The sequence below is a fragment of the Amphibacillus xylanus NBRC 15112 genome, from assembly GCF_000307165.1.
Classification (GTDB): Bacteria; Bacillota; Bacilli; order Bacillales; family Amphibacillaceae; genus Amphibacillus; species Amphibacillus xylanus.
This window is the reverse complement of the sequence record NC_018704.1, coordinates 519,043-576,713: the sequence shown is the minus strand read 5'-3', so window position 1 is coordinate 576,713 and position 57,671 is coordinate 519,043. Positions and strand designations below refer to the sequence as shown.

Sequence of the window (57,671 nt, the reverse complement as noted above, 5' to 3'; positions counted from 1 at the left end):
ATTTTGTATTAAGATCAATTGGGAAAACACCTGAAGCCTCTCCAACACCTAAAACTTTTTCACCTGTTAATTTCCAATGAACATAACCCGCTAATGTTGTCACATGATTAAGTTCTGAAATATGGTCTTCTTGATTTAGAATTGCTTGGTAAAGATGAGCGATCGTCCATCTTTGTGGAATATTATAATTAAATAACTCTGTCAATACTTTTGATGATTGTTCAGTAATATTGTTTCTCCATGTTCTAAACGGAACAAGTAACTGATCATTTTTATCGAAGGCCATATAACCGTGCATCATCGCACTAAAACCTAATGAACCGATTTTCTTTAACGGTACACCATATTTATCTTTTACAACTTGTGCTACTTCTTGATAACTGTTTTGTAAGCCATTCCAAATTTCATCAACACTATAAGTCCAAATGCCATCGACAAGACTATTCTCCCACTCATGACTTCCAACAGCGATCGGATTATGATCTTCACCAATTAATACTGCTTTAATTCTTGTTGAACCAAGCTCTATTCCAAGTGATGTTTTACCTGCTTCAATAGATTGTCTAATTTGTTGACTCATAAACATTCCTCCTAAAAATATCAATGATAATAAGCAATAATATATCCGTACAAGTACAATAAAACTTAACTTTTAACTAGTAAAGTTATCATCTAAATCATAACATTAATTGTTTCATAGTCCAAGTTAATTCTGTTTAATGTTAATTAACTTTAAATCTATCAATGTTTCCAGGCAATAATAGAGTGTTTTAGGCCTTTAGTCGTTTTAGTTAAAATAGGTTCGTACCAGTTGGGTAAGTCGACTATTATAATTAAAATCCAATCGTTTTATAGTAGAAATGCAACCCTCAATTTAGAGACCAGCGACAATGTTTTTGTTATTGTTGGTGATACACTTGAAGGGAGAAGATATTATGGTGGACAATAGTGAATAGACTTATCCTCAAAATACATGAGATGAACTAAAAAAAGCTTATCATATCCTTTCTACTGACATTACAGATCAAGACCACAATTATAGAAATTTGCAAAAATACATGAACGAATATAAAAGTGAGCTTGATAAATTCAAGGTGTACGACTATCAGCAAACGCTAAGCATGATAGACAAGCAAGGTTTAGCACAAGTAATGGAACAAGGAAAAATTAATAACTTATAGAATTTCCGTACTTTGTTGTAAGCTGGCCTTGAACTTTTCTTGCCCACTAAGTCTAACGATTCTTGATGCTTGCTTCTGCAAATTATTCCGAATAAATTCTTGTCTAAAAGCAAGTCTGGCGATCTTCATTTGCTTAAGATGAAGTTCAGAATAAACGCTATAACCATTCGGCTCTCTCGGTGCAGGTGAAAGATACCCCCACTCTTCATATAGTCGTACAGTATTGGGATGAACACTAGAAAGTTTCGCAATTTCACTAGTTCTCATATAGATACCACCTTATTAAGAGGATTTAATTGTAATAATTACGACTTTGCGAAATACACACAAGTTTAAGAAAATGCACACAAGTTTGCGAAAATATACACAAGTTTGCGAAAATACACACAAGTTTGCAAAAATACACACAAGTTTGCGAAAATACACACAAGTTTGCGAAAATACACACAAGTTTAAGAAAATGCACACAAGTTTGCAAAAATATACACAAGTTTGCGAAAATGCACACAAGTTTGCAAAAATACACACAAGTTTGCAAAAATGCACACAAGTTTGCAAAAATGCACACAAGTTTGCGAAAATACACACAAGTTTTGCGAAATACACTCAAGTTCATCTTTTAACCTGCATTATTCATAACTTGATTTTTTATAAGTGTTTCTCCTATTAAATTGCTAAAAACGAATGATAGTCAGGGAAATTTATTTTTTTATGACTAAATAAGTTTGGATGCCAGTTAAATTTTCACTTAAAATTGCCCTTGTTTCATTAGTATTGCATAAACATATTTCCGAAATGTCAAGTGGTTATTCGAAATATTTCTAAAAACAGAAAAAACTCCTTATAATTAGGTTTGGTAGCTCTGTCCAAATCCCAAAAAATAAGGAGCAATCACATGGACAAGAATACCACAAAATCTACAATTAGTGAACTAATTAAACTGATTAATGAACGAACATTTTTAGAGTTAAGCAACGTCATGGATATCGATAAGTATGTCAAAAAGCTGACGGCTTACCGATTCTTTCAACTCATGATCATGGCACAAATTTATGAAATTAAAAGTTTAACAAGTGTTTCGAAACAAACGAAAGATAAGCAAGACATGAAACGACAATTAGCGTTTGAAAGTATCAGTACGTCTCAATTGTCTCGAAAATTAAGTCAATTACCATCTGTACTATTCGAGAATACTTTCTTATATTTAACAAATAAAATCCAACTGAAAATGTCTTATTCGTCACCACTTATTCGTCATATTACCCGATTAAAAGTGATTGATTCAACGACAATGAGCATGTGTCTTAGCCAATATCCTTGGGCGACATTTCGAAAGACGAAAGCAGGTGTTCGACTACATGCGAGAGTCGTTGTTACCAAAGATGATACGATACCTGATCGAGCGAAGTTATTACCAGCGATCCATTCGGACCGCTCACAAATGGACGAATTAATCGATACTGATTTAGACACCATTTACTTATTTGATCGAGGTTACATCGACTATAAGCAATTTGAAAAGCTTTGTCTTTCGGAAACACAATTTTTGACACGGCTCAAAAAGAATGCTGAAATCGAAGTCCTTTCAGAACAAGTTCCTGATCCAGATCAGCTTATTTTTAAAGACCAAGATGTCTATTTAGGTAACGACGTATCTGGAACGAAAATGGGTCAGCCACTACGATTAATTGAAACAGAAGACGCTGAAGGCAACAGCGTTACGATTGTAACAAATTGTTTTGGGCTATCCGCCAAAGAAATTGGTGATCTCTATCGTTATCGCTGGAAAATAGAAACGTTTTTCAAATGGATGAAACAACATTTAAAACTAAAAACGTTTTATGGTAAAAGTCAAAATGCGGTTTACAATCAAATCTGGATTGCCTTAATTACTTACTGTTTAACCGTTTTAATCCAACATAATACGGGTCACAGTGGCCAGCTTCTCGATGTCAAAAAAACGTTGGAGAATCTGTTGTTCGAAAGTTACGAGACGTTTGTCAAAACATTGTTTCGCCCACCTACACGCACTTCGAAAGGCCGACGGAAATATGATTTTGAACACGAATTTCGCATCCTTATGAAACAATACATCGAAGGCGAGGTGGATCACTTAGATACACTTGATTTTGACCCATTGTTTGTTTAATAAATAATTATATTCCAAATTGTGGATAAGAGCTACTCTTCGTTCACTGTTCACTTTTTTTAATTTAAAAACAAAATGAATATGGTAAATTTTAACTTCAAGTAACTTAAGAGTAATTTATTGATTTGACAAGTGAACAACACTTTTATGCAACGCTAATGGTTGACTTAACATCTATTTATTGATAGTTTTCTCGTGCTTGATCGATATCTGCTTTTATTTCATCTACTAAACTCGCAGGTGATAATACTCTGACATGGAGGGCATATTGCAAGGCCCATTTTCTCATTGCTATTTCATTTACGGTAACTCTGGCAGTGACTTCTTCTTCAGCATGATCAGAAAAACTTATATTTTCTGTCCCAAACCAATCGATAAATTCATTGAGAAAATTTTTATGAAATCTTAAACGAACGGAAGTAGATTCTCCTGTAAACATATATATATGTTCTTCCATATGTTTGGACAGATCTAGCCCATGTTCCAGCCCCTTTACTTCTCTCATTGGCTTCCTTGTTTCTGAAAGTATTTTAAGATTCGTAATCCGATCAACTCGATAGTGGGAGATAGTGTCGTATCGATCATTGTTGCAGATTAGGTAATAGCGCCCATTTGTCGCAACCATTTGATAGGGGTTTATTGTATATTCTCTAGCTTCTCCATCACGATTTGTTTGGGACTGTAAAACTAAATTTGATTTCTCATCAACTGTGTATTTATTGTATCTAAAAGAAACTTTCTTAGAATGAGTTATCGCTTCATCTAGAATTTCGATATTATTAAACAACTCATGATTAACAGGTCCATTACTAGACGCAGTCCGTATATGATTTATTCTCGAATTAAAATGCTTGCTCGATAGATTTTCCAATTTCTCAATTAACTCTTTACGTTGACGACTAGGAATTTGTTTGGAAAAAAGGATACTGTCGATAATAAGGCGAAGTTCGCCATAGGTAAAATCATGAACATAGCCAAAGTCAGAAAGTACTTCCAATTCATCTTCTTTGTTTGAATCTTTAGTTTTAATCTTCCGCGTTTTTGTACGATATAAAATTTCATTCGCATCGGCTCGTTCACTATATCTAATCAGTTTTTCTATATTATTTTTAACCGTTTTTCTACTCACAGTAGTATTATATTCTGTTTTCAATATTTCCCTTATTTCTTTCTGAGCTAATCTATGATCTTCATCTGTATGTTTATGTAATATTTTCAATAAATCTAGTATGAGTATTTTTTCAGCACTGTACATTTAGGTCACCATCCAGTGTTTAATATTTAATGTTCTGTTCTTAGTTATGGAGAGAGAAAGATAGAAGATTATGACTTAAGCACGGCCGCTTTAGGAATTGCTCGAATCTTAAGTTAGCTGAGCACTGTGTTTTGATCATAATCTTCCTTGTTTTCTCTACTATTACTCTAGTACTTTATCTTTCAATCCTTTTATTATTCAGCTAAAGCTTTTTTAATTAGTTCGCGATAAGATGTGTAATCATTGTCGTCGATTTGTGTGTTGGTATTACTATAATGAGGTACTCTGACTATCTTAGTATTTGGTCCAAATTCTTCTATAAGTTTATCTTTATATGTTTTTGAATTTAATTTAGAATAACTAATCCCGCCTACTGCAGCTATTATAGGATCTTTACATCCTAAGAGTTTAAGCTCATCTATTAATCCATTAATTTGAATCTCCATAAAATCTTTATTATTCAATAAAGTTTTTAAGTAGTCTGAGTTCGATTTACTATCAGCTACAGGAGCAAGAGTACCGTCCTCTTGGAATTTTATTAAGTCAGTCATATAAGCTCCCCATAGTATGGTATCCTGATAGCCGTATTTCTGACGACGATCTCCAGAATATCCCTTCACATTACCCTTCCTATCAAATTCTTCATGAAAGCAATGAAAATCTACGTCTTTTAGTTTTTCATTTACACCAATAAACTCTTCAATGGTTTCTTCTCTTTGACCAAAGTTTAGAGCAACTAACACAGCCTTGTTATGCAGTTCCAATTTGTCTAGGTCTGCTTGACTTTTGACATTATTAAACCTTTTTACAACATTGTTTAATAAGTATCCTCGGCCATTTAGATCATAGCGGAACTCTCCATCTTCTTTAAAATCCCATACAGCCCAACTCCCAGCCTTACCATACTTTTCTTTGATTTGATTATATACTTCTAATCTCATAAGTATCTCTCCTTTTTTATTGTTGTTATAGTTCCACCAAAGCCGAACACTTTTATATTTATGCAAAACCTTTTGTATTAATCGGGTGGCAATCCCTTGATTTTGATAAACATTTAGCACAAGAATATCTTGAATATAGATAATCGTTAATCCATCACCAACAACTCGAATTAATCCGACTAATTCTTCACCATTCCAGGCGGTTATAACCTCTAGTGATTGGCTAATTGCGTTTTGAAGAACCTTTAAATTTTGTGTGTAAGCATACCATTCGACATCGTTATATAATCTTTCTAACCTTGTTTACTTTACTACTTTGTTTTTCAATCCTTTTATTATTCAGCTAAGCTTTTTTAATAAGTTCGCGATAAGATGTGTAATCATTGTCGTCGATTTGTGTGTTGGTATTACTATAATGAGGTACTCTGACTATCTTAGTATTTGGTCCAAATTCTTCTATAAGTTTATCTTTATATGTTTTTGAATTTAATTTAGAATAACTAATCCCGCCTACTGCAGCTATTATAGGAGCTTTACATCCTAAGAGTTTAAGCTCGTCTATTAATCCATTAATTTGAATCTCCATGAAATCTTTATTATTCAATAAAGTTTTTAAGTCGTCTGAGTCCGATTTACTGCCAGGTCGATATAACTGTATTTTCTACCCCTCTCGACTTGGCATAAATCATGACTCGGATAATATAGTGTATCAACATTTACTATAGGTGCAATTAAATTAAAAATTATGATCGATTTATTTGTAAGCATTTTGAATTTCTCTTCCAAGTCTGAATAGCTCTTTAACAGCTTCTTGAGATATGTTTGGAGTTCTGAATTCATAATATAGACTGTCTGAATAGTATGATATTAAAGCTTCTCCATCAATATCAATACCATCCATTAATACATGTCCATTGAGACCATTATAGGCAATTTTGGTAATCTTGCCTCCACCAGGAAGTTCTTTGACATAAGAAAATTTGTGCCATTTCTCTTCTGGGTACGAATCAACCAGCTTAGCCCCACTTGGAATCCCAGGTGGAACAGGGAAGTCTTCGACTACAGGCTTAGGCTCAGGCTTAGGTTCAGGCTTAGGCTTAGGCTCAGGTTTAGGTTCAGGTTTAGGTTCAGGTTTAGGTTCAGGTTTAGGTTCAGGTTTAGGATCAGATGGCTTATTAGAAGCTCCACCAGTGTTGTTTTTTGGTGCTTGGGCAACTGGTTGTTCAACAATTGGTTCTTCTTTTTCAGCAATTACCGTTAATTCTTGGGTTGCTTTGTTGTTACTATTATTCGCAAAGCTAGCTACAAGATTAAGAGCATATTCACCTTCTTTGTCTAAATCAAAGCCTTCTGGATACTTAAACTCAAATTCTAGTTCGTCATCTTCTTCAAATGTGAAGTTTTGCAGAACCATTTTTTCGAAATTTTCATTAGATAGACCGACATCAACAGTATACTGAGTCTTACCTTCAAGAACTAATTCTCGGCTATCTTCGACAATTACCGTTAATTCTTTGGTTGTTTTATTGTCATGATTATCAGCAAATTTAGCTACGAGTGTAAGGTCATATTCTCCCTCTTCATTTAAATCAAATTCTTCTGGATACTCTAATTCAAATTCTAATTCGTCACCTGCTTCAACTTCATCAGGAGTGAAGGTTTCAATAATCATCTCTTCAAAGTCCTCTTTAGATGAGCCAAATTCAACAGTGAATTCAGTTTCACCAGCAAGAATTAACTCTCTAGTATCTTCAATCGTTACAGTCAGCTTTAAATCTAGATCTTTCGTTTTAACTTCATGATTCGTTTTGCCAATCAATGTCGTATCAATTTCTGGTACAATATCCTCAACGTTAACTATTATTTCTGATTCAGGACCAATTTCAAATGTATATTGTTCTTCCAGTTCTTCCTTATATTCGAGTGTTAAATCAACTTCAATCGGCTCAAGTTGAGCTTCAACTTTTCCTTTATTTGTAACGATCAGTAGTACCGCAATGATTGCAATTAAGAGAATAGCGCTTATTAGTGATCCGATAACAACTTTTTGTTTTTTGGTTAGTTCTTTGAGTCTTTTCATGTAAATTCCTCCTAAATTAATTTTTTCTATGAAACTATATCTAACTAATATGTAGGTCTGTCTATCTATTAACATCAATTATTTGATCGCCAGATAATTCTAGCTTCAGTTTATCCGGTAATAGTCATAACTCCCCAACTCCCCGTCATCAAGTAAGTAATATAAGAGTATACCGAGATCTTCAACGTCACCCCATTCCGGCATTTTCCATAGTATTTTAACCTTAGGTCCATCAACTTCTATAATTGAATCCGTATCAAAACTTTGACTTACAAAGGCAATGGTTTCCTTTGTCGTCCAGTCTCCTTTTAATTCAATGATGGCTTCATATTCATAACCTACAGCAAAGCCATTTTTATCGAGGTAACCTTTGAATTCACTCCCCTTTTTCCGACCATTATTTTTTGGTGAATAGTCATTTTTCATCGTATGCCTCCAAAATTAATTTTTATATTTTTCAGCAAGTAGAATTTAACGCCAAGCAACCTTAATCTAAATCAATCTCTGGAAATCTATCGATAAGCTCAAGTTTAAGTTCATCATTAAACTCAATACCATAAGAATTAAACGCTCTTATTAACTCGTCCTTCTCGGTAATTTTCCCAGAAATCATTCGCGCCATTCCAATGAAAAGAAAAATCCTCTCCTTTGTATCTTCAGGTACCTTTAAATATTTCTTTTCCATTCACAATCCCCCATTTTTATAAGACTTATTTATTGATGAATTACTCTTTGTCAATTACTATTCGTTTCTTATATGTATAGGTATTCCATAATTCACCTAATTGGTTCTTACTTTTATTTATCTCTGTAAGTTAATCATATAATAAGTCATGTACAAAAAATGTACCATTACATCATTGGGATCATTCTTCTTAATGATATACTAGTTGCTATAACTTCCATATTTACTATCCTTAAGATATAAAATAGAGAAGTTTCTTTTTCATAGGGCCTCTTTGTTTATAGATTAACTCACACCCTGATCAAAATTACCCATTTCTTATTCTTCAGTATTTTACTTCTTATATATACATTAACACGGGGTATGTGTCAAAAGTTACTCATGTTTTGGTTTTTATAAAATTTCATTCGATTGTTCCCATATCTATTTTGACGGTGTTTAACACAGAAGATCTTAAAGAGTTGTGATTCTCTTCTTTTTTTGCTACACATCTTTTGCCATCAATCTTCCTTGAGAATTTAGTAACCTAAGTTCGAGTCGGCAGCAAAACTAAATTGGAAGTTCGATCTAGATTCATAGAATGGTCCAATTACAAATTCACCTTCTTAGCATTCTCCCCTTGCATACAATTCTGCCATGTCTATATTTTCTGGCGAGTTGTCTACTGTATGATGAGTCTTCTCTTTTCTTTTTTCAATTGAAGCATATTTTTCCTCCTCGTATATTATGTTTAGGCGTTATTTTATTAATGATTTTTATGTTCGCGGGCTCATTTGTTAAATCTGGAGACTGTAAGGTGATACTTTTAATGATTTCAGCTCTTAGCTTGCCTGATAGATAAAGTTTAATCACTCGTTCTTTAAACGTTTTAGTAAATATTCAACATTATCTTTTTGGCATGTTTTTCTCTGCTACGAGCAATTGATCACTTAATATTAGGTTGCCTAAAGGAAGCTGTCCAACTTAGTTTAATCGATCCTGGTCTAAATCTATCCCAGGAAATCTACTGATAAGCTCAAGTTTAAGTTCATCATTAAACTCGATATCGTATAAATTAAATGTCTCTATTAACTCGTCTTTTGTTGCAAGTTTTCCATAAACCTGTCGCGCAATTCAAATGGAGAGAAACACTCTTTTCTTTACATCTTCAGGTGTTTTTAGAAAATTCTTTTCCATTTACAATCCCCCTTACTTTTGAGTCCTTATTTTTTTCGTCAATAAAAAATTGACAGATCCTATTTAAAGCATATATGTATAGCTCCACTCTAGCATGCATCAATTTAATTCTTGATTTTATTTTTTATCTAAATTGATTGCACGATAAGCTATTGTGCGAAAAGTTCTCATCGGATTTCTTAGGTTGCGTAAGTTTAATGATAAACTGGTTACTTTAACTTTTTTATTAAAGATTCGAATAACATGATGAAGAAAACTGCCTTTTGCCTTGGACATTCTTGTCTATCAATTTACTTTCATCATCTGCGAAGCTATCTTTATTATTTCTTTCTTACATCTATAATAACAATCCCTATGGGTAATTATGTTTCCATGTATTTTTTTAATATAATTTCGTTTGTAAACGGAAATAATAGGTTACTCATTCATTTAAAGTAGTTGTTATGTAGCGGTTAAAAAGAGCTATAATTATTATAGCAAAAAAATATAGAAAATAATATATTTACCAATTTTTTATCATTTACTCGGTTAAAAACATTCCACAACTAATTATAGTATTTTGGTACAGGATATTTTAGCTTATTAAGAAGCTAGTTCTGACCCCACACTTTCTTTTGAATAGCTTTCAAGAAAAGTTTACAGATCATAGCTACAGCATAATTAAATATTTCATCAGGTATCGTTGTTTTGTCTACCTGCTTATCTAAAAGAGCTAATGCTCTTTATTACCATAATCAATGGTCTGTAAACTACCCATAAAAGTGTGTGCGTTAGATGAAAAGCTCACACAATATTGGTATACTTTAGTCAGTAATAAAGAATGAATCAGAGGATAAATTATAAAAAAGAGGTGTAAAAATGAATATAATTGATTTTGCTAAAACATATTACTGTCTGTATTTTAAAAACAATAACGGTGAAGAACAAATGTATTTACAAAAGGACATTACTCCAGATTCTATGCGGTCTCAAATACATTTATTTGAGCGCGAAGAAACTCTATTAAACTGGATTAAACAAGAACAAGAAATTCAAGCTCTTAATGAACGCTGGGGTACCTATAAGCTGTATGACAGACTTTATCCGAAAAAAATATACATAACAGAATTTTCAACAATAATGAAAGAAAAAGAAGAAATAGATAGCGTTACGGTCATCGATAAGAATGGTGTACGTCGACTATATTTTCGCGATGATCTTGCCCCTGATTTTAATACATTCCCTATCTCTAATAAAAAGCTATATTCTAAAGAACCTATCTATATTATCAATCGACAAAAAAAATTAGATAATCAAATCGTCTTACAGAAAGACTCTTACTTTGTTGTTTACCCAGAGATAGCAACACCGCTATTCTCAATGGAAATATTAGACTGGGCTGAGGACCTGATAAGCAGAAAACCCAATCAAGGATATAAAATTGAAAAAACTAATCTCTACGACATATATATGCGAACAACATTAGAAGAAAAAGATCCAGGCTTTTTTATCCTTTCTAATGAAGAAGCGCCACATTATATATTGAGAAAAGATGATTTACAAAAAATCGTTGAAGGTACATGGAACAATTAATAATCATTTAAAAAAGACTCGAATGTTTTTACGAGTCTTTTTGTTTAGGCTTTTAACCTGCATTAATCAGTTATTAATAGTTTTCTTATATTCTGTAACCGACAAGGAATCAACAGTTTTTCCTAATCGTTCAATGGTAAATTCCTTCTTCCTTTTTAACCTTCGAATATAAACCTGAATATTTGCATCTTCATCCTTTTTTAAATACTCGGGCGGTGTATATTTTAGTAAAAACTCAGTACTTATATCAAAGTATATGTACTCTCCATCAATTTTTTCTTTGATGTAAAATCTAATCAGATCAAGATTCTTTAAATCGGATGATTTTATTGTGAAAAATGTATTCACATCGAATTTTTTAGGTTCATCATAAAGTTTACTTGATACCGTTTTTAATCCTTCATGTGCAATCTTATATTGTTCTTCTTTCTCGTGATCTTCTTCTTTTTTGTTTATCTTTCGTTTTATTCTAGATATGAGCTCGGTTCCCCATCCGGAATTAGTAAATAAAAAAACAATGATAGCCACAAGAAGCGCTATAAACACACCTTCACCTATATTAATCAAAGATTCAACTATTCTAAAAAGTACTGCTGAATGACCAATCAAATCTTTCACCTCCCATCTCTTCCTATTATCAAATCAATCTCAACCTTTAAAAATTAAGTGTGGGCATTTGAACCTCATCTATTTATATCTGATACTGAAAAATGATATTCTGACTTTTACGACTATTAATCCATCCGTTGTCTTGTCAGATTATTTAAATATACGCTTCTGAGCAGCCCAGTTCTTCTTCTGTTACTACGCAACTAGCCCATTCTGAAGCTTCAATGCCCGAATTTGTAAAATTATCGATAGCAGTGACAAATTGCTTAACTGCCTCGGGTGATCGTGTATTTAAGACCTTATCAATTAAGTCTAGTATTCCCTCAGGCTTATGTTCAGCTTCAGCTAACACTCTCAGGAACCACTTATGAAACGGCAAAAGCATTTCGTTATATGCTAATAAGGCTCGTCCTCCATAAAGAACAATGTTGGATACAGCCATATTAATCAAATAAGTATTTTCACTTTCTACGCCTTGATGATAGTACCATTGCCATTCTGATGCTAGTATAGTTTCATGGACACATCTAAGTTAAATTATATACAATGAATTTAAGGAGGATGTGTCACAATGAATCAAAGAAAACATGGTCATCGGTATAACGATGACTTCAAAAAAATGTTGGTTGATCTTTATCATTCTGGAAGTTCTGTAAAGGATTTAAGCAGCGAGTATGGCGTTTCTGAAGTCACTATTTATAAATGGATCAAGGACTTTACTCCAGTTGAAGGTGTTGATGGCAAAGAAGTGACACCTAAAGAAGTCGATGCCATTCAAAAAGAAAACCTTCGCTTAAAACAGGAGCTTGAAATCTTAAAAAAGGCTATGGCCATATTCGCAAGAAAGTAAACAACAGTGAACTGACAGAGTTTATTTCAGAACATAAAGATGACTATCCTATCGCTACAATGTGTCAAGCGCTTGATATACCAAGGTCTACCTATTATGAATCACTAACTAAAACAGAATCAAATCGTGATCGTGAAAACCGTGAATATACTGATAAAATTAGACACATTCATGAAGAGAGTAAAAAACGCTACGGTGCACCTAAGATTCACAAGGCGTTAGAAAAACAAGGCTATTCAATTAGTTTAAAACGCGTTCAACGCCTGATGAGAAAGGCTGGGATTAAGTCCATCACTGTAAAGAAATTTCGACCAACCGCTAGTAAGTAAGAAGTTGCAGAAAGAGAAAATATCATCAACAGGGATTTTTCCACGACAACGGTTAACGAGAAATGGGTTGGCGATATCACCTATATTCATACGCTTCGTCATGGCTGGTGCTATCTTGCATCTGTATTAGATTTGCACACTAAGAAAGTGATTAGTTACTCTTTTTCGCGATCAATGACAACAGAGATGGTAAAAAAAGCTTTAGAGAATGCTTATGTTACACAGAAACCCGATGATGGTGTCATCTTTCATTCAGATTTGGGCTCGCAGTACACGAGTGATGACTTTGCAGAAATGATACAAGACTACAAAATGACACATTCCTTTAGTCGCAAGGGCAGTCCTTATGACAACGCTTGTATTGAATCCTTTCACGCCATTTTAAAGAAAGAAGAAGTCAATCACGTCCAATACTTAGACTTTAACGCTGCAAAAGTAGAGTTATTTAAATATATTGAAGGCTGGTACAATCGCAAAAGAATACATGGCAGTATTGGCTATCTTACCCCACAAGAGCTGGAAGATTTAACACTTAATCAGGCAGTCTAACCGCACAAGCTAGAATAGGAACATGGCTTTACGTGGAGAGGCGGGCATGATAGCCTCTTATGGCAAGCCAACGATATTTTAATTGAGCTGGCTCCCTGGCTTAAAATCCATGCCCGTAGAGGCTCCATGTCAAGCCTTCATGAGTAAATTGTAATATATTTCGATGCACAATAAAAATTAACTTATTTGTGTCCAAGATATTGACTTAGATCCATGATTTAGGTAATAATTATGATGAAAGTAAACTAGTCGATAAAGTTAATTATGCCAATTGTGAGTATGTTTTTAATTGTTGTCATAACAATAATAAATCTATAGATAGGAGCGTAGAAAATGGGAATTCAATTTAATGAAGCAATGAAAAGTTTTAAGATCGATGCGAAAGATACGAGCTATATTATTTCAATTGTCGATGACGAGCAATTTTTAGGACATGTTTATTTCGGTGAAAAAATTCCGGATCAGGATATGAATCATTTATTAAGGCTTGAGGAAAATCCATTTGTCCCTTCTAAAAACAATCGGGATCGTGGTACTTTTATGGATAGTTTCCCCAATGAATACTCGTCGCATGGTTTAGGGGATTATCGAGAAAGCTCAATTAGTGTGATGACTCAATCTGGTACGAGTACTGTTGGTGTTAATTATCAGTCGCACGTGATTTATCCAGGGAAGCCTAAGTTAGAAGGACTGCCAGCAACATTTGGTGATGAAGAGGATTGTACAACTTTAGAAATAACTTGTGTTGATCAACATTTAAATTTGGAAGTTGTTTTGGTTTATACGGCCTTTGAGAATCTAGATGTGATCACGAGAAGTGTTAGAGTAACAAACCGAGCAAAAGAAAGCATTCAGCTTCGAAAAGTTTTATCAGCTTGTGTAGACTTTGATCGAAATGATTTAGATATGATTACGCTTCATGGTTCATGGGCAAGAGAACGCCACGTCTCAAGAAGAAAAGTAGAATTAGGCAAGCAAGGTATTTCCTCTCTCAGAGGTCAGTCCGGTCATCAAGTCAATCCGTTTCTTGCAGTGATGGATCAAACGGCTACAGAAGATAATGGTGAAGTGTATGGCTTTAACTTCGTCTACTCAGGAAACTTCCTTGCTCAAGCGGAAGGCTGTCAGTTTGATACGACAAGAGTAGTAATGGGAATTAACCCAGAAGATTTTTCTTGGGAACTCGATCCTGAAGCTACATTTACCGCACCTGAGGTAGTGATGGTTTATTCCAATGAGGGAATCGGTAAAATGTCTCGAACGTTCCATGATTTATATCGAACACATCTAATCCGTGGCAAGTATAAAAATAAGAAACGCCCAATTTTAATTAACAACTGGGAAGCGACTTATTTTGATTTTGATACAGAAAAGCTTTTAGATATCGCAAAAGAGGCATCGCATCTAGGGATTGAAATGCTTGTAATGGATGATGGTTGGTTTGGTAATAGAAGTAGTGACAATATGGCTTTAGGAGACTGGGTCGTTAATGAAGATAAAATCAAAGGTGGCCTAAAGAATTTAGTCGATGAAGTTAACAAGCTTGGTATGAAGTTCGGGATATGGTTTGAACCGGAAATGATTTCGCCAGATTCAGATTTGTACCGTGCACACCCGGATTGGTGTATCCATATTGAAGGTCGAGAAGGCGTGTTAAGTCGTAATCAATATGTATTAGATTTTTCAAGACAAGAAGTGAGAGATTATATTTATGAAAGTTTAAGCGAAATTTTATCTAGCGCGAATATTGAGTATGTTAAGTGGGATATGAACCGCCAGCTTACAGACGTTGCAAACAGTGTCCTACCTGCAAGTCAGCAACGAGAAATTTGGCATCGATATGTACTTGGCGTTTACGACATGATGGATCGATTAACAACTGATTTCCCACATATCTTACTTGAAAATTGCTCTGGTGGGGGCGCAAGATTTGATCCAGGTATGCTTTACTATAGTCCACAAATTTGGACGTCAGACGATACCGACGCAATTGAAAGATTAAAAATTCAGCATGGTACATCACTGGTGTATCCAGTCTCTTCAATTGGTGCACATGTTAGCGATGTGCCAAATCATACGGTTGGAAGAATCACACCTTTTGAAACACGTGGCTTTGTTGCTCTTTCAGGAACCTTTGGCTATGAATTAGATGTAACGAAAATCCCACAAGAAGATCGTGATATGATTCCAAAGCAGGTGGAAATGTATCATAAATACAATGATCTGATTCGTGAAGGAGACTTATATCGAATTGGTAATGTGTTTGAAAATCCTGAATATAATTGTGTCGAATATGTTGCTAAAGATAAAAGTGAAGTTTTAGTCACTTATGTACAAGTGCTTTCAAGACCAAATCATCGTAGCAGAAGAATTCGCCTTAAAGGACTTGACAAAGATAGCTATTATCGTAATCAAGAAACAAATGCAGTTCATTCTGGTGCAGCATTGATGAATGGTGGAATTTTAATTGAAGATATGTATGGAGATTTCAAAGGAAAGTTAATTCACTTTATTAAAGAGTAATTTTTTTATAAGAGTAACTGTAATATAATTAAGGGATGGCTCCGATTGGATGCTGTCCCTTTTTTATCTGATTTCCGACAGAAGACTCCTACTTCAATCGACTCGTAAGGGCGATATGAATATCTTTCATTTCAATGTATAGTATATTCCTTGATGACTAAGGATTGAAAACGGTATAATTAGATTGTCATTTCTGTTATTGATGATAAACATTATAGATTTATTAGGGGGATTCACTTTTGTCGATTGCGATTATTACACTTATTGTATTAATCATAATTAATGCTTTTTTTGCAGCATCAGAGCTTGCTTTTGTTAACTTGAACGAAAACTAAATTAAACGGAAGGCAGAATTAGGGGATAAAAATGCTTTGAAAATCGATCAGCTGATTTCAAACTCTAGTCACTTTCTAAGTACGATTCAAATCGGTATTACATTAGCTGGCTTTTTATCAAGTGCATTTGCAGCCGATTTCTTTGCCACACCATTGTCAGAGATGTTGTTTGATCTGGGTGTTCCGATTCCGTTGGGAACATTGAACACAATTTCAGTTGTTGTGATTACGATTGTGTTGTCTTATTTTACGTTAGTTTTTGGTGAGCTTGTGCCAAAACAGTTAGCACTTAAGAAAGCAGAGACTATTGCAAAGTTTGCTGTTGGGCCGATCTCGTTGTTAGCTAAAATTTGTTCGCCAATTGTTAAGTTTTTAACATTTTCAATTCATCTTATCTTACGCCTACTACGTGTCGATCCGAATGACGTATCTGAATTAACAACAGAAGAAGATATTCGGTTAATGATCGATATTAGTGGAAAAAGTGGCACGATCAATAAAAGTGAACAAACGATGATTGATAATGTATTTGAATTTGATGACAAACTTGTTTCCGATATTATGAAAATTTAAAGGTTCTTATTTTTATTGAAAAAATATTTAAAGCCGTTGAAATTTTACTTCGAGTAAAAATCCAACGGCTTCTTTATTTCAGCGGCGGGTTTTGCCCCTGCCTTTTTTGTTATTTAGTGCGTGATGGTTTGAATCGCTTAAGTCTCAATGCGTTTGCAAGTACTGAAACAGAACTAAGGCTCATCGCTGCTCCAGCAATCATTGGGCTTAGTAATGGTCCATCAAAGATATAAAAGATTCCCATCGCAAATGGAATACCCAATACGTTATAAGCAAATGCCCAAAATAGGTTTTCTTTAATATTACGAATTGTTGCTTTACTTAATTCAATCGAGCTTGGGACATCTAATAAGTCACTTCTCATTAAGACAATATCTGCTGATTCAATCGCGACATCTGTACCCGTTCCAATCGCAATTCCAATATCTGCTTGGGCAAGTGCTGGTGCATCATTAATTCCATCACCTACCATCGCTACTTTCTTTCCTTCAGCTTGAAGCTTCTTAACTTCATTTGTTTTGTCTTCAGGTAAAACTTCACTTAAAACACGATCAATCCCAACTTGTTTGGCTATTGCATCTGCTGTTCGTGCGTTATCGCCCGTAATCATGCCTACCTCTATACCCATTTCATGAAGTTTTTCAATTGCTTTAGCACTGTTTTCTTTAACTGTATCCGCTACTGCGATAATCCCTGCAATTTTTCGATCGATCGCGATATACATCGGTGTCTTCCCATCATCTGCTAAGCGATCTGATTGCACATTAAGATTGTCTAACGTAATACCTCGATCAACCATTAACTTTTTATTACCAGCTAACAGTTGCTTACCATCGATCGTTACTTCGATGCCGTGTCCAGGAATAGCCGAGAAATCTTCGACATTCATAAATGTTAAGGCTCTTTTCTCCGCTTCTTCAACAATCGCTTCACCTAATGGGTGTTCAGAACCTTTTTCAGCTGAGGCTGTTAACATTAATAATTCCTCTTCATTGATGCCTTCTGCTGTGATAATATCAGTTACAACTGGTTTACCTTCTGTAATCGTACCTGTTTTATCAAAAACTACCATATCAATTTTATGTGTTGTTTCAAGTGCAGCGCCACCTTTGATTAACACACCATGTTCTGCACCTTTTCCAGTACCGACCATAATCGCAGTAGGTGTTGCTAAGCCAAGGGCACACGGACAAGCAATGACTAAAACAGATATTGCTATCGTTAAAGCAAAAATGCCTGACTCTCCAGATATATACCAACCTAAGCCAGAAATAATGGCAAGGCCAATCACGATCGGAACAAAGTAACCAGAAATAATATCTGCCATTTTAGCAATCGGTGCTTTTGATCCTTGTGCGTCTTCAACCAATTGAATAATTTGTGCTAAGGCAGTATCATTACCTACCTTATCAGCCTTATATTTAACCGTTCCATTATTGTTAAAGCTTCCCCCAACCAATGAATCGCCAATATTCTTTTCAACAGGAATACTTTCACCTGTAAGCATGGACTCATCGACTGATGTTCGGCCTTCTACAATCGTACCATCGACTGGAATTTTTTCACCTGGTTTAACAATTATTAAATCACCGACAACAACTTGATCGATGCCAATTTCTACTTCATCACCATCACGAATGACTGTTGCTGTTTTAGGTGCTAAATCCATTAATTTTTCAATCGCCTCTGATGTTTTCCCTTTAGAACGGGATTCCAAATATTTACCCAAAGTAATTAAGGTTAAAATGACTGCTGCTGATTCATAATATAGCTCATGCGCGTAAGTTGTATCACCGTTCCATATTAAAATGGTTGCAGATAAACTATAAATAAATGCTGCACTCGTTCCTAAGGCGATGAGAGAATCCATATTTGGATGACCTCTAAACAATGCTTTAAAGCCACCTGTATAGTAGCTTAATCCTAAGAGCATGACTGGGACAGTGAGTACTAATTGGGTTAGTGCAAAATTTAATGAATTGAGGTCCGGATCAATGATTGATGGTACAGGCAAGCCAATCATCGGTCCCATAGAAATATAGAATAATGGAATCGTAAATATGGCTGATAACCAAAATCGTCGCCAAATTGAGTTTAATTGATTTAGTTTTTTTTGCTTTGCATCACTGTATGAGTTGTCTGTTGAATCGAGTTCAACATTAGCTTGATAACCAGCTTTTTCGACCGCCAAAATAATTTGTTCAGTAGAAAGCACTGTCTCATCAAACTCGACAGTCAATTTTTCTGTTGCTAAATTTACTTCAGCATGCTTAACTGCCTCAAGATTTGCCACTGACTTTTCAACCGTTTGAGCACACGATGCACAGGTCATTCCTGAAATTAATAACGTTTGCTTCTTTGTTGCTGTCTTCACCTGATAACCTGCTCGGCTAACCGCTTCTTCAATTTCTTCAGTCGATAAAACTGCTTCATCATAGTTCACTGTTAATTTCTCTGTTGCTAAATTGACTTGAGCTGTTTCAACACCAGGGAGTTTACTTGCTGTTTTTTCAACTGTTTGTGCACAAGAGGCACAGGTCATTCCTTCAACAGTAAATGTTTTATTTTGCATTATACGTCCCCCTCTCGTGTTATTTTGCTACTTCAGCTTGATAACCGACTTCCTTAACTGCATTTGCTATAGCTTCAGGGCTTTGTATCATTTCATCAAATTTTACACTAGCAGTTGCTTTTTTTAAGTTCACCTTTGCCTTTTCTACACCTTCAAGCTCAGTTAATGCCGTTTGAACACGATTTAAACAATGATTACAACTCATTCCAGTTATATTAAGTTTAATTTTTTTCATTATGATTCTCCTCACTTTTCTTTAATCGTTCTACAGTGACATTGGCCTGGCAAACAATTACACGGCACAACATCAACTGCTTCGTCACGTTTTTTATTTAAAATTCTTGTAATGCTTTCTATATCATCATGACTTAAAGGGACTTGACTTAGTAAATAAGCAATCATACCACCTTTTTGCCGATTACAAACATTTTCAAACAAATCTTTCAGCATATGTTTAACAAAATCTGCTTCGTTCACATCAGTTGAGTAAAGATATCTTTTACCGCTACGTTCTACTTGTAACATATCTTTCTTAACTAACCGACCAATAAATGTTTTAGTTGTCGCTGGTTTCCAAGCTTTCTTTTGCTCTAATACATCAATGATTTCTTTACTAGTCACTTGATTATTCGCCCATACAACGCGCATAACTTCCCATTCAGAGTCTGATATTTTTATCTCATGATCGACAGTCATATACCTTCCCTCTTTTCTAAATATAATACAGTTCGTTTACACTTGTAATCGTTGATCTAATTTAAGTTTACACTTGTAATCAGTTAATGTCAATCTTTATTTGTAAAATTAGTTTATTAATAAGGTTGAATATCTTTCCTTGTGATATAATCTTTTTGAGGTGAGGAAAATGAAATTATCCAGTTTAATTAGTAATGGAATGGTTATTCAACGGAACAAACCATTAACTATTTCGGGTGAAGCGACAGCTAACGAAAAAATTGAAGTTACATTTTTAAATAAAACATACACAACTGTCGCAGCTGAAAATGGTAAGTGGTCAGTTACACTTGATCCTGCTGAAGCAGGCGGACCTCATCAACTAAAAATAGTTGGAACTGAAGAAATACATATTGATGATATTTTAGTTGGTGATGTTTGGGTACTTGGTGGTCAATCAAATATGGAGCTGCCTGTAAATCGCACACTTGATTTATTTGCCGAAGAAATGAAAGCGGTTAATAATCCTGAAATTAGACATTTCAGTGTGCCTCAAGTATATAATTTCCATCAGCCTAAAGAAATGCTTGCTGGTGGCGAATGGAAAAAGGCTACTCCTGAAGATGTATTGAACTTTAGTGCAATTGGTTACTTCTTTGCCGCAGAAATTTACCGAAAGCATCGTGTGCCTATTGGACTTATTGCAACAGCAGTTGGTGGAACTCCGATAGAAGCTTGGATGCGTGAGGAAACTTTAAGAGAAGTCGGAGGCTATGACGAGATTCTTGATAAAAGTAAAGATGATCAATATATTAAAGACACGATTGAGATGGAAGAAAAACGTGAGCAAGACTGGCATCAAAATCTTAATCAACAAGATCAAGGAATGGTTGAAAAGTGGTATCACCCAGATACTGATACAAGCACTTGGGAATCATTTGATGTACCTAACTCATGGGCAGACACAGAATTAGAGCCAATTAGAGGAGCAGTTTGGTATCAGAAGACTTTTAATCTACCAGAAGATTTTAAAGATCAAGAAACAACGCTAAGTTTAGGTACTTTAATAGATGCTGATCATACTTATCTTAATGGTGAGCTAGTTGGACATACAGGATATAAATATCCACCTAGACGCTATCCAGTACCTAAAGGAATTTTAAAGCCAGGTAAAAACACAGTAACAGTAAGACTAGTTAGCACTGAATCTACTGGTGGATTTGTGAAGGATATGCCATACGAACTGATTACGAGTGAAGGTCATATACCTCTAACTGGAACATGGAAATATAAGGTTGGAGCTATCACAGAAGGACTTAAACCAAAAACATTCTTCCAATACTTCCCTAGAGGATTGTATAACGAGATGATTGCATCGATTTCTGATTTTCCAATGACTGGTGTACTTTGGTACCAAGGTGAATCAAACATAGCTCGTCCTGATGGTTATCATAAACTATTTGAAAGAATGGTTCAGGACTGGCGTGACACTTGGCAAATTGGTGACTTCCCATTCCTATTCGTACAGCTAGCTAATTTAGAAACTGGTGAAGATGATAACGAAAGCTACTGGGCTAAATTACGAAATGAACAATTAAAATCATTACAAGTGAAAAATACGGCAATGGCTGTATCATTTGATGTTGGAGAAGCCAATGACCTTCACCCTCAAGATAAGAAAACCGTTGGTGAACGTCTTGCAAAATGTGCAAATGTTTTAGCATATGGAAAAAATATCGAATATATGGGACCGCTTTATCAGTCACACCAGGTGGTCGGTAATGAAATTGAAATTACCTTTAATCATGTTGGGGCTGGATTAACAGTCAAAGGCGATCAATTAAATGGTTTTGTTATTTCAGGACAAGATAACATTTTCAAACCAGCTCAAGCTGAGATTAGAGACAATAAAGTTATCGTTAAACATCCAGAAATCACAAATCCTAAGCATGTTCGCTATGGTTGGTCAGATAACCCGGAAAATGCTAACCTTTATAACAAAGATAACTTACCAGCATCACCATTTACAACAGAATAACTAAAACAAAACCTTCATTCAGAGTAAAGCCTACCTGAATGAAGGTTTGTTTATTTATGACCGTTGATTATCTTTTTTTTGCGCAATCGAGCATACTTACAACTCTTGTCCATTTGTTTCAATTACTTTTTTGTACCAATAAAACGATGCTTTTTTCTTCCGCTCCATTGTTCCTGATCCATCATCGTGTTTATCAACATAAATGTAGCCATAACGTTTTGAATATTCACCTGTTGAAGCACTGACTAAATCAATGCAGCCCCAGCTCGTGTAGCCCATTACCTCTACTCCATCTGCAATGGCTTCTCGGATGGCAATAATATGTTCACGTAGGTAATCAATTCGGTAATCATCTTGAATCGTCCCATCCTTTTCAACTTTGTCAAAGGCGCCAAGACCATTTTCAACAACAAAGAGTGGAATGCGATAACGATCATATAGATTTTTAAGTGAAATACGAAGTCCAACAGGATCAATTTCCCATCCCCAATCACTTGCCTTTAAATGTGGGTTCTTAACACCTGTAATGATGTTTCCACTTGACTTCTCCATTCCTGAATAATCTGCTGTTTCAGTTCGTGACATATAGTAACTCAGTGCTAAATAATCAACAGGATACTTTTTGATTAACTCAAGATCTCCTGGCTCCATCTCTACATTTATATCATGCTTCTTAAAATAGCGATGAATAAAGCTTGGATATTCACCTCTAACATGAACATCTGCACAAAAATAGTTAAAGAGCTGCTCTTTCTCAAGTGCATCTAATACGTTGTTTGGATGACAATCATACGGATAAACAGGAGTATAAATAATCATACAGCCAATTTTCGAATCAGGGATAAGCTCGTGTCCGATTTTAGTCGCTATACTACTTGCAACAAATTGATGATGAAAACCTTGGAAAACGGCTTGTTCATTTGCTTTTTCATCTTCTAGTCTTGAGAAGCCTAAGCTCATAATCGGCATGACGAGCGCACTATTAATTTCATTAAATGTCATCCAATACTTAACTTTATCTTTATATGCTGTAAAAATAGCAGTTACATACCGCTCGAAAAACTTAATTACCTTACGATTACGCCATCCACCGTACTCAGTAACTAAATGAAGTGGCATTTCATAATGTGAAATCGTGACAACTGGTTCAATATTATGTTTGATCAGTTCATCAAAGACACGATGGTAGAAATCGATTCCTTCTTGATTTGGTTCTGTCTCATCACCATTAGGAAAAATACGTGACCAAGCAATCGACAAACGAAATGCTTTAAAGCCCATTTCCGCAAACAGGGCAATATCTTCTTTGTATCGATGGTAAAAATCAATTGCTTCATGATTTGGATAACGATATTTTTCAGTATCCATCTTGAAGTCAAAACCAGGTTCTGTCAAAATCTTAAGTCGAATTTTCCCTCCTGGCAAAACATCAGCAATATTCGGTCCCTTACCACCTTCATTTGATGCTCCTTCGATTTGGTTTGCAGCTGTTGCACCTCCCCAGAGAAAACCATCTGGAAACTGTTGCTGACTTGTCATATTATCATTCATCCCCTTTCGCAAACTATGATTTAGCTAGCTTTCTAAATCTAAAATTGGCTCACCTATTTGTGTTAGACCTTTTTTAATTTGTACAATCGATTGATATTCATTGCTATTTGTTACGACAACTGGCGTTACAATATCATATCCTGCCTGTTTAATCTCATCAATATTAAATTCGATTAGAAGTTGACCTTTTGTAACTTGATCACCTTGGCTGACATGTGCTTTAAAATGCTGTCCATTTAGTTGAACCGTATCAATACCAATATGAATTAACAATTCAGCACCATGCTCTGTTTCAATTCCAATGGCATGATTAGTTCCAAACAAAGCTGAAACTTTTCCGTTGACAGGTGAAACTAATCTCCCTTCACTAGGAATAATCGCGACTCCTTTTCCTAATGCACCTGAAGCAAACGCATCATCGGAAGTCTCAGATAATTCAAGCACCTCTCCTTTTAAAGGTGATTCAATCAATTCACTTTGAATACCTTCAGCATTTGTTGCTTGAGTAGGTTGTTCAACGGATTCTTCATTTTGCTTATTAATTCCACCGAAGAAATAAGTTAAGACGAAAGCTAAAACTGTCGCAACGACAACAGCAATGACTGAACCCATAAAGGCTGTATTTAAGCCTTCCTCTGGATGGACAAAACTCGGCCACTGGAATACACCTAATCCAGCAAATTCATGACCGACAGTTCCAAATAGACCGATAATCGCACCACCAACTGCAGATGAAATCAACGTGTAAGTAAACGGACGTTTTAATGGTAAAGCAAGACCGTACATACCTGGTTCAGTTACACCAAATATAGCTGAAAGGAATGCTGGGAAACTTAGTGATTTTATTTTTTCACTTCTTGTTCGAATCCAAATTGCTAAAATTGCACCTGCTAGTGCAAATGAGTGTGCAAAGATTAATGCTAGAATTGGGTCCCAACCTTGACTAGCAAAGTTATTTAACGCAACTGGAACAAGTCCCCAATGTAAACCAAACATAACAAATACAAGCCATAAACCACCTAAGAAGGCACCAGCTATAATTGGGCTTAGTCCATAGAGCCAAGTTGTTCCTTGTCCGAGCAGTTGACTTGCCCATGTTGCAACCGGTCCTATCACGATAAAGGTAAGTGGAATAATGATCAACATCGTCAATAACGGAACAACAAATGTTTTAATGACATTAGGAATGACCTTTGCCAGACCATTTTCTAGTTTAGCAGCGAAATAGTTCGCAATAATAATTGGAATTACCGACATAGCATAAGTCATTAAAATAACCGGAATTCCTAAGAACTCTAGATGGACTGCTGATTCAAATAAAGTCCCTGAAAAAAGCATATATGACGGTTCACTTGCTGCAAATCCGCCAAGTGATGGATCAAGCGTTGGATAGACTAATGCACTTGCAATTACCATCCCTAGAAATGGGGAACCACCGAATTTCCTCATTGAAGTATAACCTAGGAAAATCGGTAAGAAGTAAAATAATCCATCTCCAATGGCATTAAAAATTGCGTAAGTACCACTTTCAGCATTAAGTACATCTAGTGCGACAAAAAGTGCCAAGAAACCTTTAATCATACCTGAAGCGACAAGAACTGCTAGAATCGGTTGGAAAATACCTGAGATTATCTCAATAAATTGATTAAATAGACTACCTTTTTCTCCACTGTCTTGTTGACTTTGACCAGTAGACTCAAACCCACCTACAGAGCTGACTGCCTTGTAGACCTCAGGCACATGATTACCAATAACAACTTGATATTGACCACCACTTTGTCGAACTGTAACGATCTCGTCATGATTCTTTAAGTATTCTGTATTTGCCTTCGATTCATCTTTTAACTTAAAACGAAGACGAGTAATACAGTGAATCACACTTTGAACGTTTTCTTTACCACCGACATTTTCAATAATGTCCTTTGCTAAATCTTCGTACTTCATTTGATTACCTCCTAGTCAATAATGATTTTTTACAATAGCTGAAATGAGACTGAAATACACAATTTAATTGAAAAATAATGCATAAACAACCCACAACATAATAAGTAGTGTTCTCAATCTTACTCAGCTTATGCTAAAAAACTGTAACCAACCTTTTTAGGTATAGATGAATAAAGTCATTATTGAAGTTTTTTAACATGATTCATCAGATTTTATATTCCCTTAAAAATCAAACTTACTCTAAAGAACTAAAAAAAACTCACATATTTTAGATCCAAAGTTTTGAATCATCAATATGTGAGTTTTCATTATTAAAATCATATGTTATAAAAAAGCCATTAACGCTGTCGCTATTGAAAAATAAATAATTAAACCAACAATATCATTGACTGTTGTAATAAATGGACCTGAAGCAATTGCTGGATCGAAGTTCAGCTTATTGATTACTAACGGAATGACAAAGCCTACAACTGTCGAAATCGTTAGCGTACATAGTAAAGATACGCCTACGATAACCGCTAAGAGCCAGTTTTGATAAATAATTGAGATTAATATAATAATTGCAATCATCGAAATTAATCCAAGATAGAAGCCCGCTGTTAATTCTCGTTTGATTAATCGAATAAAACCGTCTCGTTTAATATTACCAAGAGCAAGTCCTCGAACGGCGACAGTTAATGATTGAGTACCAACATTACCTGCCGAATCCATGATCATTGGAATAAAGACAGATAAGAGCACAACTGACTCTAAAGTTTCTTCAAAATAACCAATGACGCCACCTGTGAGCAAGCCAAGAAAAGTCAATGTAACAATCCAAGGTGCGCGCTTTTTGGCTGTTTCAATACCTGTTAGATCTATATCTGTTGAGCCTGAAGCAGCAGAAATATCTTCGAAATCTTCTGTTGTCTCTTCTTCTAATATATCCATAATATCATCCACTGTAATAATTCCTAGTAAATGATTTTGTCTCGATACTACTGGAACTGCAAGAAAGTCATACTTTTTAATAATTTTCCCAACGTCTTCTTGATCCATATCCTCTGGAACTGAGATTACTTTTGTACTCATAATCGACTCAACTGTATCAGTTAGCGCAGCTGTAATCAGATCCCGTAGCGAGACAACGCCAACAAGCTTTTGCTCTTCATCAATGACATACAAGTAATAAACTATCTCTGCACTTACTGCCTTATCACGTAGCTTTTCATGAACCTCAGCCACTGTATCAGTTAAAGAAATATATATTAAATCTGTTGTCATAATTGAGCCAGCTGTTTCATCAGCATATGACATTAAACGCTTTACTTTCCTTGATCTGTTAGGCTCCATCAGTGATAGAATTTCTTCAGCTTGTTCAGGATCAATTTCAGTTAAAAACATCGCCACATCATCTGTAAACATCTCATTAAACATTTCTGTTGAATAATTAATATCCATTTCACGATAGATCTTTTCTTGATCTTCTATTTCTAATCCAGTAAAAATAATCGCCATTTCTTTAGAAGATAAGTAGTAATATGCAAGTTTTCTCTGTTCTTCATTAAATGCATAAAAAATATCTACTTGATCTTGTGAATGTAATGATAAATAAAGAGAGCGAAAGGTTTTTAAATCTTTTTGATCCAAGCGATTGATGATTCGATTTTTAAATCTCTCTTTCTTTTGATCTTGTAAACGGTGCATATTCATTCCTCCTAAGTTAAGAGTCCGCCCTTAAATTAGAAGATAATTTGTGGGCATGAACTCTAGTAATATTTAGTTTTAATAAACAGTAACACGGACTCGAGTCTGGATCTTGAGCCATATCCATTTTCATCCCACATCCTTTTCAAATTATATAAAAAACACCTTCTACGATAGAAGGTGTTTTAATAATCGCAAATAAAACAGACAGAACCTAATTGAATTTAATGGATTCACGCAAGCAAAAATGTTATCTAAACAACATTTCCAGCTCAAATGATCCCAATAGAAACAACAGGCGTCTCATTAGCAAATTTATAACCCTCAATCGTAGAGCTTTAGCACTGTGTGGCATAGAAAATTAATTTCAGCTACGTTAAAAACAACCTTAATTCGATTGTTTCTGTTGACCCATTGGCGTCTTTGGACATTTTTGGGCAGCAGCGTATCTCCACACAGGAGCCTGGCCTAACGAAGGTTCTTATATTTAGTTTTTTTGACCATCTACAATCATACATCAAGATTTACTAATATGCAACTTGAAGGAATTAGTCAGAATTTTTATGACAATCTATTAGTTAATTTAATTTAAGTGTATAATAGTGATAATTAAATTACATATTTAGGGGGATTTAGTTTGAAAAAGAAATATATATGGATAACTTTCTTTTACCTAGCTTGTGCGGCATTTGGCTTTTTTGGAGCATATTTTGGTCTATTTGATATTTTTTTTGCCGACCTTTCTCTACTTAACATCGGTGCATTCTGTCTGTTATTTCTAATAAGTTTATTTTTAATCATTAATATTCATGAGTTTGGACATTTTGTATTTGGTAAGTTGCTAGGTTATCAGCTATTAATGTACCAAATTGGCATTTTGAATTTTACATACGAAAACGGTAAGATGAAATTTTCCTTTAAAAAGACAAAAGGTTTTGACGGATTTTGTGCAATGATCCCATCAGAAGGTACGAATGCCTTTGATAAAAAGCATTTGTTATTTTATGCAGGTGGTATTATTTTTAACATCGTAACAGGTGTAGTTGCCCTAGTTATTGCCCCACAATTAACAAACTTTTATATCCGAAATTTCAATTATCTATTTGGCTTCATTAGTATTATATTAGCTTTTATTAATTTAGTTCCTTTTAAAACATCAGGTAATCAATATACTGATGGGAAGTACATTATCGGTATTATCAGTGGGAATCAACAAGTAAGAGGACTACTTGCACTACAAAATGTCATGACACAACTAGCCGGTGGCATCCGACCGAAACAACTAAACTTTGATCAAAACGAACTAGGTCAATTTGAAGATCCAACATTAGATTTTTTACAATACTTCCAAGCACTTGATCAAGGCAATGACAGCCTTGCAAAGACACAAATAGAAAAAATAATATCAAAATTAGATGACGTATCATCAATTGCTTTACCAGGATATTATTATGAAATCATTACTGCCGGTATTTTATTTGGTCAGCCTGATTGGGTGGAAACATACTATCCAAAAGCTGAGAAAATGTTAAACCTTGATCGCGATTTAAACGGAGAACGAGTAAAGGCTTATTATGCTTGGTACAAAGATAATATTTCAAAAGCTAAGCAACATATTAAACAAGCAAAAGCTGTTGCAGATAAATTTCCGTTCCGTGGACAAGCACAGATGGAATTATCGCTAATTAATCAATTAGAGGCAAAAATTGAGCAGCTTTCTCCTTCAGCACAGTAAAACAAAAAAGGTGAGGAAATCCCCTCACCTTTTGCTATGTCTAAATATTAATTTTTCTCATACAACTCTATGCTAAATTTTGAGCTAATAGATCGAATGCTTTAATACGATAATTGAATTCGATTTCCCGCAGGATCTGATGTCATAATTCGATCATTTTCTTGGGTAATCGTTGCACCGATTTTTTCTAGATTAGCAATCGTCGCTTTAACAGCCGCTTCATCATTATATATTAATCGGTAATAATCCATACCAGCACTATTTTCTTCTGGTCTAGGAGCCCCTACACCATTCCATGTATTAACTGCAATATGATGATGATATTTAGCAGTCGATAAGAATAGTGCTTGACCACCAAATCGATTAACCACTTCAAATCCTAGACCTTCAACATAAAACTGTTCAGTCTTATCTAACTCAGCAACATACAAATGGATATGCCCCATAATTGTATCTTTAGGAAGTCCTTGCCATGATTCACCAGGCACTTGATGTGTTAATAATTCTTGAAAATTAACTGGATCAGTCGTCATTGCAACCTCACCATTGCTCCATTTCCATACATTTGGATCACGATCAACATAAATTTCAATATCATTTCCATCCGGATCTTTAATATATAGTGCTTCACTAACTAAGTGATCCCCTGCTGCTACTTGCACATCATTTTTCGCCAAGTGCATAACAAAGTCTGCTAGATCCTTTTTCGTTGGTAAGAGTAGAGCAAAGTGATACATTCCTGTTGTTCGTGGTTTTTTCGGTTTTACACCTTTTGGTTGCTCAAGTGATAATATACTCGTCTTACCATCTGCAGTTAACTCCACTGTCGTACTTGTCCGTTCTAAAATATCAAAACCAATAATTTCTTGATAATATGCTAAAGACCGTTCCAAATTCTCAACCTTCAATCGAACATGACTGACAAATGTTGATGGTTTTTGATGAAATCCCATTTAAACCCCTCCTAATTGATATTATATATTATGGCTTTAATGCCTTATTCATATTACTAAGTTACTTTATGTAACTAACTATATAATATATAATAACTTATGTCAAGTTATTATGTTTCTGTTTGTAATTTGGTTTTGTTTTGTGGTATAATTCATCCAAAGAGGTGATTTGTGATGGCAGAACCAGTTATTTGTCCTAAATTTGAAAAAGCAATTTTATTATTAAGTAAGCGATGGACTGCTCTGGTCATTTATCAATTACTAAACGGTACCCAGCGTTTTAATGAAATTCAATCAGCAATTGGTATCAGTGGCAAGGTCTTATCTGATCGATTAAAAGACCTAGAGCAAGAGGGGATTGTGCATCGTGAAGTTATTCCCGATACACCTGTTATTATTCAATATTCTTTAACAGACAAAGGACGCTCAATGGAGCCAATCATTCAATCAATTGAGCATTGGTCACAAGACTGGATGGCACACGACTAATAGTGCAAGCTTAAATTTTGCTATGATTTAAGAAACAACCATAAGGGATATCTTCAAGATTTACTCATTAAATTGAAGATATCCCTATTTTAATATGCGTACGGTTCTAAGTGTTGAAAGCATGTCACAGTCAATAATGTCCTTTAACCTTCTTTCCAGCTTTGGTGGAGGATATTTTATCAGTAAATGGCTCGGATTATCTTGGGTATGCTAGTAACAGTTCATGCTTCAGTTTCATCATCTAACTTAATAGGTAATATAACTCACCTCACTCTATTTTATTGGAGACAAAAACTATTATCATCGTTAAAGCAAATTGAAATCCCTAATTTTGAAAGTATCGTAGAAAAGACGAGACTCCTGTGGGAACAAATCATTTCTATGGGACGAGTAATCGCAGTCCCAGCACGAGCTGAAGATCCACTAAGGCAAGCGCTCTTTGCTTGCCTTAGTTAGCTAAAAGACGTGCCCGCGGAAAGCGACTGTATTTCACCTGCGGTGAACAAGTTGTATCTTAATTAAAATTAAGATAAATTTATTCTCGACTAATGATAAAACCTACCAACACTATTTGACATTGAACCTTTTAAAAAAGAGACAGCATCGATCGGATGTGTCTCTCATTAATAATTCTCTTTTTTCTTTATTTTCGCTTTGTGTTTCGTGATATCGCTACTGAACCTTACACATAGCGTTTTAATATTTCACGTACGTCGTCAGTCGTCTCAGTACTCATCAATTCATTCCTTAATTCGCTCGCACCTCTAAAGCCACGAACGTAAATCTTGAAAAAACGTCTTAACGGTTTAAAGGAACGATCTTCAAGTTTAGCATAATGATCAAATAAATCTAAGTGAAGTTTTAACAAATTAAGCAATTCGTCATGGCTATGTTCTCTAGGCTCTTTTTCAAAAGCAAATGGATTTTTGAAAATGCCACGACCGATCATGACACCATCAACACCAAACTTTTCAACAAGTTCTAATCCCGTCTGACGATCAGGAATATCACCATTAATTGTTAATAATGTATCTGGTGCGATTTCGTCACGCAACTGCTTGATCTCAGGGATCAACTCCCAATGTGCATCGAAATCACTCATTTCTTTACGCGTTCGTAAATGAATCGATAAGTTTGCAATATCTTGCTTTAAGATATGTGTTAACCAATCTCGCCATTCACTTAAATAAGTGTAACCGAGCCTTGTCTTAACACTGACTGGCAGTCCACCTGCTTTTGTTGCTTCAATAATTTCAGCCGCCCGATCAGGGAATCTGATCAAGCCAGCACCTTTCCCTTTTGAAGCTACGTTCGGAACAGGACAGCCCATATTAATATCGATCCCTTTAAAGCCCATCTCAGCTAAACCGATACTCATTTGTCTAAAGTATTTAGGCTCATCACCCCAAATATGTGCTACGATCGGTTGTTCATCTTCAGTAAAAGTTAATCTCCCCCGAACACTCTCCTTACCTTCAGGGTGGCAATAGCTAACTGTATTTGTGAACTCTGTGAAAAATACATCTGGACGTGCCGCTTCACTCACAACATGACGAAAGACAACATCTGTTACATCTTCCATTGGTGCTAAAATAAAAAATGGTCGCGGTAAATCCCGCCAAAAATTTTCTTTCATGTTAAAACCCTTTCAAGTAGGGGATAATTTAAGCTCATTGTATCCCCAAAATGTAAAATAGATAGAACCGTTTGATCCTATCTATTTATACCATGATCTTATACTATTTATCAATTCAATTGTTTATTAAAAATGTGCCAATACAAACAGAGCTGGTGAATTCCAATAAACCGTCACTTCATTTGTTGCATAACTATCTTCATGGTCAACAAAGCATTTGGCTGGTGCCTTACCTTGAAGATGTGCTGCTGCATATTCATCCTGTAATCCCGCATTTGGCCCTCCAGAAACTAAACCCGGAACAGGCGCATCAACTTGGTCTCCTACAGATGGACGATGATGTGGCTCCATTACTGGTCGATCACCAAATCCAGTCACGTAGCTAATATCTAATGCATTTCGACCAAATAAATAATGAACATGATCGAGTGCACAATTTTTATATGCCACATTGCCAGTAAAATGGTGAGCCAATAATAGCGTCATAGCCTTATTCATCACACCCATATTACTACCCCAAACATAATCCTCATTTTCAAGAGAAATTAAGTAGCCATCTTTTGAACAATTATTAAGCAACTTCTCAGCTTCATGAATTAATTCTGACATAAGCTTTTGGTAGACATCATGATTACTTAATGCTTTACCATTAAGCAAGTAGGCAGTGGTTCCATATCCGCCCATGTCAGCCCATCCGAATTCAGTTTTTGAAAAATCCTCATCCGCTAGCTCAATCAATGCTTGATGATAATTTTCATTACCAGTTGTACGGTATAGCTCTGCAGCCGCCCAGAATCGTTCATCACGATCATCTTCATCACCATATTCACCAGTCGTTATTTCTACTGGGTTTTTAAATCCAGGAACATCTGGATTCATGAGCAACCATTGCCATGCTTTTTCAGCACGTTCCAAACAAACAGCCGCAAATTCTTGATCAAATGGCTTATATATTCTTGCCGCCATTGCCATCGTTGCTGCAAATGTTCCAGTTGCAGTTGCCGAAACAGGTGTTAAGTACTGAGGATCAAGATCATCCTCAGGCATGACATCAAGTCCTGGAAATTCTAGTGTAGTCAGTTTATGGTACACGGCGCCAGTTTCAAGCTCCTGCATTTTCAACAGCCAGTCCAGCTCATATCGACATTCGTGTAAAATATCAGGTATCACACCATCAGTTTCAGGAATTGGGATCGCTTGATTAAATGCATTTGGTCTAAGCTCATAAGCTAGTAATAAATCAGCCACTGCTTTGGCACCCGGTACCGTGTATTTGCCATAATCTCCTGCGTCATGCCAACCACCTGTACCATCCAACTTACATTCTTGATTATCAAATACAATACTTTCTGCTAGATGACAAGCCTTATGGGCCCACTCCCCAGCATACTCCTCTGTTAGTTCCATACCACAACGGAAAAAATAAAATGCCTTTAAAATACCTTGACGAGCCTCAAAATAGGGGTTGTCACTAATCAAAAATGTAGCAGATCTTACACCATCTGCTTGAATATAGTAGTGGCCACTATCTGATACGTTAGAAAAATCCGCATGATAAACCACTTCATTGCTTGCTTGATCTTCAATAGGCTCCGACAATTCTCCTCGATAAACGATTTTCTTTGTCTTTTGATTAACGACTTCAAATTCAGAACATTTCGCAGTTAAGACAGCTATTTTGTCTGCATCAACTGGATAACCTAATTGATTGACTTTAATTTGACGTACAAGACTCACACAAATCTCTCCCTCTAATAATCTAGTATTTTAAAATTCTCTCTTTATGTATCCGCTTACAACTATGTTAATCTGTTTTACAATCCTGTCAAGTCATTAGATAAGCATTTTAATTCATTAATCTCTGATAAAACCTTTCAATTCTATTCTTTAGTAAGCTATTTTTCGGATAGATAAAGTATAATGGCCTTTCAATCGAATAATGATTGATTGAAAGAAAGCATAACTCTCCATTCTCAACTTCTTCCCTTGCCACTTCTTCATACATAAATGAGATCGCATCTGAATTTCCAAGTAGGTTTTTCAAGATTCCGAAGCTATTAATCTCATAAATTTTATTAGCACTTGCAAGCGTATCATTATTTTGATAAAGGAAATTTTCATAAATCTCTCTAGTTCCTGATCCTTTTTCTCTTAATATTAGAGGATATTTGTGTATATCTGAAAGCTCCAAATTTAATCCTTCTAAAGGGTGACCTTTTCTCGCGACAGGGAGAAACTTAGTTTGATTAAACTGATAGTACTGAAAAATTGACTTATCAAAAATCCCTTCAATAAACGCACAATACAATTCGTTATTCAGCAACATATCAATAATAGTTTGTGTGTTTTGGACTGTTACCGAGATTAACTCATCATAATTTTTTATGTATTTACTTAAATAAGGTGGTAAATAATAGTCAGCAATTGAAAGTGTTGCACCAATCTTAATGGGTGTCTCATACTTTTTGAGTTGATCAATCAATTGATTTTCATTCGCTACTTGAAATTTAGCATAATGATACAATGCCTCTCCTTGAGGCGTTAAATTAACCGATTTACCTTTGATATCAAATAATTGACAACCATAATGATCCTCCAACTTTTTGATCTGCTGTGTAACGGCTGGTTGGGTTAAGTGTAGCTCCTTTGCTGCCTTAGTATAATTTTTTAATTGAGCAACTTTTAAAAAAGTAAACAACTTTTGATCTAGCATAATGATGTTCCTTTCTGAGCTAAAATAGCTAATTATTTTAGCTGATTACGTATGACTATAACGTAAAGTAATCGATAATAAGATTTAATAATTTTATTTTATCATCAATCTCGGATAAAATCATAATAGTAGAATGACATCTGAGGAGAATAGACATGAAAAAAATAGTTAATAACATACCTGGTTTTTTACTTGCTTTAACAATTGCTTTAATTGCAACGTATATTGAATCATTATTACCAATCCCTATCATCGGGGCTTCTGTTATGGCAATCTTTATCGGTATGATTTTAAATCAACTAAAAAAAACAAATCAACTGATCAAAACAGGTTTAGTTTTTACTTCAAAACGCATACTTAAGTTTTCTATTATTTTATTAGGTGCTTCCTTAAGTATTGGCACGATTTTAAATGTTGGGAAGTTATCATTATCTGTTATGTTTTTCACATTACTAACTGCTTTTGGTGGCGGTTATTTTATTGGTAAGTGGCTCGGCTTAGATTGGAAATTATCTAATATGATTTCTGCTGGTACTGGCATTTGTGGGGGATCAGCTATCGCGGCTATGGCTCCTGTAATAGATGCAAAAGACAATGATATTGCTTATGCTATGTCAGCTACTTTTATCTTTGACGTCTTAATGATTATCTTATTCCCTATCATGGGACGTTTAATGGGACTAAGTGATATTGCTTATGGATTATGGACAGGTACAGCCGTAAATGATACGTCAAGTGTAGTTGCAGCAGGATATGCATATAGTGAGGCTGCTGGAGACTTTGCTACAATGGTCAAACTAACGCGAACACTTTCAATTATTCCAACAGTATTAGTTTTTTCATTAATTAGCGCCCGGGTAAAAGCTAAATCTGCTCAAAAAATTCACGCAAGACAACATAAAATTAAGATCAGCTCATTATTCCCATGGTTTATTTTAGGTTTTGTTATGATGGCTATTTTTAATAGCTTAGGCTTCATTCCCGAAACTGTATCAGTGACGATCAAGGCGATTAGCAAGTTCCTAATGGTAACTTCACTTGCTGCGATTGGCTTAAATACGGATTTCCGTGAAATGAAAAAGTCTGGTATTAATCCAATGATTCATGGGTTTATTATTTCAGCACTAGTCGTCATTGTTTCACTAGTCGTACAATATTTTATGGGTTTACTATAATCTACAAACATAATTAAATCGAGTTCATTATCCGAATTTAGCCTTAATAAAAAGCTTGAAATGAGATCGGTTTATCTCTTTTCAAGCTTTTTTAATCTGTTAGCGGAGAATCTTCTCTTTGACAACTTTAAGTCGAGTAAATTCTTCTCGTTCTTTTTCTTCCAATGCGTTTACAATCTCAACTTTCTGAGCTTTAAGCCTTGGTATTGAGATGTTTTTTAAAGCATTAGCTCGTTTCTGTGTTTTTCGGATATTGTTCGCTAAGCGAAAAGCTGTATTTTCAATCATTGAGAGTTGAATGGTCAGCTTTTTAACTTTTTCAAACGCAGCCCTTGCTTCATCGAGTGATGAGTTCGTACTGTAAAATGAATAGGCTGGCCTTGAAGGTGCCTCATCATATTCAACTAACGGAATCTCAGTACCCATAACACTGCGAACTTTTAATTTCAGTGAATCCTCGATTGGGACAGTTGCAGCAATTTCTTCAACATATCGAATACCAGCTTCAATATTTGCTTGTTCTAAAGCGGCATAAGCATCTCGATATGTTTGATCAATTTGGCGCTGGATATCTTCAGCTACTTTAACTAATGACATAATTTCATTAATTAAAATAATCCGCTTCCGATCAAGCATCTCATAGCCCTGGTTTGAAAGGGAAAGAATTTTCTCAATCCTCATTAAGTTACCCTTTGTTGGTGCTGTGTTTTCTGGCATTATAACACCTTCTCTAAACCATAATATTGATCCAATAGTTGCGTATCAATCCGATCTAACTCTTCACGAGGCAACATTCGCAATAATTCCCATGCTAAATCTAATGTTTCTATAATTGTTCGATTCTCATCTTTTGCTTGATTTAAAAATTCCTGTTCAAATTTACGACCATACTCTAAATATTTCCGATCTGTCGGTGCAAGCTCATCTTCACCAATAACTGATGCTAATGATCGAGCTTCCTTCACACGTGAATACGAGGCAAACAATTGGTTCGCAACTGCTTGATGATCGTTTCTCGTATACTTCTCGCCAATTCCACCCTTCATTAACCTTGATAGTGATGGCAAAATATCAATTGGTGGGTAAATTGATTTTCCTTGTAAGTCACGATCAAAAACAACTTGCCCTTCAGTTATATAACCCGTTAAGTCCGGAATCGGGTGGGTAATATCATCATTTGGCATTGTTAGAATCGGAATTTGGGTTACCGATCCAGGCTTACCAGCCACAATTCCAGCGCGCTCATAAAGCATCGCTAAATCACTATATAAATAGCCTGGATATCCCTTTCTAGAAGGAATCTCCTGTTTAGAGGCTGATACTTCTCGCAATGCTTCACAATACGCCGTCATATCTGTCATGATGACAAGAATATGCATCCCTAGATCGTAAGCTAAATACTCTGCAGCCGTAAGAGCAACACGAGGCGTCATAATCCGTTCAATGACTGGATCACTTGCCACATTTAAGAACATTGTTACGCGATCCAACACACCACTTTCCTCAAACGTTCGACGGAAAAAATCCGCCACATCGTGTTGGACACCCATTGCTGCAAATACGACACCGAACTTTTCACTACTTCCTTCTCCAAGGTTTGCTTGTCTAACAATTTGAGCCGCTAACTCATTATGAGGTAATCCATCACCTGAGAAAAACGGTAATTTCTGACCACGAATGAGTGTTGTCAATCCGTCAATTGATGAAATACCTGTTTGTATAAAGTTTCTTGGATACTCTCTGGAAACTGGATTTAGCGGATCACCATTAACATCTCGTTTCGTCACATATGAAATGTCTCCTAATTGGTCAATTGGACGACCGATACCATCAAATGTACGACCTAATATTTCAGGTGATAAGGCAAGCTCTAGCGGACGCCCTGTTAATCTAGTGTGAGTATTTTCTAGCGACATATCAGCAGTACTTTCAAACACTTGTATAATTGCTTTATCTTCATAAACTTCAATGACACGGCCCAGCTTACGCTTTGTTCTTTGAACGTAAAATTCAACGATCTCATCATAAGCCACATCCTGAACACCCTCTAAAACAACAAGGGGTCCATTTATCGAATCGAGTCCTAAGTATTCAATTGACATTTAAACCCCTCCTTAAGCGTTCGTTGCCATAATATGATTATAAAATTGATCTATTTCCTCGATATACTGATCAAGTAATTCCAATTGATCATTGCGTACATCATATTTAATTGTAACAATCTTAGAGAAAATCGGACTTTCCAACAGCAATGACATCGGCATTCCCATTGAGATTAACTCTCTACATTGACGATATAGATGTAAAATGACTTCCATCATTTTTGCTTGTTTTGCCAAAGGTACATTCGTATCTTCTTGATGAAACGCATCTTGTTGTAAATAACCTAAACGAATGACTCGTGCGATTTCGATTGTTAATTTTTGATCATCTGGTAAAACATCACTACCAATTAATTTGACTATATCCATTAATGAGCTTTCCTGATGTAAAATCTCCATGATCTGACGTCGATTATTAATAAAGTCTGGAGATACATGATCACGATACCACGGCGACAGATCATCTACATAAAGACTATAACTATTTAGCCAGCTAACTGCTGGATAGTGACGTTCATTTGCTAACCCACGGTCTAAGCCCCAGAAGCAACGAACGAAACGCTTTGTATTCTGAGTTACCGGCTCAGAGAAATCGCCACCCTGTGGTGAGACTGCCCCAATTACAGAGACTGAACCCTCTGTTTCATTTAAGTTTTGCATTAGTCCAGCACGTTCATAAAAAGTTGCTAATCGGCTAGCTAAATATGCTGGGAATCCCTCTTCTGCTGGCATCTCTTCTAAACGACCTGATAATTCACGTAATGCTTCAGCCCAACGAGATGTCGAGTCTGCCATAATTGCAACGTCATAGCCCATATCACGATAATATTCTGCCAAGGTTATCCCAGTGTAAATTGATGCTTCCCTCGCAGCTACGGGCATGTTCGATGTATTAGCAATTAAGACTGTTCTTTCCATTAATGAATTACCTGACTTTGGATCCTCTAATTCTGAGAAATCCTCTAATACTTCAGTCATTTCATTCCCACGTTCACCACAGCCAATATAAACAATAATGTCAGCATCAGAATATTTAGCAATTTGATGTTGCATCATTGTTTTCCCTGTTCCAAAACCACCTGGAATTGCGGCTGTTCCGCCTTTGGTAATTGGGAATAACGTATCAATAATTCTTTGACCTGTAATAAGAGGTACAGATCCCTCATGACGTCTTCGTACTGGACGTGGAATTCGAATTGGCCACTTTTGTGCAAGTGGAATGTCGATAATCGTATCATCCAGCTGTTTTACTTTAACAATGGGTTCAGTAATCGTGTATTCACCATCAGGTACTACTTCAACGACTTTACCTTCTATATGCGGTGGAATCATTGATTTATGCACAATGGTTTTCGTTTCTTGTACCTCTGCAATAATGGTGCCACCCATTACTTCCTGTCCAACTTGTACAGTTACATGTACTGGCCATTTTCGTTCTGTATCTAATGGCTCTACTTGAACCGTTTTTGTAATATACTGTCCAACTTGCTCCTCAATTGTTTTCAACGGTCTTTCAATACCATCAAAAATATTATTTAAAATTCCCGGACCAAGCTTGACACTCATTTGTTCTCCTGTGCTATACACTGGTTCTCCTGGTTTCATTCCCGATGTTTCTTCGTATACCTGGATTGTTGTCATGTCATTATTAAGTGAAATAATCTCTCCAACCAATTTGGAATTGCCGACATAAACCATCTCAGACATCTGAAACGTCGTTTTTCCCTTAACATAGACAATTGGTCCATTTATCCCATATATTGTTGCAATTTGTTTCATGCGTTATCCCCCTCATCTGCTACATCAAAGGAGAAATTATCTCTTTCTGCTTCTAGCCTTTTTAAAAATGAATAGTCAATTAACATGTTTCTTGATTGGATAACCCCACGAATACCACCAATAAACGGACGATCTGAAACAATTAATTTATGATTTGATCGTCGCTCAAGCTCGTTAATTTTATCCTGATCTACTGGATCAATATAGATAAGAATTTGCTCATCTTTAGCAATTGCTAACGCTTGTTTAATTTGTCTCTCTAACAAATTTACGTAATCATCTGTCTCCATAAATGCCTTAAGCTTTTGGTTCACTTGATTGAAGACTTCTGCTTTTAGTTTCTGTTGTTCCTTATGCAAGTCACGTTGTAGCTTCAATTGCAGCTGGGCAACTTGCTTATTTCTTTCTTTACGCACATTGTCTTTTTCAGTTGCTAGCATGAGATCATCTTTTTGTTTCTTCTCACTTTGATGATCATGAAAGACTTTCTTCAAAGAAGCTTCAAATGACTCCAATTGTTCTGCAACTGACTTTTCCGTATGTTCAAAGACGATATCACGAAAAAGGCTTAATTTCTCATTGCCATCCATTTACTCACCCCGCTCTATAGTTTCACACCGATCGCTTCATTCACGTATGCAGTAATAAAATCAGGTCGACGCCCTGTTCCGTAACGATCCGGAATCTCAACGAGCAATGGGCGTTGGTGATCCACCCGAATATCATCGATAAGCTTAGAAAATTGTTTACCTAGCTTCTCTGTAATCAAAATAATTGCAATACTTTCATCTTGAACAGCTTTATCTAAAGCCTGACGTATCTCTTCTTTTTCATGAACAATGACACCTTCAATACCTGCTAGACGCATCCCCGTCAATGTACTCAAGTTATCACTAATCAAAAATAGTTTCATTTTACAATTGCCCCAGAATCATAAATGAGATAATTAAACCATAAAGTGCAATACCTTCAGCAAGTCCAACGAAAATCAATGAACGACCAAAGATAGAATCGTCCTCACTGATCGCTCCTAATGCAGCAGAAGCTGCACTTGCTACGGCGACACCGCCACCGATACATGACAAGCCTGTAACTAAAGCTGCAGCAATATAACCCATCCCTGTAGCGAATCCTGCATCTGTTGCTTGAGCAGCAACGGCTGTATCAGCAGCTAGCAATTGGAAATCTGGGTTGTAAGCTAATATTGTTGCAATAACAATCCCAGTAATCACAGCAGAGATATTTCCGATTAATGCGCGTTTATATCGTGTTCGTGACTTCATTCCAAAAAAGTAATAAGCAAACGGGATTACAAATCCTAGTAAAAATGTAGCCAATAACGTTAATTTAATTAGTGTATTCAATCTCATTTCCTCACTTTCAGCTTTTAATTTTTCATTAAATGATTTTCAAACGGTCTTCCATCACCTTTATAAAAGTGACTAAAGATTTCATAGAACTCTAAACGTAATACTTGAATTCCAACAACCAATCCTTCTAAACCAATGACAATGATGTTACCGAAAATAACCATTAACCAGTTAATATCGCCACCATTTGCTGCACCTGATAGCATCATGACAACTTGCATCATTGCAGCGTGACTGACCGCAAATGCACCTACCCTTACAAATGACAATGTATTTGAAAAGTAGCTTAATAAAATTTCAAATATCTCAAAGAAAGCTTGTACAGCAAACATAACAGGACCTTCACTGCCTTCTAAGTGCTTTCTTTCCATCATTGATAAAAGGGGCTCTTTAAACGCCATCATAATCAGTGGAATACCAAATAGTATGCCTAGCATGATTCCACCAGGTATTGGATTACCTGTAACAAATAAAACAATTACCATAATTAGTGATGCATAAAAGATTAGACCTGCTACTCCATTTCGATCGAATAGCACAGCCTTAGTTTCATGTGTTTTAATTCCAGACATAATGTTTAAAATTAATGTCATCAAAATGATAAACATACCAAATCCAATTGCCACGACAAAGATCGTATTCATCGATCCGATAAATGGTAAATCAGTCATTGCACTAACTGGATGTAGCCAAAGGGCAGGAATGACTTCTTCAAAACCGAAAATACTTCCATACATAAAACCAAAGAACGTCGCACATACGCCTGCCAAGGCAATAATTCCACCTAAGTCAGCCTTCTTCTTTTTATAAATAAAATAACCACCCAATGCCAGTAATGCTCCTTGACCAACGTCACCAAACATAATCCCAAATAGTAATGAATAAGTTAATGCGACAATCCAAGTTGGATCAAATTCACGATAATTTGGCACGCCATACATCTTTGTAAACATCTCAAATGGACGGAAAATCGCAGCATTTTTTATCTTTGTTGGTGGGACACCGCCTCCAGGTGGATCATTATCATCTTCTAAGATCGCAATCACATCTGGATCTTCATCAGTTTCCTTAATTAATTGCTCTGCATCCTCAGCCGGCATCCAGCCCATTAATAAATACTGAGTCTCGGTTTGCAAGTACTCATCATGAGTCAGTGCCGCATATTTACGAACGCTAAAGTTATTAGATAATACTTTTAATCTACTTCTCGCTGAATAGATTTCAGATGCATAAGGATGAATCATTTCTTCAATTAATAAATTATTCTGTTCAATTTCATGATCAATTTCAGCAATCTTCCTTGTTAGCTTTTCAATAATTTCTTTCGGTGTACCGACATAATCCTCGTCATCAGGAACATAAATCCGCTCCCAGTTCATTGAAATATACAACGCATCAACTCGCTCAGTTGACACTTTAGGTGTAAAGTAAATACCGTACGTATAATCCTCGTCTTTCCCACCTTCAATGAAAATAGAAATAAATCGATCCATCACATATTTCTTAAACTTTTCATAGTTCGAGTGAGTAAAACGACCAAACTGAAAATGAATATGGTCCATCGTCAAAATCTGTTCAATTGGGTAGTTTACTCCCTCAAACAAAGAAATCATATCGAGTAATTCTTGTTTTTCTGATTTTAACACTTTTAACTCTTGATCCTTTTTTAAATAAGGTTCAATATGCTTTTCCATTTGTTCAATTGATACTTTTAAAATATCCATTGAAGGTGAGTCAATGATAATCTGACTTTTTGATTGATCTTCTTCACTGACATACTTCCACAACTGATTCACACGCTCCAAGTATGGGGCATATGGATTCGGACTCGTGTATGGACGTAAACTCTTTGAACCGTAAAGCTCGGTTAATGCATTTTCAAAATGGATTTCATACTTCGATAAATATTCGTCCACCATCCGATCGATATCATCTTGTCTTCCCATAATGGTTACGAATTTCATATCTTTAATCAAAGCTATCCCCCTCCTTCGTTAAGTCATGCTACTTTAGGGTTATCCTAGTTTCTGATTAATCACTTGTTGTATTCTTGCTTTATCTCGGCCATAATGAATCGCTTCTATAATACGAGTAATTAAAGCGACTTCTTTCTCCTTATCATGTAAATAAGCATACATAGCGGCAGCAGAATATGGCGCTTCTTTTTCTCTACCTTTAATTACTTCATCCATTAATTTTTCATAAAACATATCGAGCGAACTTTGATTCCTGAAGTCTTCGACATATTTTGCATAAATCGTTGTTTCGATAATTTTCCAAAATTCATCTTGATTATGAGCTTCAATCAGCATTTGAATTTTATCTGGCTTTAAGCGATAGTTTATTGGAATCAACAAAGAAGCAATTTGTTCTGCTGGTAAATCGTAAAACTTTTTATAGCGATAGATAAACACAATATTTAACAAATCAAATTGCATACCATATATTTTTTCAAATGTTTTTCGTTCTTTTTTATTAATTAACTTATTCTTCTCTTGCCATATCGCAGTGAAGGCGTACGTATCTAATGCTGATTCATAATCAAATAAAGTTGGATTTTGAATATTTTCTAGTAATTTTAATGGTCGGTAATAGCGACTTTCAATTAACGATTCTCTGAATTGTTCTAATGTTCGCGCATTTTGCAATGTCTCTAGGTCTAGTCGTGAATGTCTGCTAAGGAAATCTAAAAATTCATTTCCGACTTCCTGATAAATATCAGCGACATTAAATGCGCGTCTTAAGAATTTTTTCAATACGATAACTTCATAAGTGATCGCATGAATTTGCAAAAACTTTCTCTGCTTGAAATTAGCAAACCGAAACAGCTTATTATAATCCTCATAGATTGAAGAATTTAGCAGTCCCTCTAATTCAAATCGTGTGACCTTATTCTCTACGACGTGTGCCAGCACATGCTGGTAACCCGGATGTCTCTTTAAATATGAAGCAATTTCTGCCTCCGAATTTAAATAAGATAAATTCAGATAATCTTCTTTTTTTAGCAACTTACCACGCATACCGCGGATTTTGGTTGTTATGGCAGTATATTGATTAAGCAACTCACCCACCTCAACCTTTAATAATATTTTCAAAAATGTGATTTACAATCTGATCTTGTTTCTTCCTGTATACATGTTCTAATCGATCGCGTTCAGCCTTATGTTGCTCATAAACCTTTTTGCTCATTTCTTCTTGAAGCTGTTTGCTCTCGTTTTGAATTTGCCTCAATTGTTCTTCTGTCTGTCGATTACTCTCTTGGTCAAATTCTTGTTGCTTGTTTCGATATAACTGACGTAATTTCTCCTTCTGATCGTCAATTTCACTTTCCATGTTCTTTGCAATCTGATCAATTTTAAATAGTTGATCAATTACTGGATCCATTTAATTCCCTCCCTCCAGTTGGTAACAACTGAAAATTGGCTTAAATTAACTACCATTAATACAAACTGATTATACTCCTATTTTTGCATATTACAATAAAAATACTCATAAGGCTTATATTATTAACCATAGCCAAGAAATCGCATAAAGTCCAATTTACCGCGCTTTTTATTGTCGATAGTTGGAAAGTATTGTTTAATATTCTAATAAAATAATAAAACTTCCCACAAATTATTTTGCAGGAAGTTAATGGATTAACCAAATTAATTTTTAAATAGATCCAGAAGAATGTTATAAATAAATTGATTTTGCCAATGCCATGTATGAACGCCACCATCACAATCAATAAAGTAAAAATTCCCTTTAGTCGTATCAGCAGAATAGATAAATACATCTGAATGCTCCTTTAGAGCATCCATTTGTGGCTTCATATTTGGATATGCAATATCACCGTTACCCGTTGCACATAATAAGTAATAATCATTAGGACGATAGCCAGACTTTCTCGCCACATCTGCCAAGTATGCAGCTGTTTCTTTTGCCTTTTTACCCTCAGCTTTTTGTACCAATGCCCAACAATCTCCGCTTAGTGGCATGAAGTATTTGAAATAATCAAGCGCATGAATAAACACATTCCATGTCGTTACAGATCCCATTGAAAATCCACCAAAAGCCCGATGCTCACGTGATGCAATTAGATCAGCTTTACTTCCGCTTTTTGCATAAGTATGGTATTGCGTTTCAATATATGGTATTAAATCATTAACTAGCTCATCATGATAATAATCCGTTTCAATAATCGGTAATGGATGATCTAATCCCTCTACATGACTTAGCTCAGGGTCATTTTGGAGATTATTTTTCACACCGTAAAATGTCGGTGTTACCACAATTAATGGCTCGATATCGCCATTGGCAATCATGTGATCTAAAATATTTTTTAACTCCCTATTCTCACCTGGGCCACCAAACAATAGATTTTCGTCTTCTCCTCCACCATGCATAAGATACAAGACATTATACTTTCTGCTATCATCCGCTTTATCATAGCCATTCGGAAGATATAGATTCAAATGCTTTTCAGTCGCGCCGTCAGCAAGATTCGGCACTGGATAATAGACACTTTCAATCGTACCTTGCTTACTACATTCATTTCTGTATGCCTCTGGAAGTGCTTTAAAGATTTTCTCCATAAAAAACTCTCTTTTGTTATGATAATTTATAATTGAATCATTGCACACTTAATTATTATCAAGCTGTATCATACTTTCTTTGATACAGATTAAAAACAAGCATGGCTACTAGCATAAGTACAGCACAAAAAAGAAACAGTATTGTATAATTAAACGTTGATGAAATTGCTCCTCCAATCATTGGACCAAAGCCCTGACCCAAATCAGCACCGATATAAAAGGTACTTGTCGCCACCCCTACTCGACTTGGATCAACTCTTTTAATACATTCTGCCTGAAGTGAAATCTGCCCCCCACCTTGTCCAATTGACTTTAAAACAGATGCCAGCAGTAAAATACTTAGTACTGGGGCAAAGCCAATTAATATCATTGAAATTGCAGATGCAATTAATGAAATGTTAACGATTAATGTTATGCCTTGGTTGTCGGCAATTTTACCAACAAAGATTCTTAAAACAAATAACACAATGGCACCAACAGAGAAAAACAAACCAATATTCCTAATATTTCTTTCCTCACCTAGTAACACTAGAAATGAACTTACAATTCCATTACCAAAGGAGAACATGCCACCAATTATGGCATACATCAACACTTCTTTGGCAATTAATGAATTCAATGTGAGCTTTCGTTTCTTGCTTACTTTTGTTACCTGCTCTTTTGGATAGTTAAGCCTCGTTAACAGTAATACACCTAAAAGTGATAACCCCGTTACAAGTAAAAATAGCGGTTGAAACCCATATAGTTCCTCAATTTGAACGCCAAGATTGGGGCTAATAATTTGCGCCATAACCTGACCAAGTCCGTAATAGCCAATTCCCTCAGCAGTTCTTCCTTTTGGTATGTAATTTGTAACGAGAGCAATGTTAACGGTTCCACTTATCCCAAATGCAACGCCATGTAGAATTCTAAAGAAAAACAAGGTAGGTACATTGAATGAAAATGTATAACCAAACAATGCAATCGTAATTAACAAGTTTGCGATGATACATAATCTTTTTTTATTCATCGTATCTGCTGTTACACCTGCAATTGGACGAATAATTAATGCAGCGATTGAAAAAATACCTGCAATTACTCCTGCAATCGTTAATGAAGGTGTAACCTCCAAGGCATACTTCGAAATAATGACATAAACCATATTAAAGCTCATTGCGGTAATTAAACTAACTAAAATTAACAGTATAAATGATCGATTCCATAATGACTTTACTTCTAATTGATGATTGTGATCTTCAGTTTGATTTGTATCGTTCATATGAATCTCCTTAACTAGTTAAATAAATCTGAAACTATTTGATATTTTGATAGACTCGCTCAAGTAAGTTGAGAAACGTCTCCTTTTCCTCTTGAGAAAAGCCCTTAAAACTGAGTGACTCAACCTGGTTAAATACGTTCGCTACCTCTCGCTCCTTTTCCTTACCCTTCTCTGTTAAGCGAACGCTTAATGATCTTGTGCCAGATTCTTGAATGATCGGCTCTCGCTTAATCAAGCCCTTTTTCTCCATACTAGGTAGAATACTCGTTATCGTCGCTGGTTCAACTTCACACGCCTCCGCCAGCTCTTTTTGCATACATCCTTCCAAATTAACTAATCGCTCTAACACTTTTGGTTGTCCAGATGATAAGCCTAATTCAGCAAACTGACTCGTGCTCCTTTTAAAATGAGCATTAGCAGTTCTAGTTAATAATTTATGAAATCGCTGATCCATTTTACTCGCTCCTACTATCAAATTAGACACCTAATTAGATATCTAATTTGCTATTATTTTAATCTCATCATAGTTTGGTATTATTGTCAATTATAACTTGTGAATAATTGACTAATAAAAGAGGCCCGGACAAAAACTCACCTCTGATAAGATAAATTATCACTATACTTTTTTGATTTAAAAGATGAACTTGTGTGTATTTCGCGAAACTTGTGTGTATTTCCGCGAACTTGTGTGTATTTCGCAAAACTTGTGTGTATTTTCGCGAACTTGTGTGTATTTCGCAAAACTTGTGTGTATTTTCGGGAACTTGTGTGTATTTTCGGGAACTTGTGTGTATTTTCGCGAACTTGTGTGTATTTCGCAAAACTTGTGTGTATTTTCGGGAACTTGTGTGTATTCTCGCGAACTTGTGTGTATTTCGCAAAACTTGTGTGTATTTTCGGGAACTTGTGTGTATTTTCGGGAACTTGTGTGTATTCTCGCGAACTTGTGTGTATTTCGCAAAACTTGTGTGTATTTTCGGGAACTTGTGTGTATTTTCGGGAACTTGTGTGTATTTCCGCGAACTTGTGTGCATTTCCGAAAACTTGTGTGCATTTCGCGAAACTTGTGTGTATTCTCGCGAACTTGTGTGCATTTCGCGAAACTTGTGTGTATTTTATTAACGATGAAAATAGTAATAGATAAACAAAAATGGCTTCGAACATTTCATTATATGTTCAAAACCATTTTTTTACACTATCTTAGCTAGTTATGTCCCAGCCTGTCTTTGTTGAGTCCCATAACTGCGTTTTACTCCACGCATAACAGCTAAATAGATTGAAACGCCTATAATAGAAGTCACGATGTCTGTAATTGGTTGTGTATAAACGACACCATTTAATCCTGCGATACGATTTAATAAGTAAATGAGCGGAATAAATACTAAACCATGTCTAGATATTGATAAAATTAGTGATGGAATTGCCTTACCAAGCCCTTGTAATACGTTAATAAAAATAAACATTATCCCAACAATTGGACCTGAAATAATCAGTGCCCGTAACATTTGTGTACCATAGGCAATGACTTGTTTATTATCAATAAAAGATCCAATGATCGTATCAGTCAGTACCCAATAAATTAATGTTAAGACACTACCTAAACAAATCGCTGCAATAGAGGAGAACTTAATAATTCCTCGCAGCCTATCAAAGTTCCTTGCACCATAACAATAACCAATCAATGGTTGAATTCCTTGTCCCAATCCAATCTGAACAAAAACTAAAATCATATTTGCCCTGATCGCAACCCCCATAGCGGCAAGCTGAATATCTCCATAATTTGATAAAAAGTTATTCATAAATATATTTGCTACAGATAACAGAAGATTGTTTAATGACGCCGGAATACCAATCGCCAATACGCCTAGCATAATGCCATCTGTTACTTTAAAATCCTTAAGATTAATTGACAGAATTGAACGACCCGATACTAAATAGCGAATAAAATAAAGAGCACTTAAAATATTACCAAGCACAGTGGCAACTGCTGCTCCCGTCAGTCCCATATCGAACGTAAAAATAAAGATTGGATCCAAAATGATATTAGCAATCGACCCAAGCATCATACCTCTCATAGCTAAGCTTGAGCGACCTTCCGCACGAATGATATTACTAAAGGCTTGAGACAAAATAACAAACGGTGCGCCAACAACAAGATAATTTAAATAAGCACGCGTGTAGTCATATGTATCTGGAGTCACACCAATAACTTTCAAAACGATCGGCATAAATGTCCAAAATAACACCATTAGAAGCAGACCAAATCCAATCGCACCGTAAAACGCAAAGGATGATACGTTTTTTGCGTATCTTTCTCGGCCAGCACCTAATGCCCGTGAAATTACCGATGTACTACCAACACCTAATAATACACCTGCACCGATAAGTAAGGTGAATATTGGCATAGACAACGTAACCGCCGCAACTTGTAGTTCATCACCTGTTTGTCCAATAAAAAATGTATCAGCCACATTGTATACAAAAACCAATAACATACTCATAATCGCTGGGATTGAATTTTTGGCTACCGCTTTTGGAATCGGCATTGTTTCAAATAAAGCCTTGTCATACTGCATAAAATAGCGCCCTCTTTCTCTAATGTATACATTTAATCAAATCCACTTAATAGTTATCTTTTTCTAAAGCTAAATTTGACTAAAGTTATATGTTAATTGATTAACACACATCATTATCATATTGAATTCGACAAAAGTAAATCAAATTGCTCGTTATATACTCATAAAACAACCACCATCTAGAGGTCATCGATTCTAGATGGTGGTATATTATTTAACTAAATGGGATTTCAATTCGTTTTTTATCGGTCACTTGGAATGGACCTGGGATAGCATTGTCGCCTCTTGGCTCACCGTAAAAATCAGTGTTAAAGCAATATGGTGTACCATCAGGCTTTTCAAATAGTTGCTCCGTATGGAAACCAAAGCCGAGCTTTTCAGTATCAATAATGTCCGCAGCGCTCTCAACCAATAACTCCGGTTTAGTAATATCGATAATGACTTTTTTATTATCTCGGTCGATTGTAAATTCTAATGCAGAGTCATCAAACAGCTTTGCACCTTTTTCTTTCTTATAGGCAAGAGCACCATTAAAGTATACGTTGTTCTCTACATAAATTGCCAACGGCGCATCCTTTGAAAGACTTGCATATGCTGGTTTTTCGTCCTCATCGTCCTCGTTCTCTGTTGATTTTGTCGGCTCCTCACCTGTTTCAAAGAATTTACGCATTCTCTCCCATGGTTTTTCATCATCAGCTCCAGGATATTCATTAAAGACTGATGTTCCAACTGGATAAGCTAAGAATGGTGCTTGTGCATCCTCTACTTCATCTTCTTTTAAGATATCATTGCCGAAGAATGTTTGATAAATCGGTTCATTCGTACGCCAATCATCTTTTGGACGTAAGAAAATGTTATTGTAGAAGCGATCATCTCCACCTGTAAATCTTGTCATTCCAGCAATCGCTGTACTATGAGGGACATGATATGGTGTATGTCTATTTAACTCATTTCCAATTGAGATAATCCCTGCTAGTAGGTTATGAACTAACGCAGTACTATGACTTAATGTTTTAAATGAATAGTCTGACAGTAAGATATTATGGTCAATCATTGTTGGACCATGACTTACTTCAACTAAAATATCTTCACTATCGTTACCAAACATGAGATTATGATGAACTCGTGTACCTTGTGATTGCCAATCTAACCACACTCCCCTAAAGGAATCATGGATCACATTATGTCTAATAATCGTATCAATCGCAGCATGAAGTTTAATACCACCAACCTCTGCACCGTGATATTCTCTTTTCTTTCTTATGTCATAAATGTGGTTATGCTCAATCAAACTAAATGCACAACCTAGGTGACCGACAATACCAGCCTGACCACAGTTAAAGATTTTATTATTTCTAACGATATGACTACCGATATTATCCTTACTCCAACCATTATTAAGAGCTCTAAAGATAACCTCTTGTTCACGTTGGTGACCCATTTTCGTAAACAGTGTCGTCCATTCATTTTGACCCGTACTTTCTTCTTTACCTAAGCTGATACCAACGTTCTTAGAATCACTGATAATATTATTTTCAATCACCCATCCCTTACTCCAATGAGGGCCAATTAGACCTTCCTGAAGTGCAGTCGGTGGTGCCCATTGTGTCGCTGCCTGTTTCATCGTAAAGCCACGAACAGTTATGTAGTTGCGACCAGGGTTTTCAGGCCAGAAGCAGAAACGACGTGTATTAATCTCAACATTTCCCTTAGTAGGATCTTCACCTTGGAAATTCGCATAAATCGTTGTCTTATGATCATCTATTTCACTATACCAAGCAAAAGTTGTGAACTCTGGTTCAAGTGATGTCTCTGACTTTTTCGGATTGCGTACGTCCTCAATTGACGCTTGCTCATACATCGCACGTCCATCTAAATATACCTCCCCTAAATGAAGCACACGGTCTGTTTTAAATAACCAGTCTCCAAAAAGGACTTCATTGTATGGGTTAAAGTTACCAAAAAATTGATTATCAATTTCAGTTTTCCAGATGTCACCATCCCTTACCCAATCTGTAATGACCTCCGCACCTGTGATGACAACATTTTCACCTTCTGCAGCTTGGTAGACTATTGGCTGTGCCTTCGTTCCACCACTTTTTGGACTAACCCATTCACGATAAACGCCTTCGTGAACAGTAATTGTATCACCAGGTTTAGCAATATATGCTGCTTTACTAATTGTTAAAAAGGGCTGCTCCTCAGTCCCTGGATTGAAATCGCTTCCATTTTTACTTACATGATAGTGCATCTAGATCTTCCTCTCTATTAAACTAGTTATCATTATCTTATCTCAATCTATTAATTAGTCAAACAGGAGAAAATATAGTTCTCCACTCATATTCATTAGTAAATGATCTTCAAAACTGGCACTCTAACCATAATCACTACATTTTTACTTAATTATAGAGATAGATTAAGTTACACATGTTTAACAAAATTCACTCATAAGTTAATGATGATGACAAATCACTCATTGGAGGTTAGAGATATGTGTACAGCCATGACACTAGAGTCAAAGCAAGGCGAGAATTTCTTTGGGCGAACAATGGACTTTTCGTATCCGATTGAGCCTGAATTATTTGTTGTTCCGCGAAAACACCGGTGGCAAAGCATAGCAACTACTGATCAATATATAAATACGTATAGCTTTATCGCTATCGGACAAGAAAAAGAAGGCATGTTGAGTTTTTTTGATGGTGTAAATGAAGCTGGATTTGCAGTTGCTGTTCTCTATTTCGAAGGTTACGCACACTATGAGGAACTGACGGAGAATAAAAAATTAATCGCATCTTTAGATTTCGTTCATTACCTTTTAGGCCACTGCCGTTCAACAAATGATTTGAAAAATTTATTAAAAGATCTAGCAATCGTCGGTGTAGCTGACCCAGTCACCCAAAGAGTAGCTCCATTACATTGGTTCGCAACTGATAAAACTGGCAAGACCGTAGTCATTGAGCAAACAAAAACTGGTCTTGAAATTATTGATAATCCGATTGGGGTTATGGCAAATAGCCCTGATCTCCGTTGGCATTTGACAAATCTACGAAACTATATGAATCTCTCCACGACTCAAAAGGATCAAGTATACTGGCAAAAAGTATCATTAACACCATTTGGACAAGGAATGGGAACATTTAATCTGCCAGGAGGATTTACTTCACCGGAACGTTTCGTCAGAACGGCATTTTTAAAAACGCACATACCAATTCCTAGCGATCAATCTGAAACTCTTATGGCATGCTTCCATATCATGAACAGTGTATCCATTCCTAAAGGGATTGTCTTAACGAGTCGAGGAACGGATGATTATACAAAATATATGGCGTTTATGAATACTAAAACGTGTAGCTACTACTTTAAAACATATGAAAACAATCAAATTATCTCAGCTAATCTTTGGGATTACGATGTATCAAATAAGAGATTAATTAGGCTAGGAAGTATCATTCATCCTTTTAGCATTTAAAGCTCATGACTTAACCGATTGATAATGGTCATTATGATCACCATAAAATAACTGATAACCTACCGATAAATTTACAAACATCAACATCATCGATATAATTGTTGATAAATATGTTGATTTACTGGAGGTTTATATGAATAAAATTGCATTTTTAAATTCTTCAAGTATAGATTTTGATAGTCAGCTTGATTTTTCGCCACTAATGAAACTTGGTGAATTTTCGTCTTATAATGTAACGAGTGAACAAGAGATATTAGAAAAGGTCATTGATCAAAATATAGTGATAACGAAAGAACTACCGCTTCCAAAGCACTTAATTGAACAATTCCCCCCTTCTGTTAAACTGATTTGTGAGGCAGGTACTGGCTACAATAATATTGATCTTCCCGCAGCTAAAGAGAAAGGTATTCTCGTATGTAATGTACCTGGTTATAGTACTGAAGCCGTCGCACAGTTGGCAATTACATTTATCTTAAATTTAAATTCTTCAATCATTCAACAACAAAGAATGATTGAAAGAGACAATTTTTCGAATTTCACACAAAATCTACAAGTTCCACACTTTGAAATTCAAAATAAAACACTTGGACTAATTGGGACTGGTGCAATTGGAAACCAGGTAATGAGTATTGCTCGTGCATTAGGGATGGATGTACTGACATACAGTCGGACACCAAAAAACTTTGATGACCCTAGAATTAAGTCAGTCTCACTAGATGAACTGTTAAGTCAAAGTGATTTTGTCTCAATTCATTGTCCGCTAACAGCTGAGACCAAGCATCTAATTGATATGGATAAATTAAAATTAATGAAGCCGACTGCTTTTATCATCAATACCGCAAGAGGCGCTATTATTAAAGAAGTAGATTTAATCGAGGCATTAGAAAAAGGAATCATCGCTGGAGCTGGTTTAGATGTTCAAGATCCAGAGCCGCCACAACTTGATAATCCATTGTTTGCAATGGATAATGTTATCCTCACACCACATATTGGTTGGAAAACGCTTGAGTCAAGACAAAGATTAGTTCAAATTTCAGCTGAAAATATCCAAGCATTTTTAACTAACCAACCAGTAAACATTGTCAATTCATAATCTTAATCTAATTTTTCGAAGCTAAACTATACGATCAAATAATCAAGGCAACCGAGCTCACAATTAATTCGTGGGTGAGGTTGCCTTTAATGTATTTATATAAATAAATTGAATCGGTTAAATAAGTTGGACAGTGATAAATACGATTTATCAGAAAAAACCACATGAAATGCAAATTATATGAGATCTAAACTTAGACCATATCATAAGCATTCATGTGGCGTGTGTATCGTTATCGATTTATTGTCTCTATTTCTGTTTTCAACAACTTCCTTGCCCGATGTAAACGTGTTTTAACTGCTGATAAAGAAATGTCTAATTGATCAGCAATATATTGATCATTTTCATCAGTGACCATTTTTATTTTTAAGACTGATTGCATACTTTTAGGTAAAGTTTCAATTTTGGCTAATACTTTTTCAAATTCAAGCTGCCAGTATATTTTCTCTTGAACAGAGCTGTTAGGACAATGGAGCACTTGCCCGATTTCTGTACCTTCCTCAACTGATAATATATCGTATCTATTCTGCTTACGGTAATAATCAATTGCTGTACGAATCACTATGGTGCGTAGCCAGGCACGACATTTTGATTTTTCAATTAAATGATTGTAGTTTCTATAAGCTTTAATATAAGCTTCTTGCACAACATCTTCAGCACTATAATGATTATGAACGATCTGCTTCGCCACATAATACATCTCTTGATAATGCTCGTGATAGTAATTCGTAAAATCTACATGAATATCTTCAATTGTCTCATACATGACCGTGCCCTCCTCTCTTGATCCATTTATCACTCTTGACTACTGTTTGTTGAGTAGCTTTTTTCCGACCTTGGCAAGTAAATCATTGACTTAAATAAATCACCATCGATACTAACCTTAAATTCCCCGTTTTGATTCTCAATCAAGCTTTTTGTGATCGATAATCCGAGTCCACTACCTTGGCTAGATCTTGATTCATCCCCACGCTTGAAACGTTCCATAAGCTCGTCTTCACTGATGTTGAGCTCATATTTAGAGATGTTCTTAAAGCTAATCAGTACTTGATCAACTTCATAAGTGATATCAATATAAACTCTTGATCTCTCTAATCCATAGTTGAAAATATTAGATAAAATATTTTCAACAGAACGCCATAGTAGCTTGCCATCTGCACGAACATACATACTCTCTTCTTGATAATTAAGCTTGAAGACAAAATTCTTTTCTGAAATCTGTTCGCTCACTTCACCAATTCCTTGATTAACTAATGCAACAACATCAATTGTCTGCAACTCAACAGGAATATCACCACTTGAAGCCTTGGCAGCTGCAAACAAGTCATCTGTCAATACTTTCAATCGTTTTGATTTTTGGTCAAGGATATCAATATACTCCTTCATCTTCTCTGGATCCGTCTCTGTTTTTAGTAAATCTGTATAGGTGATAAGTGATGTTAATGGTGTTCTAATATCATGCGATACATTTGTGATCAGTTCTGTTTTCATACGTTCATTTTTTATTTCGTTATGGACAGCTTGTTTAAAGTTATCATTAATCCCATTAATATTTGTAGCAAGTGTTGCTAATTCTCCGATACCATCAATATTAATTTGATGATGAAGGTTCCCGTCTCTCATCAACTTGGCACCCTCTTGAATTTTATTAAATGCGTTAACTTGCTTGAGTGCCAGCCAAACTGCAATGCCAATAGTGATTGGTAAAAAGACTAACGATGCAACAGTTACTAATGGATATAAAATAACAATTATCGTAACTTTCATACCTAAGCTACCATTATCGAAAATAGCCTTCACAAATCGGTAAATCGAATGGCACACAGTATATAGTAAAGTATGCTTAATAAATGTCCTGTTTTTTAAATGCTTAACGACTGATAAAAATAACACCGTTAAGATTGATACTGTCGGTATAGTAATAGCAGGTAATGCCCATTCTGCTGTGCTCAAATAGTAAGAAAGAATTTCATTTACACCTAATACCCAAAAGGTTAAAATTGTAAATATTGAAATTAAATTAAGATCAACGTATAATTTATCAATCACATTCATCTCAACTTCCTTATCCTTAAAAGAAGTCCTACCTGCTGTAACAGTTAGATAAATTAGACTAATAAAAAATGTGATCACATAGCCAAAGAAATAATAGATTTGATCAGTTGTCTCTGTCTTTTTCTCAACCCAGTCGCTTGAGATCGTGTCGAGATAGTCTTTTGTATAACCTAGAAATATTTTAGTATCTAGCGGAACTGAAGATCGATATATCGATGGGAATCCAAATGAATAAAAGTCATGTTCTAATTTTTGTGGATACATTTCCCAATCATAATCTTCACTAATATAATAAGCTGGATATTGCTTGAACTGTGATTTTTCTGTTTGTTTAGTATTCGTAAATGTGTGCTTTCCATCTGTCGCATAATAGATAATTCCATCATGCTTATTAAGTTTGTTTAAGATCCGATTATAATCCTCTAAATCATAATTAATTAACTCTTGCTTAAATTCTTCGGTATATTCATCTGATTCATAATCGGATCCTCTATGTTTAAGCGTATTTCCAGCTAAAATATGATCCTTACTCTTATAAACATCAATTAGATCAGCAAGCTGATAAATTGTAGTGTTATAATCTAATTTAAAAGAATGACTCTCAAGATAACTATCCTCTACAATTACCTCTAGATTGCCATCCGTAATGTCATAAATATTAAGTGCTGATATGATTGAACCTGCAACACCAACAAGCATTAAAATAAACACAACTGTTCTGACAAAAATTGAGTGGCTAAATTTTTTCAATTTTGTATCCAACACCCCACACCACCTTTAAATATTTTGGTTCTTTTGGATTAATCTCGATTTTTTCTCTTATTTTGCGAATATGTACGGCTACTGTATTCTCTGGCTGAAAAGAAGGCTCATTCCACACCTTTTCGTAAATTTGATCGATTGAGTAGACTTTGCCAACATTCATCATCAATAACCGTAATATTTTGTATTGCACTGGAGTCAAATGAACTGACTCACCATCAACGGTAACTAATTTTTGTTCATCATCTAATATCAACCCACCGGTTTGATAGACATGTTGTTTAGTTTCTATGCTTCCAAGAGATGTATATCTCCTTAACTGTGATTTGACACGCGCAATTAATTCAAGTGGGTTAAATGGTTTTGTTACATAATCATCTGCGCCGATATTAAGCCCAAGAATTTTATCATAGTCTTCAGATTTTGCTGACAGCATAATTAATGGAATATGATACTCTTCTCTAATTTTCATAGTTGCTTGTATACCATCCATTTTAGGCATCATAATATCCATAATGATTAAATGAATCTCATGTTTATTAAGCTCTTCAATTGCTTCTAATCCATTTGCCGCTTTGAAGACGTTAAATCCCTCATTCTCTAAATAGATCTTGATTGCATCAGCAATTTCCTTATCGTCATCACATACTAAAATA

Annotated in this window: 48 protein-coding genes, 3 pseudogenes and 1 riboswitch (2 of these 52 only partly in view); of the genes and pseudogenes, 13 read left to right on the top strand and 38 right to left on the bottom strand. The window is 35.5% G+C overall.

The window, feature by feature from the left end; translation table 11 throughout:
• Positions 1-580, bottom strand: the 5' portion of a protein-coding gene (locus AXY_RS02970; protein WP_015009303.1) for a xylulokinase. The gene continues 1,028 nt to the left of window position 1, outside the view; only the first 580 of its 1,608 coding nucleotides appear in the window; the start codon lies at positions 578-580; its stop codon lies off the left edge, out of view.
• Between the two features lie 478 nt (positions 581-1,058).
• Here AXY_RS02970 and AXY_RS13065 point away from each other — a divergent pair, with 478 nt between their 5' ends.
• Positions 1,059-1,181 (top strand): hypothetical protein, encoded by a 123-nt coding sequence (locus tag AXY_RS13065; RefSeq protein ID WP_269447585.1) that lies wholly within the window; start codon positions 1,059-1,061, stop codon positions 1,179-1,181.
• On the opposite strand, the gene AXY_RS02965 is transcribed toward AXY_RS13065, so the two are convergent.
• A complete protein-coding gene (locus AXY_RS02965) occupies positions 1,176-1,448 on the bottom strand; it encodes a MerR family DNA-binding transcriptional regulator (RefSeq protein ID WP_015009302.1) in 273 nt (90 codons plus the stop codon). The two genes, AXY_RS13065 and AXY_RS02965, sit on opposite strands and share 6 nt — an antisense overlap.
• Positions 1,449-2,076: 628 nt before the next feature.
• Between AXY_RS02965 and AXY_RS02960 the strand changes: the two genes are divergently transcribed.
• On the top strand, positions 2,077-3,330 hold the full coding sequence (locus AXY_RS02960; protein ID WP_015009301.1) for an IS4 family transposase: 1,254 nt from the start codon (positions 2,077-2,079) through the stop codon (positions 3,328-3,330).
• 178 nt (positions 3,331-3,508) lie between these two features.
• Here AXY_RS02960 and AXY_RS02955 read toward each other — a convergent pair whose 3' ends face one another.
• The 7 genes and pseudogenes from AXY_RS02955 to AXY_RS02930 all read right to left on the bottom strand — a co-directional run bounded on the left by AXY_RS02955 (position 3,509) and on the right by AXY_RS02930 (position 8,291).
• A complete protein-coding gene (locus AXY_RS02955) occupies positions 3,509-4,585 on the bottom strand; it encodes a helix-turn-helix transcriptional regulator (protein ID WP_015009300.1) in 1,077 nt (358 codons plus the stop codon).
• Between the two features lie 194 nt (positions 4,586-4,779).
• A complete protein-coding gene (locus AXY_RS12895) occupies positions 4,780-5,526 on the bottom strand; it encodes a hypothetical protein (protein ID WP_015009299.1) in 747 nt (248 codons plus the stop codon).
• Between the two features lie 33 nt (positions 5,527-5,559).
• A pseudogene (locus tag AXY_RS13060) lies at positions 5,560-5,784 on the bottom strand (GNAT family N-acetyltransferase); the annotation flags it as partial.
• Positions 5,785-5,869: 85 nt separating this feature from the next.
• Positions 5,870-6,112: a hypothetical protein gene (locus AXY_RS02945; protein ID WP_015009298.1), complete on the bottom strand. Its 243-nt coding sequence runs from the start codon at positions 6,110-6,112 to the stop codon at positions 5,870-5,872.
• A 168-nt stretch (positions 6,113-6,280) separates the two neighbouring features.
• On the bottom strand, positions 6,281-7,606 hold the full coding sequence (locus AXY_RS12940; RefSeq protein WP_015009297.1) for a hypothetical protein: 1,326 nt from the start codon (positions 7,604-7,606) through the stop codon (positions 6,281-6,283).
• Positions 7,607-7,711: 105 nt separating this feature from the next.
• Complete coding sequence (locus AXY_RS02935; protein WP_015009296.1) at positions 7,712-8,032, bottom strand: hypothetical protein; 321 nt, start codon at positions 8,030-8,032, stop codon at positions 7,712-7,714.
• 61 nt (positions 8,033-8,093) lie between these two features.
• Positions 8,094-8,291, bottom strand: coding sequence for a hypothetical protein (locus tag AXY_RS02930; protein ID WP_015009295.1), 198 nt, complete (start codon positions 8,289-8,291; stop codon positions 8,094-8,096).
• A gap of 2,034 nt (positions 8,292-10,325) precedes the next feature.
• Between AXY_RS02930 and AXY_RS02925 the strand changes: the two genes are divergently transcribed.
• Positions 10,326-11,039: a hypothetical protein gene (locus tag AXY_RS02925; RefSeq protein WP_015009294.1), complete on the top strand. Its 714-nt coding sequence runs from the start codon at positions 10,326-10,328 to the stop codon at positions 11,037-11,039.
• Positions 11,040-11,105: 66 nt separating this feature from the next.
• Here AXY_RS02925 and AXY_RS02920 read toward each other — a convergent pair whose 3' ends face one another.
• Both AXY_RS02920 and AXY_RS02915 read right to left on the bottom strand, forming a co-directional pair.
• On the bottom strand, positions 11,106-11,657 hold the full coding sequence (locus AXY_RS02920) for a hypothetical protein (protein ID WP_155835451.1): 552 nt from the start codon (positions 11,655-11,657) through the stop codon (positions 11,106-11,108).
• Positions 11,658-11,802: 145 nt separating this feature from the next.
• The gene (locus tag AXY_RS02915; RefSeq protein ID WP_155835450.1) at positions 11,803-12,090 is read right to left on the bottom strand and encodes a hypothetical protein; all 288 of its coding nucleotides are present in this window, start codon (positions 12,088-12,090) and stop codon (positions 11,803-11,805) included.
• Positions 12,091-12,219: 129 nt separating this feature from the next.
• Between AXY_RS02915 and AXY_RS02905 the strand changes: the two are divergent.
• From AXY_RS02905 to AXY_RS02895, 3 genes and pseudogenes are all read left to right on the top strand, one after another.
• Positions 12,220-13,376, top strand: a pseudogene (locus AXY_RS02905) (IS3 family transposase).
• Positions 13,377-13,709: 333 nt separating this feature from the next.
• Positions 13,710-15,899 carry an alpha-galactosidase gene (locus AXY_RS02900; RefSeq protein WP_015009288.1) on the top strand — a complete coding sequence of 730 codons (2,190 nt, stop codon included), beginning with the start codon at positions 13,710-13,712 and terminating at the stop codon, positions 15,897-15,899.
• A 335-nt stretch (positions 15,900-16,234) separates the two neighbouring features.
• Positions 16,235-16,807, top strand: coding sequence for a CNNM domain-containing protein (locus tag AXY_RS02895; protein WP_269447591.1), 573 nt, complete (start codon positions 16,235-16,237; stop codon positions 16,805-16,807).
• A 109-nt stretch (positions 16,808-16,916) separates the two neighbouring features.
• Here the strand turns inward: AXY_RS02895 and AXY_RS02890 are convergent, their stop codons facing one another.
• From AXY_RS02890 to AXY_RS02880, 3 genes are read right to left on the bottom strand one after another with little or no spacing between them, the layout of a single operon-like run.
• Entirely contained in the window at positions 16,917-19,379 is a 2,463-nt protein-coding gene (locus AXY_RS02890) for a heavy metal translocating P-type ATPase (protein ID WP_015009286.1), read from the bottom strand.
• A 19-nt stretch (positions 19,380-19,398) separates the two neighbouring features.
• On the bottom strand, positions 19,399-19,614 hold the full coding sequence (gene copZ, locus AXY_RS02885; protein WP_015009285.1) for a copper chaperone CopZ: 216 nt from the start codon (positions 19,612-19,614) through the stop codon (positions 19,399-19,401).
• 11 nt (positions 19,615-19,625) lie between these two features.
• Positions 19,626-20,075 carry a CopY/TcrY family copper transport repressor gene (locus AXY_RS02880; RefSeq protein ID WP_015009284.1) on the bottom strand — a complete coding sequence of 150 codons (450 nt, stop codon included), beginning with the start codon at positions 20,073-20,075 and terminating at the stop codon, positions 19,626-19,628.
• 169 nt (positions 20,076-20,244) lie between these two features.
• On the opposite strand from AXY_RS02880, the gene AXY_RS02875 reads away from it, so the two are divergent.
• Positions 20,245-22,092, top strand: coding sequence for a sialate O-acetylesterase (locus AXY_RS02875; RefSeq protein ID WP_015009283.1), 1,848 nt, complete (start codon positions 20,245-20,247; stop codon positions 22,090-22,092).
• Positions 22,093-22,188: 96 nt separating this feature from the next.
• On the opposite strand, the gene AXY_RS02870 is transcribed toward AXY_RS02875, so the two are convergent.
• The 3 genes from AXY_RS02870 to mgtE form a co-directional block, all read right to left on the bottom strand.
• Positions 22,189-23,631 carry a glycoside hydrolase family 1 protein gene (locus AXY_RS02870; protein ID WP_015009282.1) on the bottom strand — a complete coding sequence of 481 codons (1,443 nt, stop codon included), beginning with the start codon at positions 23,629-23,631 and terminating at the stop codon, positions 22,189-22,191.
• A gap of 36 nt (positions 23,632-23,667) precedes the next feature.
• Complete coding sequence (locus AXY_RS02865) at positions 23,668-25,587, bottom strand: beta-glucoside-specific PTS transporter subunit IIABC (RefSeq protein WP_015009281.1); 1,920 nt, start codon at positions 25,585-25,587, stop codon at positions 23,668-23,670.
• 324 nt (positions 25,588-25,911) lie between these two features.
• A complete protein-coding gene (gene mgtE / locus AXY_RS02860) occupies positions 25,912-27,273 on the bottom strand; it encodes a magnesium transporter (protein WP_015009280.1) in 1,362 nt (453 codons plus the stop codon).
• A 316-nt stretch (positions 27,274-27,589) separates the two neighbouring features.
• Positions 27,590-27,756: riboswitch (M-box (ykoK) riboswitch) on the bottom strand.
• A gap of 154 nt (positions 27,757-27,910) precedes the next feature.
• On the opposite strand from mgtE, the gene AXY_RS02855 reads away from it, so the two are divergent.
• Positions 27,911-29,008 carry a site-2 protease family protein gene (locus AXY_RS02855; protein ID WP_015009279.1) on the top strand — a complete coding sequence of 366 codons (1,098 nt, stop codon included), beginning with the start codon at positions 27,911-27,913 and terminating at the stop codon, positions 29,006-29,008.
• Positions 29,009-29,109: 101 nt separating this feature from the next.
• On the opposite strand, the gene AXY_RS02850 is transcribed toward AXY_RS02855, so the two are convergent.
• The gene (locus tag AXY_RS02850; RefSeq protein WP_015009278.1) at positions 29,110-29,961 is read right to left on the bottom strand and encodes a VOC family protein; all 852 of its coding nucleotides are present in this window, start codon (positions 29,959-29,961) and stop codon (positions 29,110-29,112) included.
• A gap of 174 nt (positions 29,962-30,135) precedes the next feature.
• On the opposite strand from AXY_RS02850, the gene AXY_RS02845 reads away from it, so the two are divergent.
• Positions 30,136-30,450, top strand: coding sequence for a winged helix-turn-helix transcriptional regulator (locus AXY_RS02845; protein WP_015009277.1), 315 nt, complete (start codon positions 30,136-30,138; stop codon positions 30,448-30,450).
• Between the two features lie 237 nt (positions 30,451-30,687).
• Positions 30,688-30,798 (top strand): annotated as a pseudogene (locus AXY_RS12710) (IS1595 family transposase); the annotation flags it as partial.
• Between the two features lie 334 nt (positions 30,799-31,132).
• Here the strand turns inward: AXY_RS12710 and AXY_RS02835 are convergent.
• From AXY_RS02835 to AXY_RS02825, 3 genes are all read right to left on the bottom strand, one after another.
• Positions 31,133-32,086 (bottom strand): tRNA dihydrouridine synthase, encoded by a 954-nt coding sequence (locus AXY_RS02835; protein ID WP_015009275.1) that lies wholly within the window; start codon positions 32,084-32,086, stop codon positions 31,133-31,135.
• Positions 32,087-32,212: 126 nt separating this feature from the next.
• Positions 32,213-33,823, bottom strand: a complete 1,611-nt coding sequence (locus tag AXY_RS02830) for a glycoside hydrolase family 9 protein (protein WP_015009274.1) — start codon at positions 33,821-33,823, stop codon at positions 32,213-32,215.
• Between the two features lie 109 nt (positions 33,824-33,932).
• Positions 33,933-34,799: a LysR family transcriptional regulator gene (locus tag AXY_RS02825; protein WP_015009273.1), complete on the bottom strand. Its 867-nt coding sequence runs from the start codon at positions 34,797-34,799 to the stop codon at positions 33,933-33,935.
• Between the two features lie 155 nt (positions 34,800-34,954).
• Here AXY_RS02825 and AXY_RS02820 point away from each other — a divergent pair, with 155 nt between their 5' ends.
• A complete protein-coding gene (locus tag AXY_RS02820) occupies positions 34,955-35,974 on the top strand; it encodes a YeiH family protein (RefSeq protein WP_015009272.1) in 1,020 nt (339 codons plus the stop codon).
• 99 nt (positions 35,975-36,073) lie between these two features.
• Here AXY_RS02820 and AXY_RS02815 read toward each other — a convergent pair whose 3' ends face one another.
• The 14 genes from AXY_RS02815 to AXY_RS02750 all read right to left on the bottom strand — a co-directional run bounded on the left by AXY_RS02815 (position 36,074) and on the right by AXY_RS02750 (position 51,887).
• Positions 36,074-36,691, bottom strand: coding sequence for a V-type ATP synthase subunit D (locus AXY_RS02815; protein WP_015009271.1), 618 nt, complete (start codon positions 36,689-36,691; stop codon positions 36,074-36,076).
• A complete protein-coding gene (locus AXY_RS02810) occupies positions 36,691-38,076 on the bottom strand; it encodes a V-type ATP synthase subunit B (RefSeq protein WP_015009270.1) in 1,386 nt (461 codons plus the stop codon). The genes AXY_RS02815 and AXY_RS02810 overlap by 1 nt, the downstream gene beginning before the upstream one ends.
• A 12-nt stretch (positions 38,077-38,088) precedes the next feature.
• Positions 38,089-39,855: a V-type ATP synthase subunit A gene (locus tag AXY_RS02805; RefSeq protein WP_015009269.1), complete on the bottom strand. Its 1,767-nt coding sequence runs from the start codon at positions 39,853-39,855 to the stop codon at positions 38,089-38,091.
• Entirely contained in the window at positions 39,852-40,445 is a 594-nt protein-coding gene (locus AXY_RS02800; RefSeq protein ID WP_015009268.1) for a V-type ATP synthase subunit E, read from the bottom strand. Before AXY_RS02800 ends, AXY_RS02805 begins: the two co-directional genes overlap by 4 nt.
• Before the next feature lie 14 nt (positions 40,446-40,459).
• Positions 40,460-40,768 (bottom strand): V-type ATP synthase subunit F, encoded by a 309-nt coding sequence (locus tag AXY_RS02795; RefSeq protein ID WP_015009267.1) that lies wholly within the window; start codon positions 40,766-40,768, stop codon positions 40,460-40,462.
• Position 40,769: 1 nt separating this feature from the next.
• The gene (locus AXY_RS02790; RefSeq protein WP_041450088.1) at positions 40,770-41,225 is read right to left on the bottom strand and encodes an ATP synthase subunit C; all 456 of its coding nucleotides are present in this window, start codon (positions 41,223-41,225) and stop codon (positions 40,770-40,772) included.
• A 17-nt stretch (positions 41,226-41,242) separates the two neighbouring features.
• Positions 41,243-43,201, bottom strand: coding sequence for a V-type ATP synthase subunit I (locus tag AXY_RS02785; protein WP_015009265.1), 1,959 nt, complete (start codon positions 43,199-43,201; stop codon positions 41,243-41,245).
• Between the two features lie 39 nt (positions 43,202-43,240).
• Entirely contained in the window at positions 43,241-44,287 is a 1,047-nt protein-coding gene (locus AXY_RS02780) for a V-type ATPase subunit (protein ID WP_015009264.1), read from the bottom strand.
• Positions 44,288-44,297: 10 nt separating this feature from the next.
• A complete protein-coding gene (locus AXY_RS02775) occupies positions 44,298-44,609 on the bottom strand; it encodes a hypothetical protein (RefSeq protein ID WP_015009263.1) in 312 nt (103 codons plus the stop codon).
• A 263-nt stretch (positions 44,610-44,872) separates the two neighbouring features.
• Positions 44,873-45,802, bottom strand: coding sequence for an alpha/beta hydrolase (locus AXY_RS02770; protein ID WP_015009262.1), 930 nt, complete (start codon positions 45,800-45,802; stop codon positions 44,873-44,875).
• Between the two features lie 58 nt (positions 45,803-45,860).
• Positions 45,861-47,060: an MFS transporter gene (locus AXY_RS02765; protein WP_015009261.1), complete on the bottom strand. Its 1,200-nt coding sequence runs from the start codon at positions 47,058-47,060 to the stop codon at positions 45,861-45,863.
• Between the two features lie 34 nt (positions 47,061-47,094).
• Positions 47,095-47,514, bottom strand: coding sequence for a MarR family winged helix-turn-helix transcriptional regulator (locus AXY_RS02760; RefSeq protein WP_015009260.1), 420 nt, complete (start codon positions 47,512-47,514; stop codon positions 47,095-47,097).
• A gap of 754 nt (positions 47,515-48,268) precedes the next feature.
• On the bottom strand, positions 48,269-49,636 hold the full coding sequence (locus AXY_RS02755) for an MATE family efflux transporter (protein WP_015009259.1): 1,368 nt from the start codon (positions 49,634-49,636) through the stop codon (positions 48,269-48,271).
• Positions 49,637-49,850: 214 nt separating this feature from the next.
• Positions 49,851-51,887, bottom strand: a complete 2,037-nt coding sequence (locus AXY_RS02750) for a right-handed parallel beta-helix repeat-containing protein (protein WP_015009258.1) — start codon at positions 51,885-51,887, stop codon at positions 49,851-49,853.
• 240 nt (positions 51,888-52,127) lie between these two features.
• Here AXY_RS02750 and AXY_RS02745 point away from each other — a divergent pair, with 240 nt between their 5' ends.
• Positions 52,128-53,105, top strand: a complete 978-nt coding sequence (locus tag AXY_RS02745; RefSeq protein WP_015009257.1) for a linear amide C-N hydrolase — start codon at positions 52,128-52,130, stop codon at positions 53,103-53,105.
• A 133-nt stretch (positions 53,106-53,238) separates the two neighbouring features.
• Positions 53,239-54,198, top strand: a complete 960-nt coding sequence (locus AXY_RS02740; protein WP_015009256.1) for a 2-hydroxyacid dehydrogenase — start codon at positions 53,239-53,241, stop codon at positions 54,196-54,198.
• A 232-nt stretch (positions 54,199-54,430) separates the two neighbouring features.
• On the opposite strand, the gene AXY_RS02735 is transcribed toward AXY_RS02740, so the two are convergent.
• The 3 genes in view from AXY_RS02735 to AXY_RS02725 are tightly spaced (at most 29 nt apart) and all read right to left on the bottom strand, a layout consistent with a single transcriptional unit that may run on beyond the window.
• Positions 54,431-54,964, bottom strand: coding sequence for an RNA polymerase sigma factor (locus tag AXY_RS02735; protein ID WP_015009255.1), 534 nt, complete (start codon positions 54,962-54,964; stop codon positions 54,431-54,433).
• 29 nt (positions 54,965-54,993) lie between these two features.
• The gene (locus AXY_RS02730; protein WP_155835449.1) at positions 54,994-57,018 is read right to left on the bottom strand and encodes a sensor histidine kinase; all 2,025 of its coding nucleotides are present in this window, start codon (positions 57,016-57,018) and stop codon (positions 54,994-54,996) included.
• On the bottom strand, positions 56,990-57,671 hold the 3' portion of the coding sequence (locus tag AXY_RS02725) for a response regulator transcription factor (protein WP_015009253.1). Its footprint extends 5 nt past the window's final position; 682 of the gene's 687 nt are visible here — the last part of the coding sequence; its start codon lies beyond the right edge, outside the window; it ends in the stop codon at positions 56,990-56,992. The genes AXY_RS02730 and AXY_RS02725 overlap by 29 nt, the downstream gene beginning before the upstream one ends.

Excerpts from the sequence above, each read along its gene's own strand:
- AXY_RS13065 (WP_269447585.1), top strand. The coding sequence starts at position 1,059 with ATGAACGAATATAAAAGTGAGCTTGATAAATTCAAGGTGTACGACTAT.
- AXY_RS02965 (WP_015009302.1), bottom strand. The coding sequence starts at position 1,448 with ATGAGAACTAGTGAAATTGCGAAACTTTCTAGTGTTCATCCCAATACT.
- AXY_RS02960 (WP_015009301.1), top strand. The coding sequence starts at position 2,077 with ATGGACAAGAATACCACAAAATCTACAATTAGTGAACTAATTAAACTG.
- AXY_RS02955 (WP_015009300.1), bottom strand. The coding sequence starts at position 4,585 with ATGTACAGTGCTGAAAAAATACTCATACTAGATTTATTGAAAATATTA.
- AXY_RS12895 (WP_015009299.1), bottom strand. The coding sequence starts at position 5,526 with ATGAGATTAGAAGTATATAATCAAATCAAAGAAAAGTATGGTAAGGCT.
- AXY_RS02945 (WP_015009298.1), bottom strand. The coding sequence starts at position 6,112 with ATGGAGATTCAAATTAATGGATTAATAGACGAGCTTAAACTCTTAGGA.
- AXY_RS12940 (WP_015009297.1), bottom strand. The coding sequence starts at position 7,606 with ATGAAAAGACTCAAAGAACTAACCAAAAAACAAAAAGTTGTTATCGGA.
- AXY_RS02935 (WP_015009296.1), bottom strand. The coding sequence starts at position 8,032 with ATGAAAAATGACTATTCACCAAAAAATAATGGTCGGAAAAAGGGGAGT.
- AXY_RS02930 (WP_015009295.1), bottom strand. The coding sequence starts at position 8,291 with ATGGAAAAGAAATATTTAAAGGTACCTGAAGATACAAAGGAGAGGATT.
- AXY_RS02925 (WP_015009294.1), top strand. The coding sequence starts at position 10,326 with ATGAATATAATTGATTTTGCTAAAACATATTACTGTCTGTATTTTAAA.
- AXY_RS02915 (WP_155835450.1), bottom strand. The coding sequence starts at position 12,090 with ATGGCTGTATCCAACATTGTTCTTTATGGAGGACGAGCCTTATTAGCA.
- AXY_RS02900 (WP_015009288.1), top strand. The coding sequence starts at position 13,710 with ATGGGAATTCAATTTAATGAAGCAATGAAAAGTTTTAAGATCGATGCG.
- AXY_RS02890 (WP_015009286.1), bottom strand. The coding sequence starts at position 19,379 with ATGCAAAATAAAACATTTACTGTTGAAGGAATGACCTGTGCCTCTTGT.
- copZ (WP_015009285.1), bottom strand. The coding sequence starts at position 19,614 with ATGAAAAAAATTAAACTTAATATAACTGGAATGAGTTGTAATCATTGT.
- AXY_RS02880 (WP_015009284.1), bottom strand. The coding sequence starts at position 20,075 with ATGACTGTCGATCATGAGATAAAAATATCAGACTCTGAATGGGAAGTT.
- AXY_RS02875 (WP_015009283.1), top strand. The coding sequence starts at position 20,245 with ATGAAATTATCCAGTTTAATTAGTAATGGAATGGTTATTCAACGGAAC.
- AXY_RS02870 (WP_015009282.1), bottom strand. The coding sequence starts at position 23,631 with ATGACAAGTCAGCAACAGTTTCCAGATGGTTTTCTCTGGGGAGGTGCA.
- AXY_RS02865 (WP_015009281.1), bottom strand. The coding sequence starts at position 25,587 with ATGAAGTACGAAGATTTAGCAAAGGACATTATTGAAAATGTCGGTGGT.
- mgtE (WP_015009280.1), bottom strand. The coding sequence starts at position 27,273 with ATGCACCGTTTACAAGATCAAAAGAAAGAGAGATTTAAAAATCGAATC.
- AXY_RS02850 (WP_015009278.1), bottom strand. The coding sequence starts at position 29,961 with ATGGGATTTCATCAAAAACCATCAACATTTGTCAGTCATGTTCGATTG.
- AXY_RS02845 (WP_015009277.1), top strand. The coding sequence starts at position 30,136 with ATGGCAGAACCAGTTATTTGTCCTAAATTTGAAAAAGCAATTTTATTA.
- AXY_RS02835 (WP_015009275.1), bottom strand. The coding sequence starts at position 32,086 with ATGAAAGAAAATTTTTGGCGGGATTTACCGCGACCATTTTTTATTTTA.
- AXY_RS02825 (WP_015009273.1), bottom strand. The coding sequence starts at position 34,799 with ATGCTAGATCAAAAGTTGTTTACTTTTTTAAAAGTTGCTCAATTAAAA.
- AXY_RS02820 (WP_015009272.1), top strand. The coding sequence starts at position 34,955 with ATGAAAAAAATAGTTAATAACATACCTGGTTTTTTACTTGCTTTAACA.
- AXY_RS02815 (WP_015009271.1), bottom strand. The coding sequence starts at position 36,691 with ATGCCAGAAAACACAGCACCAACAAAGGGTAACTTAATGAGGATTGAG.
- AXY_RS02810 (WP_015009270.1), bottom strand. The coding sequence starts at position 38,076 with ATGTCAATTGAATACTTAGGACTCGATTCGATAAATGGACCCCTTGTT.
- AXY_RS02805 (WP_015009269.1), bottom strand. The coding sequence starts at position 39,855 with ATGAAACAAATTGCAACAATATATGGGATAAATGGACCAATTGTCTAT.
- AXY_RS02800 (WP_015009268.1), bottom strand. The coding sequence starts at position 40,445 with ATGGATGGCAATGAGAAATTAAGCCTTTTTCGTGATATCGTCTTTGAA.
- AXY_RS02795 (WP_015009267.1), bottom strand. The coding sequence starts at position 40,768 with ATGAAACTATTTTTGATTAGTGATAACTTGAGTACATTGACGGGGATG.
- AXY_RS02790 (WP_041450088.1), bottom strand. The coding sequence starts at position 41,225 with ATGAGATTGAATACACTAATTAAATTAACGTTATTGGCTACATTTTTA.
- AXY_RS02775 (WP_015009263.1), bottom strand. The coding sequence starts at position 44,609 with ATGGATCCAGTAATTGATCAACTATTTAAAATTGATCAGATTGCAAAG.
- AXY_RS02770 (WP_015009262.1), bottom strand. The coding sequence starts at position 45,802 with ATGGAGAAAATCTTTAAAGCACTTCCAGAGGCATACAGAAATGAATGT.
- AXY_RS02765 (WP_015009261.1), bottom strand. The coding sequence starts at position 47,060 with ATGAACGATACAAATCAAACTGAAGATCACAATCATCAATTAGAAGTA.
- AXY_RS02760 (WP_015009260.1), bottom strand. The coding sequence starts at position 47,514 with ATGGATCAGCGATTTCATAAATTATTAACTAGAACTGCTAATGCTCAT.
- AXY_RS02755 (WP_015009259.1), bottom strand. The coding sequence starts at position 49,636 with ATGCAGTATGACAAGGCTTTATTTGAAACAATGCCGATTCCAAAAGCG.
- AXY_RS02750 (WP_015009258.1), bottom strand. The coding sequence starts at position 51,887 with ATGCACTATCATGTAAGTAAAAATGGAAGCGATTTCAATCCAGGGACT.
- AXY_RS02745 (WP_015009257.1), top strand. The coding sequence starts at position 52,128 with ATGTGTACAGCCATGACACTAGAGTCAAAGCAAGGCGAGAATTTCTTT.
- AXY_RS02740 (WP_015009256.1), top strand. The coding sequence starts at position 53,239 with ATGAATAAAATTGCATTTTTAAATTCTTCAAGTATAGATTTTGATAGT.
- AXY_RS02735 (WP_015009255.1), bottom strand. The coding sequence starts at position 54,964 with ATGTATGAGACAATTGAAGATATTCATGTAGATTTTACGAATTACTAT.